The organism is Enterococcus villorum, from assembly GCF_007990225.1.
Taxonomy (GTDB): Bacteria; Bacillota; Bacilli; order Lactobacillales; family Enterococcaceae; genus Enterococcus_B; species Enterococcus_B villorum.
In genome coordinates this window covers 1-48,049 of the sequence record NZ_BJWF01000018.1, presented here as the reverse complement: position 1 = coordinate 48,049, position 48,049 = coordinate 1, and the positions used below count along the sequence as shown (strand labels likewise).

Sequence of the window (48,049 nt, the reverse complement as noted above, 5' to 3'; positions counted from 1 at the left end):
AACAGTCAGTAAAGTAGCCAAGATACCTGATGGAATGAGTTGGACAGAAGCGGCTTCAATGGTCATGACTGGCATTACTGCGTATAATGTGATACATCATTTATTAACCATTCAGCCGACAGATACGGTGATGGTTGAAGGTGCTTCTGGTGGGGTCGGTACAAGTCTCATTCAATTACTGCATCAAAAAGGCATTCGGGTATTGGCAAGTGCTTCTAAAAAAAATGAAGAAATGGTACGAAAATTGGGTGTCACGGATTTTTCTGCCTATGATCAAGAAGATCCAGGTGAAAAATTTAAAAATCAGGCGGATATTGTTATTGACGCAACAAAAGGCAGTATTAAAGGAGAAACAGGCATTCAAATCATGAAAGAAGAAGGTCACTACGTTGCTTTAAATGAATTACCATCACTTGAACTGCGACAAAAGAAGCTTGGTTTTTATGAAAATTTTGTTCCTAGAAAAGAATATTCGGATCAAGAAGCCTTGACTTATCTATTAGATGCTTATCAAAAAGGCCACTATCAAATTTTCGTTGCACAAGAATTGCCTGCAACCCTTGAGAACTTGATTTGGGCACATCAACAAATCGAAGGGCATCCTTCTGCCGGGAAAATCGTGTTAACCTATGGGTAAAAGATAGTGTCCATGCATTTTTTCTCTTTTTATTTTTATGTTGTTTGCATGAAAATTTCTTTCTTCTATAATAAATGTTAAAGTAGAACGTGGATAATTTAAAAATTCTTTATTTTTCAGCGTAAACATTCAGACAATTTTAGCAATGTGTCTAAATTCACAGTTTTTTTGAAAAAAGAGAATTGAAAATTACATGATTTACATGGTAAAGTAATGCAGCTGAAAAAAAGAAGAAGGGGATATTTATGCGGTCGATTAAAAATACATTAAAGTTATACCTACTAGACTGGAAAAGAATTTTTAAAAATCCGATTGCGACACTTTTGATCATTGCGATTATGATTATCCCTTCATTATATGCGTGGTTTAATATAAAAGCGTTATGGGATCCTTATGGAAATACTGGGGAACTACCTATTGCTGTGTATAGTGCAGATAAGCCAGCAGAATTTCAAGGAAAAGAAGTCGCAATTGGAAAAGAAGTAATCAAATCACTTCATGAAAATAAAGAACTCGGATGGCAATTCGTTGATTCTAAAAAGACATTAGAACAAGGAGTACGTTCTGGAAAATATTATGCAGGTATTTATCTGCCAAAAGACTTCTCAGAAGATTTATTAAGTTTTACAAGTGGCGACATCAAAAAACCGAAAATTGAATATACGGTCAATGAGAAGATCAATGCTATTGCACCTAAGATCACCGATAAGGGTGCTTCAGCGATTCAGACCCAAATTACTGATGAGTTTATCAAAACGGCTAGTTCGACCTTATTGAAGGTTTTTAATGAAATTGGCTATGACATTGATAGTAACCTAGTAAGCATCAATAAAGTAAAATCAATGATTCTTTCAACGGATGAAAATCTTGATACGATTGATGGCTATACGCAACAAGTGCTTGATTTACAAAAACAATTGCCTGATATCAAAGAAAAATTGAATAAAGCCAATGAATTTGTCGACTATCTACCTAAAGTAGATGAAATGGGGCAAAAAGTGGTAGAATTAAATGGAAAAATGCCCCAATTACAAGAACAAGCGAAAATCATTTTGGATTTGCAACAAAAAATACCTGAAATTCAAAATGCGGGTAGACAGATTGCTGAAATTGATGGCGATTTTTCATCCATCCAAGAAACAATGGATCAAGGGATTGCTGAAGCCAAACAAGGTTTAACAATCATTCAACAAGCGCAAGATATCTTGCCAGATGTAAAAAATCTAGAATCACAAGCGAAGAACTTAGCTTCACAAACCAAAACTGGTGCAGAACAATTAAAAGAGGCCTTACCTGGCATTACAACAAGTGTTCAAACCACTTTGCAATCTATTAGCCAAGCTGCAACTACCATCAGTTCATTTGCTGAAAGTGTCGATCAAGCCATTACAGATAATCAGCTGACGGATGAAGAAAAACAACATCTTATTGGCGTGCTAGACAGTATTCTTAATAGTTTACCAGCGCAACAACAAGCATTGGACAAACTCGTTGATTTTTTGACACAATTGCAAGAACAAGCAGGCAATACGAAATTACAACCGATCATTGATACACTTAATAGTATAAAATCTGTATTGAGTGATCTACAAAATCGATTACCAGCGTTGAAACAAGCCATTCAAGATGGAAATGTTGACAGCGTAAGAAATCTATTAAGACAAGTCAAAACAGCTGCAACAAATGTGAATCAACTGATTTCAGGAATTGACGTAAATCAAGTAGGAGAAACAGTCAATGCTTTGTTAAATCAAGTGATTAGCACGATTGAAACAGCACAAGGAGCATTAAGCAAAGCGGATCAAATCGATTTTGATTCTTTATTAAATTCAACAAAAGCGACAGTGACCAATGCTGTGGCTATCTTAGAAAAATATCAAAAAGAAATGCCAGCTATCGGTCAAGAAATCCATGATGCAAACACGATGTTAAACGGGAATATGGAAACCATTGTGAATGGCATCAATAAAGGAGCCGATCTTTATAACAATGATTTGCCGGTCTTAGCGAATAAGTTGAGTTTGGCAGCAGACTTTATTCAAAATGATTGGCCTGGATTGAAAAATGAGATTACAAGTACAATGACGACTGTCAATGAAAAGATGCCTCAAGTTGAATCTGCAGTCAATGCAGCGTCTGACTTGATCAATAATGATTGGCCATCTATCAAATCGGGGATTCAAAAAGCCGCCGCAGCTATTCGCAAAGGAGAAAAAGAAGTCGATTTAGGTGAAGTCATCAAATTGTTAAAATTAGATGCAACAAAAGAAAGTGACTTCTTTACTCGTCCTGTAGACTTGAAAACAAACGTCATGTATCCAATTGCAAATAACGGTTCAGCAAGTACGCCGTTTTATACAGCATTATGTTTGTGGGTAGGGGCAGTTCTTCTTTCAAGTGTGGCAACAACGGATTATTATTTAGGTAAGAGAGAAAGAAATAACTTTACAAAACGGGAGCAATTTGTCGCTCGGATGCTTACTTTCTTAACGATGGCTGTTTCACAAAGTCTGATTGTGACGTTAGGAAATATCTTTTTATTAGGCGTGGATGTTCATAATCCTGTCTATAGTGTAACGTTTGCTGTATTGATCGCACTTGCCTTTATGATGATCGTCTATGTCTTAGCGGCGTTGTTTGACAATGTCGGAAAAGGCTTAGCCATCATTATTCTCGTCCTCTCTATTTCTGGAGGAGGAGGAAACTACCCAATTCAAGTATCAGGTAAATTTTTCCAAATGATCAATCCATTCTTGCCATTTACACATGCGGTCAATCTTTTACGTGAAGCAGCTGGTGGAATCTATTGGCCAAATGCAACCCATGCGATCTGGATCATGATTGGTTTATTCATAGGCTTTGGGGTAATTGGTACGCTTGTCGCCCCTTATGTTCAAGAAAAAATGGTCAAATTTAAAGAAGCGGCACATAAGAGTCATATTTTCCATTAAAATTTTGGTGAAGAGTCATAAAACCTCGTTAGACAAAAATAGTTCTGTATTTTTTGTCTAATGGGGTCTTTTTATTTTCAATAGATAGGATGAAATATAGTTCGTTTTTTTGATTTTTGATTCTTTTGCTTCGTTAACTAAACATCAAAAAATTTTTTGAACGTCGTTTTTAATGGGAATGAGATGTTAGATTTTTTAACAAAAGCCAGGAATAAGGATAGTTTTTTGGAGAAGGGATTATTTTAACGTACGTTTGAAAAAAATAATCTTTTTTTCGACTTTTTTCCAATTAATTTTATGAAAGTTTATTGACTTTTACATTTTGGGAGCGTACTATAACATCTTGTTTAAGATAAATTTTGAACATGAATGAATTTAAAGCAAATATGTGTGTAAAGGAGTAAAAAAATTGGATTACTTAAAAAGATTATTGGTAGGTAAGCCGTTAAAATCTGCTGAAAATGACGAGCATAAATTAACTCGTTTTGCTGCGTTAGCGTTACTTTCTTCGGATGCGCTATCGTCCATTGCTTATGGTACAGAACAGATTGTTGTTGTTTTAGTTGCTTTGTCAACTGCAGCCATCTGGTATTCATTACCAATTGCCGCTTTTGTTATTATTTTATTGATTTCATTAACACTTTCTTATCGTCAAATTATCCACGCATATCCTCACGGTGGAGGTGCGTATGTCGTCAGTAGTGAAAACTTGGGCAAAAATGCTGGGTTGATTGCTGGTGGTTCGTTACTGATTGACTATATGTTGACGGTTGCTGTTTCTGTTTCAGCTGGTGCAGAAGCGATCACTTCTGCCATACCGGCGCTGTACGGACATCAAGTAGCGATTTCGGTAGCTATTGTCTTGTTGTTGATGATGCTCAATTTACGGGGGTTAAGAGAATCAGCATCCTTTTTACTTTTCCCAGTCTATACGTTTATTGCGGTGATCACGCTGTTAATTGCTGTCGGCTTATTTAATATTCTCACTGGGGCTGTACCTTTACACGCAACTGCTTTACCGGGAGCTGCCATTCCAGGAGTTTCAATCGCTTTGATCTTACGAGCTTTCTCTTCGGGTTCTTCTTCTTTAACTGGTGTTGAAGCGATCAGTAATGCTGTGCCATTCTTTAAAAAACCACGAGCAAAAAATGCTGCTGCAACGCTAACAATGATGGCATTGATCCTTGGTTTCTTCTTTGTAGGAATTACTTTTATCAACTATTGGTATGGAATTGTTCCTGAAAAAGAAGTTACCGTTTTATCTCAAATCGGAAAAGCAGTATTTGGTCATGGTGTCTTGTACTATGTGCTCCAATTTGCGACTGCATTAATCTTAGCAGTTGCTGCTAATACTGGTTTTTCTGCCTTTCCAGTACTTGCTTATAATCTAGCAAAAGACAAATTCATGCCTCATATGTACCTAGACCGTGGGGATCGTTTAGGCTACTCCAATGGGATCATGACATTGGCTTTTGGCTCTATTATTTTATTGTTTATTTTCCATGGATCGACGGAACGCTTGATACCTTTATATTCCATTGGTGTATTTATTCCTTTTGCTTTATCCCAAACAGGAATGGTTATCAAATGGAAAAAAGAAGGAGAGAAATGGTTAGGCAAATCAATCGCAAATATCACGGGAGCATTTATCTCATATGCGATTATTGCGATTTTGTTTGTCTATCGTTTAGGAGATATTTGGCCATTCTTTATTATTATGCCAATCGTGATGTACATTTTCTACCGTATCCATGATCACTACAAAAAAGTAGCAGAACAACTTCGTTTGGAAACAGATGCGCAATTACATGATTACGATGGAAATACTGTGCTTGTATTGGTCGGAAATGTTACTCGAGTAAACATTGGAGCCATCAATTACGCTCGTTCAATCGGGGATTACGTGATCGCTATGCACGTGTCGTTAGATGAAGATATTGCAAAGGAGAAGGAAATTGAAGCAGACTTCAAAAAACATTTTCCTGATGTTCGTTTTTCTGTCGTTCATTCCTCTTACCGTTCCATTGAAAATCCGATTATACGTTATGTCGATTTAGTAAGCAAAAAAGCAGCAGAACAAAACTACACAACGACTGTATTAATTCCGCAATTTGTGCCAAACCGTAGATGGCAAAATATCTTGCATAACCAAACGAGTTTACGATTGAGACTTCGTTTATCTTGGCGAGAAAATATTGTAGTAAGTACGTATAGTTATCATTTGAAAAAATAGTAGGATGAATCGTACGACAAGTAACGAGATGAGAACAAAGTTTTCGTCTCGTTTTCTTTTTTGTTTGACTAAATAGATAAAAAGTGAGTGAGTAAAGATGAGCAAGTAAACGTAAAAGGTCAGCAACTAGAAACTAGCAGGCATTTTCTAGTTATTCATTAACGAGGGAATTGATAGTTAGTAGGACGTATGTCTTATATGAACAGATTCAAGTCTAATAAGTACTTTTTCGAATGCAGGTTTTGCCAAGCAAACAATAAAAATGTTAGAATGACAAGGCAGAAGACAGAAAGTGAGTGACGATATGTTAACAACAGAAGATTTTGATTTTAATCTACCAGAAGAACTAATTGCACAGACACCATTAAAAGATCGTGACCAATCACGTTTACTTGTGGTTGATCGTACGACAGGTGAAATGAAAGACAAACACTTCCACGATATTTTGGAAGAATTAAATCCTGGCGATGCGTTGGTTATGAATAATACACGTGTGTTACCCGCACGATTGTATGGAGAAAAAACAGAAACTGGTGCCCACTTGGAAGTATTACTTTTAACGAATACAGAAGGAGACACTTGGGAAACATTGATTAAACCAGCCAAAAGAGCAAAAGTAGGAACGCGTATTTCTTTTGGTGACGGACGATTGCAAGCAGTGGTGAAAGAAGAACTAGATCATGGTGGAAGAATCATTGCATTTGAGTATGAAGGAATTTTTCTTGAAATACTAGAATCATTAGGAGAAATGCCATTACCCCCTTATATTAAGGAACGTTTAGAAGATCCCGACCGTTATCAAACCGTCTATGCCAAAGAAAATGGCTCAGCTGCAGCACCAACCGCCGGATTACACTTTACAAAGGAATTATTAGCAGAAATTGAAGCAAAAGGCGTTGAATTGGTCTATTTAACTCTTCATGTAGGGTTAGGGACTTTTCGACCTGTTAGCGTTGACAAGATTGAAGAACATCAGATGCACAGCGAATTTTATCGTTTAACAGAAGAGGCAGCGACACGACTGAATCAAATTCGCCAAAATGGCGGTAAGATTGTTGCAGTAGGAACAACCTCTATTCGAACGCTAGAAACAATTGGCACGAAATTCAATGGTGAAATTAAAGCCGATAGTGGCTGGACAGATATTTTTATTACTCCTGGCTATGAGTTCAAAGTGGTAGAGGCTTTTTCAACAAATTTCCACTTACCGAAATCGACTTTAGTCATGTTAGTCAGCGCCTTTGCTGGAAGAGAATTGACGTTATCAGCTTATCAGCATGCGATTGAAGAACGTTATCGTTTCTTTAGTTTTGGTGATGCAATGTTTGTGAAATAAACGAACGAAAGGAAAACGCAACGAATGTAATAGAAGAAAAAGAAATAGAAGAAGTCGAAAAATCATGGTAAGAAGACATTGAGAAGGCATATAAATGGCTACTAAAGCAAATAGTTTAGCCTATACAAAGTGGCACAGTTGCTTTGATTGATAATAAATTCATCAAACTACCTAAATTGAAATCCTTAAGCAGAATTAAACTTCATAGGCAATTAAAAAGGATGATCAAATTTGCTACAGTATCATATAGAAAATTTAATTTGAAATTATGCCTTTTTAATAGAGCTTCTCAGGAATTTTTTTGTAATTACTTATAAATACATTGTTTCGTGGTGAGATGTATTTACTAAGTAATTACAAATTGTTAGAAATGGGGCATTTATATAATTACGAAAACACGAAAACAAGGTAATTCTATTATGTTGATAGTACCTAAAGATTTTAATATTCCAAATGGAGTTGAAGTTGAAGCAAAGTTGGTAGAGAATGGTATTCTTTATGAATTTTTTGAACCACAAAAAAGAATTCTATGATTTTAGTGAAGATATTTTGTCTGATATAATTGCAGAAGGCTATGATAAAGACGAGATTCTTGTGGAATTTAAGAATAGAAAAAGCAAAATGCATGTCTCCTTTAGAAATATTGTTAAAGATACACTTACTAATTCTAAAGCAATGACTAAAGAGGAGTTGGCAGCAGAAATTGGTTTATGAAATCGTTTCTTCAAAACATGTCATTAAGTATTTTAAAAAGCTAAAGAAGAAGTCGCTAAAAGAAAAATTTTTGAATCTAATTTATGATGAAATTGCGATTGATCCATATAAGTGGGAACAAAGAACTGGAGATTTATCAGGTATTTGGTCTCACGGATTTAAGTGTGCAGGGACCACGTATAGAGTGGCTTACGAGATTCAAGAAAATAAAGTTATTCCAGTATTGTTATGTGGAACGCATGAAAATTTTTATGAACAGTTGAAAAAAATAATCTAGTGATTTGAGGGCGTTCTTAAGAAGGACGGCTTCTTTTTTTTACAAGAAATAGATAGCAGGGTTGAGTATAAATGGCAATAGTTCAAGTAATTGGTACATGATGAAATTAAGAGATAAAAAAGCTGGGCTCTCGATAAGCCCAGCTCCTGTAGTCGGAAGGAATCAAATAAACAAAATAAGTGTAACTTTCCATGACTCATGCAAAGTACGATGTTGAATTTCTTCTTGATAAACAAAAAATCTTGTTTTCGTTACATCTTCAACAGTTGAAACATCTCTTGATTCTATTCAATTTTCAGATATTCATGTTCATTTTTTACGTATCATGTTACTTCTAGGTTCAGACAATGGATCATCTGAAACTTCATACGCATTCACTATTTATAAAGTTTATACTTCACATGTAAATCATTTGGTGAAACTTGTACGTTTAACAACTTTGTTTGCTTATGCTAATCTATCGAGAAATTCTTTTGTTTATTTGATGGTATCCTCCTTCCTTACACCTATATATTAGCACGTTTTGTTAACGTTTGCAAAAAAGAAGCTCACAAACTATAACCTTTGTTTTAAATAAAAAAGCCAGAAGGTTGAAGAAGTGAATTTAAGAATGGTATAGTAGAATTAGTACCTTTTTTGTGTGTAAAATTAGAGGAGGAATAGGATGGACGATTTTAAAAAAACTGGGAAAGAAGTGGAAAAAGAAACAAAAACAACAATTGAAACAGGGTTAACCACCCAAGAAGCTGAAAAAAGAAGCCAAGAGCAAGGAAAAAATAAATTCGATGAAGCGCCGAAAGAATCGCTTGTAAAAAAGTTTTTACGAAGTTTATCTGATTTTACAACAATCATTTTGCTAGTAGCAGCAGTGATTTCTTTTTATACAGCGTTTGCCACTGAACATGGCGATTTATTTGAAGGCTTACTGATTATTGCTATTGTGCTTATTAATTCCGTACTAGCAATCGTGCAAGAAGGCAATGCAGAAAAAGCGTTAGAATCACTGCAAGAGATGAACAAGCAAACAGCGACAGTGATCCGAGATGGAAAAGTCGAAAAAGTAGATGCGGAAAATCTAGTCGTGGGAGATGTCCTTGTTTTAGAATCAGGGTCAGCGATTACTGCAGATGCCCGATTAGTGGAAACTTCACAATTAAGAGTAGAAGAATCAGCGCTAACTGGGGAAAGTGAAGCGGTCGAAAAAGATGCCGATTATGTCAGCCAAGAAGAGGATGCACTGGGCGACCAAATCAATATGGTTTTTAAAGGATGTACAGTCGCAGCTGGTCGTGGAAAAGCAATTGTGACATCGATCGGAATGAAAACTGAAATGGGTAAGATTGCTGGACTTTTAAATGATCACACGATGCAGAAAACGCCTTTGCAAATTCGATTGAATCAACTAGGTAAAAGAATCAGCCTGATTGCTTTAGCGGCAGCAGCACTTGTCTTTATTATTGGTGAGTTGCAAGGAGAACCTTTATTAGAAATGTTTATGACTTCAATTTCTTTAGCGGTAGCTGCAGTACCAGAAACCTTGACAGTTATTGTGACATTGACACTGGCTTACGGGGTACAAAAAATGGCAAAAAAACATGCGATTATTCGCCAATTGCCGGCAGTAGAAACGCTAGGAACCGCCAATGTGATTTGCTCAGATAAAACCGGGACTTTGACCCAAAATAAAATGCGGGTTCGCCGTGTCTGGAGTAAAGAAGATGAAGTTACAGATGTCGAAGATTCGATGACCAATAGCGCAATGGAAATTTTAAAAATGGCGGCTCTTTGTACGGATGTGACTGTCGAAAAAGAAGGCGATGAATTGATCGTCAAAGGGAATCCAACAGAAGCAGCCATTGTACGTGCGGTTGAAGAAAACTATCACACAAAAGAAGAATTGGAAAAGGAATATCCAAGAGTAGCTGAGATTCCTTTTGACTCGGAACGAAAAATGATGACTACTATCCATCAAATGGGAGAAAAATATATTTCCATTACAAAAGGCGCATTTGATGTGTTGTCTCCACGCTTTACTTCTGGAGACATTGAACAAGCTACGGCGGTTAATGATCGCTTTGGGAAAAAAGCTTTGCGAGTGATCGCAGTAGGTTACGCTACTTATGAGGAAGAACCTCAAGAGATTACTTCAGAAGCGCTAGAAAAAGACTTACGATTGATTGGGTTGATCGGGATGATTGATCCGCCACGACCAGAAAGTAAAGGCGCAATCAAACGAGCGAAAAAAGCGGGAATTAAAACAGTTATGATTACAGGAGATCATGTAGTGACTGCTAGTGCCATTGCCAAAGAGCTAGGAATTTTAACTAATCCGACAGAAGCTCTTTCTGGCTCAGAGTTACAAGCGTTATCCGACGATGAATTAGATGAACGTGTCAAAGACCTTTCCGTCTACGCTCGTGTGACGCCAGAAGACAAAATTCGCATCGTTAAATCATGGCAACGAACAGGAGCAGTAGTTGCTATGACAGGTGATGGGGTTAACGATGCGCCGGCGTTAAAAGCCAGTGATGTCGGTTGTGCGATGGGAATTACTGGAACAGATGTTGCGCAAAGTGCTTCTGATATGATTTTGACTGATGATAATTTTGCTACGATCGTCGATGCTGTCAGTCAAGGACGTTCAGTCTATCAAAATATTCGCAAAGCCATCAATTTCTTATTGAGTTGTAATATCTCGGAAATTTTCATTGTCTTAATTGCCATGTTAGTTGGCTGGGGTGCACCGTTTACAGCGGTACAGTTATTATTTGTCAATGTTGTGGCAGATGGCTTGCCAGGTTTTGCTTTAGGACGTGAACCAGCAGAAAAAGGCATTATGGATGAGGCACCGATTCCTAAAAACGAAGGAATATTTGCCAGAGGATTGCTTCAAAAAATCGCAATCAATGCGACAGTATTTACTATTGTGACGCTATTTGGTTATTATTTAGGAAGTTTTGTTAACTCCATCAGCCCATGGGTAGAGGCAAGTCAAGAAGTTGGACAAACAGTGGCGTTTTTAGTTTTAGCGTACTCATCGATTTTACATGTGTTCAATGTACGCAGTAGCCAATCCATTTTTAAAGTCAACTTAGCCACAAACAAGTCTTTACTAGAGATGGCTATTCTGGCGATGGTGATCACTACAGCAGTTGCTCTATTACCATTTACACAAGAATTATTTGGACTAGTGCATATTAGCTTAAATCATTGGCTGTTAGTCGGTTTGTTATCGATCATACCGATTGCGGTGAGTGAGTTGATTAAGTTCCATCAGTTACCAGAAGTTGAGGAAGAAGAATAATCAATCAAAAAACAGGTTGGGAAATTTTATCCCAGCCTGTTTTTCATTGAAAAATTCAAATTTTTAGTTCTCATCCATTGTTTACCTTTATTTAATAAAAACAAGCTAGCTAACGACATGGTCAATAGATAAAGAAAATTGATAAATCAATTATTTAATAAATTGCCTGCTTTTGATAAATAGAACTCATAAATATAAACATAGAAAATATGGATAAAATAAAGTTCTTGTGAATGAAGAGAAAGATAATTTGTAATAGGGGTTAAAAAACTCCCTTTGTATTTAATTAAAAGAAGCCATAAACATAAGACACAAAAACAACCATATAAAATAAAAGGTAACTGTGGTGGATATTTATAAAAGGTTAAACCATGTAATCCCAATACATAAAAACTAGTGATGAAATAGCAGAAAGTAGCTATTGTTAATTGGATCAACTGTTTTACGGTCATTTTTGAGACAAGCAATCCAATAAAAGCAATTGGACAATAACCAAAAGCTAACGGAACGAGCTGAACGAAAATAAATTGATAAGTTTCTGGAAGTATTTTTGCTAAGTAAATAAAAAATACTTGAACAGCTAATAAGAGAGAAAATAGACCAAGTATACCCGAAAATGTCGTTACTTTTTGGCTCAATTTGTATAAAAAAGGCATAACTAAAGAAACAAAGAAAAAGGTACGCATGATCCATGCATAACCATAGCCAGTATCCAAAAAAAAAGCACGTAAAATATAATCTGGCTGAAAATGAACAGGGCTATTTGTTAGTGTATCCAGTGAGAAAAATGTAACAAATAAGACAATTAAAAAAAGATAGGTGGGCACTAACAAGCGACGAAATCTTTTTTTGCAATAAGCAAGGTATGGGATGTTTTTACTGCTGTAAAAATAGGAAATTCCTAAACAAAAAGCCATCAATGGCACATCAAAGCACCGCACATTGAAAATAATTCCTTGGACACCTGTATGGGCAAGGATAATACAAACAATAGCTAGGGCGCGTAAATGATCAATTTTTTGATCTCTTGGTATTTTCATGAAATAGATCATCCTTATTTAAAGAGGCTGGGACAAAAAACTTATTTCTCGGAGCGAAATACTTTTGTCCCGGCCTCTTACTTAGTGAGTAAAATTTTCAAATGAACGAGTTATTTTCTTAGAACCAATTGACCATTTTTTACATCATAGCGGTAAGTGCCGTTTGTATTATTTTTTAAGTTTGCATGGTTAATTGCTAAACGGGTATTATTGGCTTCACGATGCGTAATAGTGACTAAATCGCCTTCTTTTAATTCAATCGTGTCAGTTTTAGCATCGTAGTGACGATCACCAATATATTCTTTTTGATAAATGGTTTTACTGTTACGTGCAATCGTAATGCTGGCATAGCGATCGGTGAAATAACTATGTGGAGTATTGGCGATTGTCCGAACAGTAGCGACACCACTTGCAACATTAAATGAAGCAAAATGTGAATTTCCTAATCCACGGAAAGTGAACTCTTGTAGTTGATTAAAGGCATCGTCAAGTTTAGCCAATAGTGCTTGTTTTTGACTACTGTCTGGTGCTGCGTTGATTTTTTTCTTTACTTGATCAATGTCTTTTTGCATAAGATTTGTCTTAATCTTTTGCTTATCGTTTTCTTGGAATAGCTGATTCACAGCTTCTGTCGCTTCTTTCAGATAATTGTTTAAGGAAATTGTCATCGTTCCGCTATTTTTTACAAAGAGATATGGTTTTTGAATATAGCCAGTGTTTGTTTCTAGTTCTAATGCGTATACACCATTTGGCATATCCTTAATTGTTACAGGATTTTTCCCTAAAGTAACTTCTTTATAAAGTTTTTTGCCATCTAAAATACGTAGTTTCATTCCTTCAGATAGTTCGCCATCTTTGAAGTTTAATGTCACGTTACTTTTTAGATTCAATGGTTTTAATTCCTCGTTTGTGACTAAAGATAAAACAGAACTTAGACGATTGTTTTGTGTTAATTGTTGAATTGCTTCATCTAATCGATTATCAGGTACGACTTGAGCTAAATGAGCCACTTGTTGAGAATCATTTTCTTTAGCTGTTTGTTTTGCTTTATCTGATACCGTTAAGCCCCAAGCATTTAAGACAGCTGAGAAATCAACTTTCTTCGGTGCTCCCATTTCTGTAGTAATTAAATCTGGTAATAGATAGTTATTCGCATTAAATCCTGGCTCATTCGCAAATTTTCGATAACTTGTATAGAAGTTTTTGAAACCTTCATTTCCAGCTTTATCAACGATATTTGAAAGAATAATTAATTTTTTCCTTACATCTTGACTATTAAATTTTGGATCATTGCTATTGATGATATTTCTTAAGGCGTTTTCAAGTGTTTGTTTGTGTCCATAATCATAAAGCCAAGAATTTTTATCCGCAGCGGCTTTCCCCATATGTTTGTAGTTGTAGATGACACCATATAAGTTATTCCATACTTCACCGACATCCATGCCTTTATTCATAAAGCTACCTTGATAACCATGTCCAGTTTCATGAAGAACACCCCAGCCATCACCTAACCAAGCATCTGCTGAAGTACTTGTTTGAGCGGACCAAAGTCCTCCGTAATAAAGTGCACCAGGTCCTGAAGCATCTGCTTTGTAGAAGTATCTGCGCTCAGAAGCACGATTTAATGGATTTGGATCATTGTCGGATAAGCCAATTAATTCGTTGTAGAATCCAATAATATTGTTATCATATTTATCAATTAGTTGATTAAGATCAACTTTTAATGTTTGGTTACGGTTTTGTTCTGGTAAGAAGGTTTGGAATCTTTTTCCTTTAATTAGTGCATAGCCTTTTGTTTGATTCCAAGTATCTTTGAAGGCCGTCACATCCGCATTTTTACTAAATACTGGCAATAGAAGTTTTTGTCCTTCAATAGAAAATTCCAATTTTGGTTTTTCTCCATTTGCTTGATGATAAGGTGTGTAAACAAATGGCACGGCTAAATCCTTGGCAGTTAGTGTCACGTTATTCGTCGTAAAATTAACGGATGATTCTGTTTTTGAGTTATTTGTTAATAAACGCAAAGTCATTTGAGCTGTGAATTTTGGGTTGGTTTGTCTAATTGTGATTTTTGCGCCTTTTGCTAATTGAATACCTAAATCTTGACGATCATGGTCTTCTCCCATACGGATACCAGCAGCTGCGGTGTTTCCTGGGTAAGGGCTAGTAAACATGATTTTTTTATAGGTGTTTAATGCAAGATACGCTTGATCATATTTTTTCTGCAAAGCACTACGCTCTGATAAGTCACTAGGTAAAGCTTGGATCTTTTCTAAAGCGGCGTCTAATTGTTCTTGCGTATTTTCAGGTTTTGGTGTGTTTCCATTAAATAAGTTGTTTACAGCAGTGGTAGCTTCAGTAATTAGACTAGTTAAATTGTCTAACTGTCCATTTTTCACGACATAGGTATAATGACCAGAAGTGTTGCCTTTCAAAGCTGGGTTTGTCACAACAAAACGAGTGTCATTTGCTTCACGATGAGTGATTGTGACAATATCTCCATTTTTTAAAGAAATATCTTTTTGTTCGGCAGTCAAGGTTTGGTTGCCAATAAAGTCTTTTTTATAAACTACTTGTGCTCCCCGTTTTACTTGTAAACTAGCATAGACTTCACTATAAAAACCCCAATGTGGTTGTACAGCAAGTGTTTGTAAGTGTAGGCTATTTTTCACGACATTGATTTGAGCAAAGGTTGTATTATTGTAACCTTTTAAGATAAATCCTTGTGTTTGTTCTTGAACACTGATAGCGTTATAGACTTTTTCTAGCTTGTTCCATAATTTATCTAATTCTGGATGGAAATTAGGAAGGGCATTTAATTTGTCAGCGACAGCATCTGCTTGTTCTTTGGTAACCCCCAGTTTTGGTGTATTCCCGATAAATAAAGCATCAATCGCTTTTGATGCTTCCTTTACTTGCAAGGTCACAGGGTCTAATTTTAGCGTTCCGTTTTCTACAACATAGGTGTACTGACCGGAAGTATCATTTTTTAAGGTTTTGTCAGTCACAGCAAAACGAGTATCATTTGCTTCACGATGAGTGATTGTAACCATATCACCGTTTTGTAAAGGAATATCTTTTTGTTCAGCAGCTAACGGTTGTTCACCTACAAAGTCTTTTGAAAAAATCGTTTGATCGCCACGTGTGATTTTGATACTTGCGTAAACTTCACTATAAAACCTTGAATGTGGCTGTAATGCGAGTGTTTGCAAATGGAAATTATTTTTAGCTACACTGATTTGAGCAAATACACGATCATAGTAACCTTTTAAGGTAAAACCTTGTGCTTGATCACTGACAGCGTTATAGGCTTTTTCTAGTTTCGTCCATAGTTCATCCTTTTCAGTTAAATAATCAGGCAGTGCGTTTAATTTATCGGCAGCGGCATCTGCTTGTGCTTGGGTAATGCCTAGTTTAGGTGTGTCGCCAGTATATAAATCATTGACTGCTTTTGTCGCTTCTGCCAATTGCTCAGTGATATTGCTTAACTGTCCATTTTTGACGACATAAGTATAATGACCAGAAGTATTACCTTTCAAAGAGCTATCAGAAGCCACAAAGCGAGTATCGTTTGCCTCACGATGGGTAATTTTCACAATGTCGCCCTCTTCTAGCACAATGTCTTTTTGTGTGGCGCTTAAAGACTCTTCACCAACAAAATCTTTTGAGAAAACTGTCTGTCTTCTACGTGTGATTTTGATACTTGCATAAACTTGGCTATAAAACCTTGAGTGAGGCTGGATTGCATAGGTTTGTAAACGGAAATTACTTTTTGCAACATCAATTTTAGCAAAAGGTCGATCATAATATCCTTTTAAAGTAAAACTTTGGGTAGTGGTTTTAGGAGTCACTTGTGCATTGGTAGGTGACTGACTTTCTTGAGCGGCTAATACTTGCACACTTGGCGCAAGTAAATTTGAGAATAACATGATTCCGGTAGCCGAAGTAACGATCATTTTCTTTTTCATTGTATTTCTTCCTTCCTCCTATTGATATGAATAGCTATTCGAGAACTAAGCATATTATGTGGGAGAAGAATTATTTTTTTTTCTATTTCAAAAAAAAGAAGGCTAGTTGATTTTAACGAAAATAGGTAAGTTCCTCGAGGGATGATTATCTACAAAAAATGCCAAAATAAAATTAAGCTTCCTTATTAATAAAATAACTTTGAAAGGAAAGTTACAGCTGTTTTTTATTTTTTTTATTTAATCAATCGTTGTTTTAAAAAAACAAGAAAAAAATTTTTTATCCATCACCTATAATTTTTTTAAACAATAAAAATTATTGTTAAAGAAATTCATTAGGAGGTTTTAATTAAAATGGGAAAGAAAAAAAATCTATCAAAAGCAAAAAAAGTTAGAAAACAATTATTATCTGCTTCAGCAGCTGGTTTGATTCTTCTATCAAGTGTCGCAGGTCCCTCATTAACCTATGCGCAAGAAGCAATTGACAAAGAAAAAACAGAAACAACGGATACAACAAATAAGACAGCGCAAACTGCTTCATCAGTTGCTAAAGAGACACCGACAGTCACAACAGAATCTTCAGTTGCAAAGAACGAAGGATCAGAAGGGACTTCCTCTTCATCCTCTGCATCAGCAAAGGAAAACACCAAAACAGCAAAAGCAACAGAAACAACTGATGCTTTGCAATATAGCTGGAATAATTTTCCTAGTACCAACGGCCCTTTTAAAAGTGGCTATACAGTGAAATGGCCTACAATCATAGGCGCTCAGTATAAAGTTGTTTTAACATATGCAACACGTTCATACGATCCAATTAATTTTAATGTTAGTGCAAAAGATGTAAAAGTCGAAAATTCTTACGTTGATACGGACACTCCTACTATATTTGTTAGAAACTATACAACTACTATTACATTTACAGCCAATGCAGATACAACAAATTGTAAGGTAACTTGGACAGGCTACGGTCCAGAAGTAGCTGGTAGTACCATTGGGATTAGTGCTTCATCCAATGCTCCTCAAAGTTTGTTAGAGCATGCGGAGGAAATCAATGGCTATATGTCAGCGTTATTTAAAACAGATGGCTCTTTACAAAATGGCGTGACGCAACAGGGGATTGACCTAATTAGACATAGTTTGCAACAAATCGTCCCACAAGATTCTGGCTATTGGACAGATTACATTGAGCCAAATTTGCAAGCAGCAAGCGATTTAGTGGCAAATACAGCGGATCAAATACAGATTGATCTAAACTCTTTGTACTATCGAGGTGGAAGGGGAGGCTTAAATAGCAACGCAAAGTGTATTTGATTCAATTCAACAAAGAATTACTGCGTTACCAAGTAGTAATCCAATCATTAATCAGAAAAAACAAGCATTACAAAATCAACTAAACACAATGGCAGCAATGTTACAAGAAATCCAACTTAAGTCTTCCACAGGTCAAGTTGTTGCGCAAATTGATTCAAATCCTGACGCAACTTATGTACGAACGTTTGCTGGAACGGTCCCAGGCAATGCAACAATCGGAAAAATTCAAATCACCCATCCAATGTATGGTACGTATAAAAACTTAATTAATTAAGAATATAAAGGAGGAACTTACCAAGATAAAATCACTTCCTTAGATAACAACTCCGGTGATCGTCCGGTCTTTGGAGATTCTCTAATAATAACAACTAATGAAGCACCATTAGCTGTTAATGGTAATGTTCAACTATCAAATACCGTAAGTAAATCATATACCTTCAAGATGAATGAGAAAAACCAATGGATTTTACAATCCTCAAGTTATGACGGCGTAAAAAATGCAGTAGATGCTTTATTCAATGGAGAAACACCGAAGCCAACCAATACTCAAGAACAAATTAATCAAGCAAAAAATCAAGTAAATGGTCTATTGGATGGTCCAGAAAAAACAGCATTGCTAGCAAAAATCACGACTGCACAACAAGCATTAGATGCAACTAACGCAGAAGAAGCAGCAAAAGTACAAGCGGCAACAGATGCTGTGAATGCCTTATTTAATGGAGATACACCAAAACCAGAGAATACGCAAGAACAAATCAATGCAGCGAAAGCCAAAGTAGAAGCATTAAAAGACGGCGACACAAAAACAGCATTATTAGCGAAGATTCAACAAGCCCAAGAAGCGTTAGAAGCAAAAAATCAACAAAAATTAACGCTTAACCCTTATGTCTCTGGGGATGAATATGTCACTGGTACGATTACTGGAAACATCAAGAAATTCCAATTGATTGTCAATGGCCAAACCTATGAACCAGGCTTTAAATTAGTGAACGGAAAACTTGAAGTTTATGTAGGAAATCGTGTGCCTGAAGGAACAAAAGAGTTTACTTTAAAAGCCTTTAACCCAGCTGGTACTCAAGTTGCTTCTCAAACAGTCCAAGTCCAAGCTCCTTCATTGTCTGTCGATAAATTTACATTAGGTAGTGAATATATGACAGGTTCTTATGAAGGCAACAGTATTAAGAAATTACGCTTAACTGTTGATGGCAAAGTATATGAACCAGGCTTTAAATTAGCCAATGGAAAATTTGAAGTCTATATCGGAAGTAAAATTACTGGTAGCTCAAAAGTGGTAAAATTAGAAGCCTTAGATAAAACAGGGAAAACAATTGCAGAACAAAATGTTACGATTGAAAGACCTCAGTTCAACTTTGATGAATACACTCGTGGCAATGAGTACTTGACTGGAACAATCGATGGTCAAGGTGTTAAAAAATTCAAATTAATTGTGAATGGTAAAGAAAGCATGCCAGGCTTTAAACTAACTGCTGACAATAAATTTGAGATTTACGTTGGGAATAAAGTACCTGCAAACGTAAATACCGTGACAGTCGTGGGATTAGATAAAAATGGTCAAGAAATTGTTTCACAAGAAGTAACGGTTCAATCACCTGAATTACAAACAGATGAATATATCTTGGGAAATGAATATGTGACAGGTACTTTTACTGGTAACGCCATTAAGAAATTTAAATTAGTAGTCAATGGTCAAGAAGCTTTCCCAGGATTCAAAATCACTGAAGGCAATAAATTTGAAGTCTATGTTGGAAACAAAGTACCAGTAGGAACAAAGAACTTTACTTTAATTGGCTTAGACAAATCAGGGCAAGCTTTAGTGACAAAAGAAGTAACAGTGGTATCACCAACTTTAGCGATTGATGAATTTGTTCGTGGTAATGAATACATGACTGGAACTTTTAAAGGCGAAGCAATTAAAAAATTCAAATTAGTCGTCGATGGTAAAGAAAGCATGCCAGGCTTTAAAATGACTGAAGGCAATAAATTTGAAGTCTATATCGGTAATAAAATCACTACAGCTTCAAAATCAGTAAAATTAGAAGGAATAGATAAAGCGGGAAATGTTTTGGTTAGTCAAGCAGTGACTGTTTCTCAACCAGAATTGGTTCCTAATGAATATTTAACTGGCACATACAAAGGGGATATTCGTTCCTTCAAATTAACGGTTGCTGGTAAAGAATATAAACCAGGATTCAAATTAAAAGCTGACAATCAATTTGAAGTTTATATCGGCAATAAAATTCCTGCATCAGCTAAAACTTTCACGATTGAAAGCTTAAGTTTTGATGGCAAGCAATTGGTTTCTGTAGAAGTGCCAGTAAAATAAGTTTGCGCTTATCTTAAAAAATGAATGCTCAGAGTAATCACTAATGATTACTTTGAGTATTTTTTTATCATTCAATAGTGTCCGGTTAATAAAAGGAAAAATAGGTTCTATTTATTTATTATTTTTAATTTATTTGTTTTATATATAAAAAATAATGGAAATACATTAGTGGCTGTTATAGTAAGTGAAAATAATGGATGGCTGAATAGCTTAGCAAAAAAATTCCATATTAGAGAGGATTGTAAAAGAAATGATAAGTAAATATCGTTACATTAAAAGAGGTTTTCAAAAATAAAAGAAGAGTTGCTGACTTGATTTAATTAATAAAAAAAGACGTATTTGGTTCAATAGATAGAAAAAAGAAAATAAATCGTTTGGTAATATACTATTTAAGGATCCTTGCTTTTAGTACGATCTTTCGTCTTCCTGTAATGGCTAAATCTTGAGGTCAGTTTTATAAGTATCCTTAGCTTTTAGTTAATTATTCTTCCTTTTTTAGTGAATTAGAAGGAGTTTTTTGCCAAAATAATTGTAAAAAAATATAGGGTCAGATTTTTATAATTATATCCGTAAGTAATTTTTAGAAAGTTAGGAGAAATGACTATGAAATTAGAAATTGGAATCACGGTTTCTGCACCTGCCGTATCTGAAGAATATGTGGTAGGAACAGTTACAAACATTTTAACAAATGTGGTGATTGTAGAAGCGGATGTCAAACATTATGTCGTGACAAAGAAAGTATTAAAAGAACAAGGCTATATGATTGAAGAAGAGGTGGATACACCCCTCCAGCCACTAGAGATAGAGATTTGAAAGCAATCTTTCGCTAGGGCAGTTTGTTCGTTCTGAGTGGGAAGCAAAAGTAATATTGATGATAAAGTTTTTAACTGCCAAGCTTCTGATATGTTTTCAAATGATCCATCCTCTTTTTTAATAAAAAAGCAAAGAATTAGCAAACAATGAAGAAGTTACTCGTTTGCTAATTCTTTCAAATTTAAGGAGGAATGTTCAGTCCAAATTCATGATACAAGTCGCAATTTTTTTGATATCAGTCGATAAGGAATTTAAGGAAATAGAAAAAATATTTTCGTTATTAAAATTCTCTTTATTTAAAAGTGTGCGCTCACAGATGATGAGTTGATCTGATTTGCGAATGTATTCAGGGACATCATCTAGTGAATAGTAAAGCGTTGTATCAATTAATAGGTCACTAGTGGACATTCTTTTTTCTAAGGAATTTCGAAAAGCAATATGAGAAGTTTCATTTTCTGCAACAATCACCACCCCAGTTTTACTTAAATTGCCATTTGTTAAGATAAAAAAAGTCAACTGACAAAATTCTTGTAGATGGAAGTAAGGAATATTATTGATTGGTGTATCTAGTTCTTCTGTCCATTTTTTTAAAATAAGCTTGACTCTATTTAACACTAAACGTTGTTCATCACTTAAGAAAATATGCTTTGTGACTAAAAAATTGCCAATATTTAAGGCGCAGGTATATAACAAGTTAAATAGAGGAACTTCAAATAAGATATTTCCGAATAAGTGAACGCTAAATTCTTTTTCGAACATTTCAATGAGTAAATCAATTTCTTTAAATTTTGTTATCAGGCGATTTCTCACATAATGGTAATCAATCTCCAACATAAAATAGTTAGGGGAGTTATAAGGAAGTGTCCGATAAATAATAGTTAGATAAGCAATTTCTTCATCTGAAAGTTCTTCGTCATGTTCGATAAATATCTCTCTGAACATATTAAAAATAATGCCATTTCTTAACATCGCCATCGTCTCTTCAGGGAAGAATACAGGATCACTTTTTTGACGGGACAATGAAAGATAAATGGCTAATTTAAAGAAGGTATATTGCGTTTTATTTAAGCGATTTGCTAAAATATGGAGTATTTTATCTGCGTATTTTTCAGACTTCGTCATGATTTCAGCATCGATTTGTGTATCTAAATAATCACAACGCATCCAAATCGAAAGGATCAAGAAACGTTGTTGTAGTTCATGGGAGTTTTCTGGGATTTCTGTAAGTGGCGACAGTGCCTCTGAAAAATAATTTTCCACATCTTTTTTTATTTTGAATACTTTCGTGACTGATAAAAATTCTTCATCTACAAGTGTCAAGTAATCATTTTCTCCCATAATATAACGAGAACAAACTCTTAAAAAATTAGAATCTTGATAGATTTGTTTGATTAAATCATACCGCCGAATATTGGGTTTGAAGAAAATCAAAAGATGGCTACTTGTCATTTTATAATAGTCGATATCTTCTTCTAACCGAATCACTAATTTTTGAAAATCAGCTTTGATGGTATTAAACGTCACCCCCAACCTTTCTGCTGCTTCACTGACATTAAGCTCCTTTAACTCAAATAAAAATTCAACTAATTTTACTTTTCTAATAATATCTTTTTCTATATAGTCTTCAATCATTATAACTTCTCCTAAACAAGGTCTAGCTATCTTTATCTTACAAAAGTTATTTCGCATGCAGTGAGAAACCCTTTATTTGGTTATTCAAAACGTAGATAAAGACAACCATAGTTATTCTATAAATAATTTTTATTTAGATTTTTTTTATTATTTTTTTTGCGCTTGGTTCTATAAAAAAAAACAGGAAAGTATTATGTTGAAAAATACTATACTAATTAGAGCTAAGTAATTTTTTATTTATTAATGAAATTGTCAAACATAAGGAAGATGTATAAGGAGAGATGAACAGATGAAAAAAATAATGTTACTAAGTATGATGATTTTGGCTTTGGCAGGATGTTCGGCAGGAAAATCAACGAGTAAGCCAACAACTGAATCGACGAATAAACCTACTCAAACAAGTAGTGAAGTCACTTGGGCCGATAAGCAAGAGATGCAGTTAAAACAATTAACAAAAATTGCGGAAAAAACCATTGCTCAACGCAATAAATTTGAACAAACGAAATTAAAATTTATCAAAGAAACTTTATCAACAGCTGATTTAAAAACAGTAAAAGAAAAAGATAAAGAATATAAGAATGTAAAAGAAATTTATGGGAAGTACAGTTATGAAGGAAAAGAATCAGATTTTGATTTGATTTTGTCCTTTGAAAAACCTGATTCATTCAATAAATATACCGTAATCAAATATGTGATCGATATTGAAAAAAATAATTTCAGCAAGGTAGATTAAAAAATGCTGTTTATGAATGACATAGCATATGGAGAGACTGAGTAAAAAACAGGATAAATCCATGGAAGCTGGTCTGCAAGTTTTCAACAAAAAGCTAATACAAATGATTAGACAGTGTTACCTTTTTAATAATTTTATTTTAGGGAGAATCAGAGATAAGGATGGAGCAAACAGTAAACATAGAAAAATTTTGGCGTATCATAAAAAAGAGAAAATTTGTTATTGTCATTTCAGCTTTATTGGGATTAGTAGTATCAATGTGTTTAATCGCATTTGTTTTAATTCCAAAATATGAGTCACAAGCACAATTGATTGTGACTCTACCTAAAAATGAAACAACCGATATCAATGATGTGAACAGCAACTTACAAATGATCACGACATACAAAGATATTATTACGGGTGATTTAATCATGAATGAAGTCTCACAAGACTTACAGAAAAATTTTGGTGTTCATCTTTCGGTTGCACAACTGCGGAACCTTATAAGTATTAAACAAAAGGAAAATTCTCAGATGTTTTCGATTGTTGCGACCGATCCGGATCCTAAATTAGCGCAATACATTGCCAATATAACTGCTGAAAAATTCCAGAAAAACGCAAAAAAATTGCTGAATGTGGATCGTATTTCTATTATTTCTAAAGCGACACTCAGTGATACACCAACAGAACCTCATAAAAAAATAGTTTTAGCAAAAGGTCTTATTATTGGGTTGTTTATTGGTTTGATGTTGCTATTGATTTTAGAGTTTATGGACCGCACCATTAGTGACAGTGAGACGATCAAAAATGAGTTTGAGACGGTCGTTTTAGGGAGTATTCCCTATATGGATGCTAAAGAGAAGAAAACAAACCGAAGAAAATAAGGGTGTCAGAAATGAGAAAAACAAGAAGAGCAAGAAATGCGAGTATCAGAAAAAACTTAATTACAATTAGTGATAAAACTTCGCCAATTACAGAACGCTATCGGACGATTCGTACCAATATCCAATACAGTTTTCCTTACGGGGAAAAATTACACACATTAGTTGTCACTTCACCTGGTGTTGGTGAAGGAAAATCAACCACCACAGCAAATCTAGCAGTCGTTTATGCAAATTTTGGACAAAAGGTGTTAATTATCGATGCTGATATGCGTAAGCCGACATTAGATAAAATCTTTTCTTTAGAAAAACAAGTCGGTCTAAGTACATTATTAGGTACGAATATTCACGCAGAAGAATGTATCCAAGAAAGTTTAGAAAAAAATCTCTTTGTTATGACAAGTGGGCCTAAGCCACCTAATCCAGCAGAATTGTTGGGATCAAAACGCTTAGAAGAGGTGATCAATGAATTGAAAATCAGTTATGACATCATTTTATTTGATACACCACCATTGACTGCTGTGACAGATGCGCAAATATTAGCTTCGAAAGTGGATGCAACGGTCATGGTAGTCAGTGAAAAGCTAACGAAGAAAACCAATTTCCAGACAGCAAAACATTTACTTGAGTTAGTGAATGCGAATGTTTTAGGTGTGGTTTATAACGCTTCTAAAGAAGATGAGAACCAAGGATATTATTACTATGGTTCATAAAATCGGACAGCATATAAATAAATGTATTTAAAAAATAACTACAGAAAATTCTTTTTAAAAGGACTTTCTGTAGTTATTTTTATGGAATAAAAATAAGAATTTTTTTATTTTTTTAAGTAAACGTTTTTAGAACTAAAAAAACAAAAAAAATAAAGAATTTGGATTCGTAGAATAAAAGACATAGCAACCCTAGTTAAAGGATTTATCAATGAAAGGCGGAGATAACATGAAAAAATTTAAAGGGATTTGGGTTACCTTGGTTTCAATAGTCTGTTTGCTATTGCCTACGGTGGTTCATGCTGAAACACAAGGGGCGATTACAAAAGCAGAAAGAGATATTTTAACAGAACTATATACTTGCGTCACTGTGAAAGGGAAAAAATATGACTTTGATCAGACAGATATAACAAAAGCAGAAAATTATTTGAAAGTACACCAAGTAACAGATGAAAATGCGTTGAAAGTAGCCAACTACTTAAGAGAAGCACGTCAATTAATCTTAGATAATTCTCAAAATGTGGATGTTCAATCGATTCATACTTTAAAAAACTTAATTAAAGCATTGCCACGTCCGGTCATTGAACAATTAAAAGACATTGTTTTAAAAATTGGTGAAATTCTAAATTTAAGAGTGACTTTTTATCGTGATGGTGTGTCAGTTGTTGATGCTTCAGGAACTCTGATTTATACAACGGAAGAAGAAGTGAAACAAACAGGAGCTGATTATACATCAAGTTATGTAGCGATTGTTGCCGTGTTGATGTTTGCAGGTGGCGCATATTGGGTGGCACGTCGAGGTGAGTAAAAAACGAAAAAAAGGCCGATTAAAAAGAATGATCAGTAGTTGTTTGATCGCTTTAGCCTTTTTAATACTCAATTATTCGTTGATTTATGTGATTGGTCAACCAGTGATCCATTTTGTGACCTCCTCCATTCAAACATTGTTGTTAGCAAAAGCGCCTACGTTTAAAGAAAATATTGAACCCATTCCGATGAAACAACTGGTTTCTGAGACCGGAAATGAACTTGCTTCTAGTAAGATTCAATTTCCTCGCTATGGACAATTATACGGTGAGATTAATGTCCCGACGATTCAATTAAAGACTTCATTGTATTTTGGCGATTCGGCAACCATTTTAAGAAATGGGGCAGGCCAATACATGGGCTCTGTTTTTCCAGGGGAGCTAGGAACAACCTTAATTGGCGGTCATAACAGTGATTCATTCGGCAAATTAATTAATATCAAACCGCAAGATAAAATAACTGTTCAAACGAATTATGGACGTTATCAGTATGTAGTTGAGGAAACGAGAGTAGCGAATAAGCAGGATGCACAAATTATGCGTGAAATTCGTCAGAGAAAGACATCTGAACTCATACTTTATACCTGTTATCCCATTGATAGTATTGGCTTAACTGATCAGCGACTATTTGTAACAGCAAAATTAAATGCTGGTCCCCAAATCAATGAAAATAAATAAATAAAGGATTTTGGTCATGAGAAAAGGTTTAGGAAAAAAGACAGCACGATTGTTTTTAACGTATGTATGTTCCGTTTCGTGTTTTGTTTTGTTGGCACTTGGTTGTATCAGGATAACCTTAGTAAACCCTAATTTTATGAGTCGGCAAATGGAGGATCCTCAATATATCAAACTTGTTCAGCAAGAAATCAATGAAAAAATCCAAGATATTGGTCGGGGGAGTAATGTTCCAGCTGATCAGTTAGCTGATATTGTTCCTTTTAAATGGGTCGAAAAAAATATCGGAAAGTATGTCAAAAATCTTTATAGGAAGAAAAATTTTTCTTTAGAAGGACAGCTAGAGATCAAAGAGAAAATCCATCAGCGTTTAAATCACTATATTCAAGAAAAAAATATTCCTATCGATCAGAGTAATCCTCAAGTTATCGATAAAATCGCTGATTCTTCCGTCATTGCCAGCAAAAATTTGATAGAAATACCCTATTTAGTCAATTATGTGAACAAAGTCTTGCAATTTAAGCCAGTTTTGAATCGATTACTCATCGGCAGTAGCGTGGTTTTTATTCTCTTGTTCTTTTTGTTGCTCCAGACAATTGATTGGACACACAGAAAATTTCGTTTTGCCGCTTATGTCTTTTTAGGAACCGGTGCCACGTTTCTACTATTTCCTACATGGCTTTATTTTAGTGGCGTGATTGAACGAATCGGTATTTTAACGGAAAGTGTTTATCGCTTTGTAAGGCAGTATCTAGTTTCGTTTGATCTGACATTTATTTATACCGGATTAATTTCTGTAGGAATAGCAAGCATCTTATATGTGTTCAGTGAAAGAAAAAGAGCGATCGTTATTTATAAAGGTAGGGGAAAGTAATGATTGATTTACATTGTCATATTTTACCTGGCATCGATGATGGTCCCAAAAATTTAGAACAAAGCCTTGAAATGGCCACTAAAGCTCGAAGTCAAGGGATTACCCATTTGATGTGTACACCTCATCATAATAATGGACGCTTTGTTAACCCAGCTGAGGTAATTAAAAAAGAAGTTTTAACATTACAGTCCGAATTAGATAAAAGAAATATTGACTTAAAATTACTTGTTGGACAAGAAAATCGTTTAACGGGTACGTTGCTCCAGGAAATTGAAAAGAAAGAAATTGTTTGTTTTGGTAAAAGAAATAATTTTCTCTTGATTGAATTCCCAACAACTGATGTTCCTCTTTATGCGGAAAAGCTTCTTTTTAAATTAGTATCCCAAGGCTATACACCAATTATTGTCCATCCTGAAAGAAACACGGTGTTTATCAATGATCCGAATAAACTGTTGCCGTTTTTAGAAATGGGTGTCATCACGCAAGGAACAGCGCCGAGCATTGTAGGGTTATTTGGACGGAAAATACAAAAGACAGCAAAAAAAAATGCTCCAAGCAAACTTAATTCAAATGATTGCTTCAGATGCGCATAGCTTAGAAAAAAGAAATTTCTATTTAGAAGAAGCTTATTTCATGATTCAAAAAGAATTTGGCGAAGAAAAAGTATTCAGATTAAAAAAGATGCCTAGGGATATTCTATCTGGAAATAAAATTGAACGACAAGCTTATCAAAAAGTGAAAAATAACTTGTTTAATTTATTTGGTTAAATAAACCCATTTGAGGAAGAAAGGTGGCCATGCGATGAGCGAAAATATGGAAGTAACAAAAAGATTACCAAAAGACTTTAGTACGAGCATGCCATTTTATCGAGTGAAGTTAAAGCGAAAAAAGTGGTATGAAATAACTAAAAGAATCATCGATATTGTTCTTAGTTTCATTGGGCTTATCGTTTTATCACCGCTTTTACTTTGGGTCGCTTTTAGAATCTACTTTGAGGAACCAGGACAGCCGATCTTTTTTTCACAAGAACGAGTGGGAAAAGATAAGCAATTATTTAAAATTTACAAATTTCGTTCAATGTGTGTAGATGCAGAGAAAAAATTGCCAACATTGCTCTATAAAAATGAAGTAGAAGGCGCCATGTTTAAGATAAAAGAAGATCCACGTGTAACAAAATTTGGGAAATTTATCCGTAAAACAAGTTTAGATGAATTGCCCCAACTGTGGAATGTTTTGAAAGGAGACATGAGTTTAGTCGGACCTCGCCCACCATTACTGAGGGAGGTTGCTCAATATACAAAATATGATGAGCAAAGATTATTAGTTAAACCAGGGTGTACAGGATTATGGCAGATTAGTGGGCGTAGCAATGTCGGTTTTTCTGAAATGGTGTCTTTAGATTTAGAATATATCGAAAAGAGAAGCCTTTTTATTGATTGCAAGATTATTTATCGAACCATTTTCGTTATTTTGCATCCAGAAGGAGCGTGTTGAAGCAGAAATGAAAAAAAAAGTTCTATTAATTAGTGAATCAATGGAAGGTGGACTAAGGAAACATGTTGTTCAATTGATCGAGTATCTAGATAAAAAAGAGTTTGAAATCTACTTCATTCATGGAACGAAAAAAAAAAGATCGTTGTTTTGTTGATAACTATGAGCATCTTCAGGAGTTGGCTAGGATTATTCCCTGTCCAGCATTCACCAGAGACATTCACTTAAAAAATGATGTCGCTACTTATCAGTTTTTAAGTCAGCAAATCAAAAAAATTCAACCGGACATTGTTCATTGCCACAGTTCTAAAGCAGGTGCTCTGGGACGAATAGCTGCCAAAAGGAATCACATCAATCAAATATTTTACACCCCACATGCCTACTCTTTTTTATCACCAGAATTTAAACAGCCTAAAAAAAACAGTTTTATTTGGATTGAACGATTATTAAGTAGATATGCAACAAGCAAAACATTTAATGTATCTGAAGAAGAGCGAGCAGCAGGAATAAATTTAAATTTGGATCGTCCAACTAAATTTGCAGTGATTCATAATGGGTTACCTGAGATCACAACGCCTTCTAAAAAAGAAGTCAAAGAGTCTTTAGGATTAACAGAATCAGCCATCTTAATCGGCAATAATGCACGATTGTCCTTTCAAAAAGATCCTTTTCTATTCATGGAAATCGCTAAAGCAGTTATCCAACAAAATAAAAATTATCATTTTGTCTGGGCGGGGGACGGACCGCTTTTTGAAGAAATAAAAACATTTTTAATCAAAAATAACCTCACAAAAAATGTTCATCTATTAGGAGAAAGAACAGATAGTGAACGAATTGTTGCAGGTTACGACAAATATTTAATGACTTCGAGGTATGAAGGTTTGCCCTATTCTTTGATCGAAGCGATTCGAGCAGGAGTACCAATCATCGGTAGGAAGGTGACTGGTGTGGAAGATATTATTACCAATACAAATGGTGGGTGCTTATTAGATACGAAAGATCCCCAACGATTTGCTCAAGAAATACTTAATAATGAAAAGACTTGTGATAGAAAAAAAATCATCAAACTGTATCAAGAAAAATATTCATTAAAACAAATGATCCAAGAAATCACAAAATATTATCATGGAGCAGATTGAAAGAAGGCATCATATGAAGCAAAATTTAAAAAATAAAAGAATACTGTTCATTGCTTGGAAATTCTATGATTATCCAGAACTAATTACGAAAGAATTAGAAAGAAAAGGCGCAAAAGTAGACTACTACAATGCGATTCCCTCTGACTCTCATTTGAAAATGAAAATTTCGACGAAAGTGAATGTCCTAAGAGAGAGCTATTTAAAGCAGATTTTGTCAAATGTTGCAAAAGTAAATTATGATTATTTATTTGTGATCAATCCAGTATTATTTCCTGAAAAATTCGTAATGAATTTGACAAAAATAGTTGGAGATATTCCTAAGACTGCTTATTTATGGGATTCAATTGCTACTTTTTCCCAAGTCACCAGCTATTTTGATTACTTTGATTATTTGTATAGCTTTGATGTAAAAGATTGTGAATCCTACGTAGAATTAAATTTTTTACCATTATTTTATATTGACTCTGGCGAAAAAAAGAAAAGAGAGCAACCTTATCTGTTTTCATTTGTTGGTTTTGGGCACAGCATGCGTTATTCATTTGTTACTCAAGTGAAAGAACTTTGTGAACAAAAGCAATATGACTATTGTTTTAAACTGTATCTTCCATCAATATGGCATTTTTATTATTACAAATATGGAACAAAGACGCTTGCCACAGCTAAGAAAAATGAATTTATCTATAAGCAACTTCCACAGACAACAGTAAGTGAAATAGCCGATAACAGTAAAATCATTTTGGATCTTGAATTAGCCAATCAATCAGGATTAACGATGCGTACTATTGAAACACATGGGATGAAAAGGAAATTGATCACCACAAATCCTGAAGTGAAAAAGTATGATTTTTATCATCCCAATAATATTTGTGTAGTGGATAGACAAAAGCCTAGCATTCCTCAACAGTTCATTGAATCGGACTATCAAGAACTAAATGAACAGCTTTATGAAAAATACCAGTTAACAAACTGGCTGGATCAAATTTTTAGTGGAAAGGGGTAGAGACTTTGGAGAAAATTAGCGTGATTGTTCCTATTTACAATGGGGCTGCTTATTTAGAAAATACCATTCAGTCCTTATTGAACCAGCCTTATAAAAATATTGAATTGATACTTGTTGATGACGGCTCTCAGGACAACAGCTACCAAATTTGTCAAAAATTTTACGAACAAGACGATCGAGTTTTATTGATACACCAAGAAAATGGTGGAATCTGTGCGGCACGTAATACTGGCTTAACCTATGCAACAGGTGAGTTTGTTAGTTTTATTGATCAGGATGATCAGATTGACGACAAGATATATGTTCATTTGGTCAATCGAATCGGGCAAGCAGATCTGGTGGTAGGCAGTAAAAAAATGCAATTGATTAATAAAAAGCACATGGTTCTATCTAATGTGAATTATATTTATGATGAAAAATTGTTAAGCAATCAAAAAGAGATTACGTACGCATTGTTCAATTTGGATCATCAAATGACTTTTTTTCATTTATGGAACTGTTTGTATCGTAAAAAAATCATTGATGACTACCAATTGACATTTGACGAAAGATTTCGCTATGGGCAAGAAGATACTTTGTTTAACTTTAACTATGTTTCACGGTGTCAGTCGATTCAACTGATTCCAGAAATAGTCTACATGTACAATCAGCGGGAGCTGACCAGTACTTCGCTTAAAAACAACCCGTTAGCAATAGAAGATTTTATAAGGTTTATTGATACAATCCGCCATCTTGAATGGGAAGAGGAAGCCTATTTTTATTATAAAAAATATAGCTACACCTATTTTTTAAGGCATGGATTAAATGTATATACACAGTTTGGAATGAAAACAAACCATCAAAAAGAAATGTTGCAAGCGATCCATCAGGTATTGTCTAAAGATCCACAGCAAAAGGCTAGAATCATGGAGTCATCTAGTTTTTATCGACATTACTTCTATCTGACAAGTGTGCTGATGAAAAAACAAAGATACCGTACATTAAATCAGTTAATTTATGGTACAGCTTTCGTAAAAAAAGTATTGAATAGGGTGACTTCTTAATGATCCTCACACTTTATTTAGCAGTAATCATCATCAATCTCTTTGAGGTTTTCAGAAATAAAAACAATAAGTTAGTGCTTTTACTAAGTGTAGTGATTTTAGGATTAATTTTTGCAGGCGGTACTGAAAATACTGATATGGTCTATTATAAAGCGACCTATTTTGACGACGCTCGAATCAAATATAAAGCAACCGAATTTGGTTTTTATTATTTTGTTCAATTTTGTCGGCAACTCCAGCTTGGACTTTTTGGTATGCGAGGACTCGTATTTTTCTTATCAGCCTTTTTGATTGGGGCAACTGTCAAAAAATATTGTGTAAATAATCATTTATTTGTGATTATCTACACGCTATTTTTATTTTTTATTGATGCGATTCAATTAAGGAATTTATTAGCTATTGCCATAGTGGTCTATTCATTTCCGTATCTATTAGAAAATAAAAGACTAAAGTATTTTGTAGGAATCGTTGTAGCAAGTCTATTTCATACAATTAGTCTGTTTTATTTGCCATTTTTGCTATTGTCTTCAAAAAACAAAAAATTTTTCATCCAAATAACGATTATCGGAGCAGCTATTTTAGAATTGATATACGTTATTTATAATGGTATGCTTCCATATTTAAACTATTTAATCGAAGAATTCTCTACAAATTCTGGGAGAATCCAGCAATATACTGAAAAAATTACCAATGGCTCTTTACAAGTTATTTTGCTCTTTTTGTTAAATGTGCTCTTAGCTTATTGGGCAAGCGTAGCGTTTCCAAAAAACAGGATAAGTCAAAAAAACCAATGGTTCTCACAATATGTATTTTATGCTTCTGTTCTTTTATTGATGTTTATTCCTTTGCTTTGGTATTCGGTTGAATTTTATCGTTTAGCTCGTGGAATATTGCCGTTAATTTATATCTCTGTCATTAATGCAAGTTATAAATACAAAAAAATAACCTATTACCAACTTGTGTTATTAGGTCTGCTAATCCTTCATTTGGTGGCATGGTTCTACGTCTCTTATTTTTCCATTTCGATACCAGAGAGAATTTTTAACCCGTTATTTTATCATAACGAACTTTTATAAGAAAGGACAGAATAAAGTGAATATCTTATTTTTGAGTGGTATTTCAGCAGAAGAAAATGGAGGAATCTTTAAAAAAGTTTGTTCCCAAGCAAAATATATGAGTAGGCATAAGAACCAATGTTGGCTGCTTTATTATTCCAATCAAGAAATACGTGTGCGGGAATTTCATGACAAACAAGTGGTGACTGATAATAAATTAAAAGAGACAACGTCCACGAATCATCGCCAAAAGGTAAAAGCCATACAGGAAGTGACTAAAGAGTTATTACGCACAAAAAAATGGACAATTTTATATTTTCGAAACCAATACTACACCAAAACAATGAATCAGTTGTTAAGTATTGCCAAAGAAAAAGAAATTCAAACCGTTTTAGAGATCCCAACTTATCCGTATTATAAAGAACAATTCAATGTGTCACCAAATAAGTTAAAAGGTAGTCTAAGTCTGGTATGGAATTATTTAGGAGACCAGTTATATGAAAAGCAATGCGACAAAATTGCAGTCATCGAAGCCAATAAATCAGGGAAAAGAAAAATAAAGAGGATTCCTTTTTATAATGGCGTAGATCCCGAAAATTTAAAGGTCAATTTCTACAATAAAAAAAGGAAACAGCAAGCTTATCGCATAATCGCAGTAGGAAATTTCTATCCTTATCATGGATTAGATCGTTTGGTTGAAGGCTTAAATGTGTATAAGCAAACAAAGTGTAAGTCTGATCCGGAAGTCTTTTTCGATATCGTTGGTAGCGGTCCTGCAATCAGTACATTAAAAACGTTAGTTGCTACTTATCAATTAGAAAAGTATGTCATTTTTCATGGATATAAAGACCATCAGGAATTAGAAGGAATTTATAAAGAAGCTTCAATTGCGGCAGGAACATTAAAGTTGAATCTTCGAGGAGCAACTATCGAGACCGCTATTAAAGTATCAGAAGCACTTTATCAAGGAATACCGGTGATCACTTCAGGGCAAACGCCTTTTTTTGAGGAAATAAAACAGAATATTTATCAAGTTAACGATGATGATTCAGCGATATCCATCAAAGAAATGCTTCATTTTTTAGAAAAAAAACATTCGCCAGTGGATGATCAAGTATTACTTACCCTTTTTTCATGGGAAAAAATAGTAGCCAATATTTTAGAGTTTAGGAGTGAGGAACAATGAAGATACTAGTTACTGGAGCGAACGGTTATTTAGGAACAGGCATTGTCAATCAATTGCTTAAAGATGGGAATGAGGTAGTAGCAACGGATGTAAGGACAGATCGAATAAATAAGCAAGCCATTATCTATCAAGAAAATCTTTTTAGTATAGAAGATCCGTATCATTATTTTGGTGAGCCAGATGTTTTAGTTCACCTGGCATGGCAAGATGGTTTTATTCATAATGCCGAAAGTCATATTAGAAATTTATCGGATCATGCGCTGTTTTTAAAAAAATTTTTCTTATCAAGCATCGACAAAATAGCAGTGATGGGTTCTATGCATGAAGTGGGATTTTATGAAGGTTGCATTGATGAAACAACAAGCACTCACCCAATGAGTTATTATGGGATTGCCAAAGATTCTTTAAGAAACTTCAGCGCTTTTATGGCAAAAGAAACAAATAAAAAGTTTCAATGGTTGCGTGCGTATTATATCGTGTCCAATCAACCGGGAGGCAGTTCAATTTTTTCGAAAATTTTAGAAAAAGCGAAGAATAAGGAACAAGACTTTCCGTTTACGATGGGGGAGAATCAATACGATTTTCTAGACTATGAGGAGTTTTGTTTCCAAGTGGCAGCAACGGTGGAACAAGATGAGGTGACAGGAATCATTAATATTTGTTCTGGTTATCCTGTTAAATTAAAAGAACGTGTGGAAGCTTTTATTTCGGAGAATCATCTGGATATTCATCTAGTCTATGGTGCCTATCCTGATAGGAAATACGACTCTAAAGCAGTGTGGGGAAACAATAAAAAAATACAAAAAATTTTACAACAAGCGAAAAATAAAAAATAAGTAAGGTGTAAGAAATGAAAATATCCGTTTTTGGCATGGGCTACGTCGGATTAGCCAATGCTTTGTTGCTTGCTCAAAATAACGAAGTGGTCGCTTATGATATTGACAAGGAAAAAATAGAAGAATTAGTCCAAAAACATTCACCGATTGAAGACAAAGAGGTCCAAGCATTTTTATCAGATGAAACATTGCATATAACCTTTACGCAAGATTTTAAAACAGCCGCATTGTTTGGTGACTATATTTTCATCGCCACACCAACCGATTATGATGAACAAAAAAATCTCTTTGATACCTCTACGATAGAAGAAGTGATTGAAAAAGTTCAGAAATTACGCCATGATGCGGTATTTATTATTAAATCAACTATTCCACTAGGTTATATTAAGTATTTAGAAGCACGTTACCACACCAAGAATTTCATTTTTTCACCAGAATTTTTGCGTGAAGGAAAAGCCTTGTACGATAATTTATACCCTTCTCGGATCGTGGTAGGTGAAAATACCCCAAGAGGAAAAACAATTGCTATGTTATTTAAAAATAATGCGAGAAAAAAAGATATTCCGATTATTCTGACTGGATCAATGGAAGCAGAAGCAATCAAATTGTTTTCTAATACGTATTTGGCTTTAAGAATCGCTTATTTTAATGAACTTGATACGTATGCTGAGATCCATGGTTTAAATACTGAACAAATTGTTTCGGGCATATCAATGGATCCTCGTATTGGTTCCTATTATAATAACCCTTCTTTTGGTTATGGTGGGTATTGTTTGCCAAAGGACACCAAACAATTAGCAGCCAATTATCATCATGTGCCAAGTGAGCTGATTCAAGCAATCGTTCAATCCAACGATACACGAAAAGCGTTTATTGCTAACCAAATTATGGCGAAAAATCCTAAAGTAGTAGGTATTTACCGGCTAGCTATGAAGGCAGGATCAGATAATTTTAGGTACTCATCAGTTTTAAGTGTGATGAAACATCTGAAAGAAAAAGGCTTATCAGTCATTATTTACGAACCAACAGTAAAAGAGAAACATTTTTCCTCTTTTGAAGTTATCAACGAGTTTGACGAATTTAAAAAATGCTCGGATATCATTCTGGCTAATCGGTTTGATGCTCAGTTAAGTGAGGTAAAAGAGAAGGTATATACGCGAGATATATTCGGAAGGGACTAACTAAATTGAAACATGTACTCAAAAATTTTTGGTATCAATCTCTTTTTCAACTGACGAAAATTATGATGCCAATTATTACGGTGCCAATCGTTTCAAAAGCATTGGGGCCTAGCGGATTAGGTATTTTTAATTATACAAATTCAATTGCTCAGTATTTTGTGCTAGTTGCTAGTTTAGGTATTACTATGTATGGCAATCGTGAAATTGCGTTAGCATATAATCGTAAAGAAAATATTTCAAAAGTATTTTGGGAAATCTGTTTGCTAAAAGCAATTTTAACAACCATAACTTTGCTCGTTTATTTTCTAGTTATTTCTTTTTTAGGAAATAGTAGTTATTTCTATATTCAAAGTTTGACTATTCTAGCTGTTATGTTTGATATCTCGTGGTTTTTTATGGGAATTGAAGATTTTAGAAAAACGAGCATGATTAATCTGGCTATCCAATTTATCACATTTATTTTCATTATTTGTTTTATCAAAGATTCTTCTGATACAACTTTATATGTTTTATTGCAATCTTTAGGGGCATTTTTCTCTCAATTGTTTACGTGGTTATTTATTCGTAAACACATCAATTTTAGAAAAGTGCTTTTAGTAGATAGTTTTAGGCATATACATGGTTCTTTTGAATTTTTTATTCCCCAAGTTGCCATCCTTTTGTATACAAATTTAAATAAGACTTTACTAGGTATTTTTATTGGCAGCACAGCTGTCGGCTATTATACCAACTCTCTGACGATTAACACGGTATTTATCACGATCATTACGACCGTAGATATGGTTTTACTGCCTCATATGAGTGGATTATACGCCAAAGGAAATGTAAAGAAGATGGTCAATATCATCGATAAAACCCTTCATTTACAATTGTACTTTAGCGTTCCGGCTATGTTTGGTATGCTGATTGTTTATGATAAATTAGTTCCTTGGTTTTTTGGTAAAGAGTTCTTATTTATTAATAAAGTAATTCCGCTCTTTTCAATTTTAATTGTAGTGATTCCTTTGGGCATGTCGATCTCCAGACAATACTTAATTCCAATTGGTAAAGTAAAGACTTATAATAAGTCTGTTTTAATTGGTGCCGTTATAAATATTTTATGTAACATCATTTTGCTCCCATTAATTGGTTTTTTTGGTGTTATTTTTTCAAATATTTTAGCAGAAATTTTTGTCACAATGGTTCGGACCAAGTCATTTTTAAAACAAACAACTTTTCGATTTAAAAAAAGAAAAATATGGATCATTTTCAGCTCTGCCATCATTATGTGGCTGGTAACTAGAATGGTAACAAAGGACATGTCTCCAACGTTCGTGACCAATCTTATACAGGTGTCTTTAGCAGTGCCGATTTATTTTGGGCTCACGACATTGTCAGGCTATAATCCTATTTTAAATAGTTGGAAGGAACTGAAAGAAAAGAAGTAATCGTGTTTGTCTAAAGTCTGAGAACGAGCTTTATTGATAATTCTGTTAAATCATGAAGAAACCGAATTTTTTAAGAAAAATGACAGTAAATAATGCTTTATAGTAAAAGGGTAAATACGAGTGGCTTTTGCTATAAGCAAATCATACTATTCCTAAAACAAAAATGAAACATGCCTATATACAAACTTTTATGCCGATACTGATTGCTTGGCTATCAGCCATTGTATTTACAATCATTTTTGGAGAGTGAAAACTATGAGCAAAATTTATGAAGTAGCAACGATTAACACAGGTGGCCGTAATGGTAAAATCTATTCATCAGAGAAGAAATTTTTATATGACGTGGCAGCACCTGGTTCACAAAATATAGAAGCAACAAACCCAGAAGAACTTTTTGCAGCAGCGTATAGTGCGTGTTTCAATGGTGCCTTAGAATTAGTTTTGTCTAGAAAAAACATCAATCAACCTAGCTCGGTAAAGGCAAATGTTTCCTTATTAAATCATGGAGACGCAAATTTTACAATAGAAGTTATCTTATCAATTTTTATTGAGGGGATGTCAAAAGACGAAGCACTGAAATTTGTCGAAGAAGCAGATAAGGTTTGTCCTTATTCTAAAGCGTTACGTGGAAATGTCAAAGTGACTTTAGAAGTTAGTGATACAGAATTCTAAAGTAATCTGATGGAGCGATTTAATTGTACAATTAAAAGCAACAACATATTAGAAAAGCACTGGGGGAGCTTTTCTAATATGTTTTTTTCTTTATTTATCATTAAATCAGAAAAAAATAAAGAAAATAGTTTTGGAAAAATAGGTAGAATAAACACATAGGGATATATATTATCTGCTTTATCTCTTATACTCTCTCAATGAGGCTGGAACAAGTTAATTGTGCCAGCCTCAAACTCCTATAAAAGGGATTTTCAGCTCAAAATGTATATCACTTAACAAATCAATCACAAAGGAGTAAAAAAATGAAGTTAGTTATGTGGTGTTTTGTTGTCTTAAGTAGTTTCTTTTTAGGAATACTGGTGATGTTCGCTTTTTATGTACCTAATGAAACTTACAAGGAAGAATTGAATATTGTCCGTACAACTGATTTGTCTACTCCTAGCGAATCAGCTAAGAAATGCGAGCAATTTAATGTATCACTAAAAGAAGCACTTAAAACTTATCAAGCACATTATCCAAGTAAAGTGATCACATCAATTGAAGTCGATAAAAAATTTGGCCCCTATTACTATAAAATCTCCGGCAAAGATGAAAAAAAAGAGTATAATTTAGAAATTTCTACTAAAACTACTAACGTAAAAAAAAAGCAGATCGGAAATCTAAAGAACAACAAACAAGCGATTATCGAGCGATCCGAAGAAAGCAACAATATCAAAAATTTAAAAGATTTATCAGAAATTACTAAAATTGTTGAAAAGTATATAAATAAAGGACAAGTTGCTAAGTGGAGTCTGGAGAAAAATGAAGATAGAACCTACTGGGTAGTGATGGTCAAAGAAATGGGGCGGGAAAGGAACGTCAATGTTGATGCCTATACAGGGAATATTTTGGTAGATTCAGTCAAGCAATTAGTTAATTAATAGTTTAGCAGATAAAAAATGAGCATGGCACAAACACCCATGAGGATCATAGTCCACATGGGTGTTTATCTCAGCTTCATTTTTTATTATTTAATTTTTTGGTAATTGTTCATAAAAGGCTGCTTTTGTCGCAGTAATATAAGGGTTTAACCATAAATAGCCGATGCCAGCTGTTAATAAGGCAAGAAGATGCCAACCGATAAAAGAAAGATCTAACCAGAATAGTTTACCTTTGTAACCGTTCATTAATTTACGGCTAGCAGTAATGGTATCTAAAACTTTTGGTTTTTCTCCTGTTTCCGTTACAACATCATAGTAGATAAAGTAGCTTTGTGAGTAAGAATAACTCTTGATAATACCAGGAATGACAAGTAATAGTGCCCATAAACTCGTGAAGATGGCTATTAAAATGGCTAATAAAATCACTCCACCGATAAATAGTTTGCTAAAACCACGAAAAGCATCTTTAAAAGGTACAATTTGTGTTTTCGTCCCACGCAAGATATCTAAATAAGTCCATGAAATACCACTCATAAATAAAGCGCTAATAACACCAGAAAAGATTCCACCACCGCCAGATGTGCCGTTACTCATATTGTTTGCCATGTCTTGTGTGGTTGAAGGATCGCTATAAGAATTAGCTAATAATAAAGCAATCGGAATAGCAATAATTATAATAATAGCAATGGCAATCAATGTAGGAATTAGATTTAATAATACTGCTTGTCCCCAGCGTCCTTTTAAACTGTCTTTTGCTTGTTGCTTCAGCTCTTTCGAAGATAACATTAGTTTCCCTCCTTTTTATTAATGAAACAAGTATAACAAAGAAGCCGTATTTTTGCTCTTTTGAACTTTTGCTTGTTATCGAAGTTTTTTTTAAAAGAAGGATAAATGAAAGGAGGTGGATCGAAGAAGTCTTGCAAAAAACACCTAGAAAGATTATGATGGTGGGAGTTGTCAATGTGATTATTATAGAGAAAGTAGGGAATTGAATGTCACAACCTGCCATTCGTTATCGTTTAATCAAAAAAGAAAAACACACAGGTGCCCGTCTTGGTGAATTGATTACCCCACATGGGACGTTTCCCACGCCTATGTTTATGCCGGTTGGAACCTTAGCAACCGTTAAAACAATGTCACCAGAAGAATTAAAAGCAATGGGTGCTGGCGTTATTTTAAGCAACACCTATCACTTATGGTTACGACCTGGAGAAGACTTAGTGGAAGAAGCTGGCGGATTACACAAATTCATGAATTGGGATCAACCGATTTTAACGGATTCTGGTGGCTTCCAAGTCTTTTCATTAAGCGATATGCGCAATATAGAAGAAGAAGGAGTCCATTTTAAAAATCATCTAAATGGTTCACGAATGTTTTTATCTCCTGAAAAGGCAATTAATATCCAAAATAAATTGGGATCAGATATTATGATGAGTTTTGATGAATGCCCGCCTTTTGATGAAAGTTATGACTATGTGAAAAAATCAGTCGAACGAACTTCACGTTGGGCAGATCGTGGTCTAAAAGCGCATGCTAATCCAGATCGTCAAGGTTTATTTGGTATTATCCAAGGTGCTGGATTTGAAGATTTACGTCGACAAAGTGCGCATGATTTAGTTGCAATGGATTTTCCAGGTTATTCAATTGGTGGATTATCTGTTGGTGAACCAAAAGCAGAAATGAATCGAGTATTGGAATTTACCACACCACTGATTCCTGAGAACAAGCCACGTTATTTAATGGGCGTAGGTGCCGCTGATTCATTGATAGATGGTGTCATTCGTGGCGTAGATATGTTTGACTGTGTCTTACCAACACGTATTGCTAGAAACGGAACTTGCATGACTTCAAAAGGTCGTTTAGTGGTTAAAAATGCTCAATATGCACATGATTTTCGTCCGATTGATGAAAAATGTGATTGCTACACATGTAGAAACTACACACGTGCCTATATCCGTCATTTAATCAAGTGTGATGAAACATTTGGGATTCGCTTAACTTCTTATCATAATCTCCATTTCTTGTTGAACTTAATGAAACAAGTACGTCAAGCAATTATGGATGATCATTTATTAGAGTTTCGAGCAGCCTTTTTCGAAGAATACGGCTTCAATAAAGAGAATGCCAAGAGTTTCTAATCTTTTTATCAAAATTTATGTAAAAAACTAGTGTCTAAAGATATTTTCTGCTAAAGTTAAGTTTGTAGATACATGTTAGTGAGGTGAAAAAAATGGGATCATTACCAATGTTAGCTATGTTCGTCGCTCTTTTAGCCATGTGGTATTTTATGTCACGTACACAAAAGAAACAACAACAAGAACGCCAAAATTTACTAGATAGTATGAAACCAGGCGATGAAGTTGTGACTATCGGTGGTTTACATGGCGTTGTTTCAGAGATCGATAATGAAAAACGTACGGTTGTTTTAGACTGTGAAGGGATTTTCTTAGAGTACGATCGAGCAGCAATCAAAACAGTAAAACCTGGGACTACTGGTTCAAGTGAGGTCGTTACACCTACTTCAGCAGAATCAGATCAACCCCAAGAAAAAAAGACGACAGAAGTAAACGAAGAAATCTCAGATGCGATTGAAAAAACAGAAGAAGATAAGGAGAAATAATTTTTTTCTGTTCTTAGTTAAAATAAGCTGAAAAAACAATCACTAATGAATCAAAAACATTCATAGTGATTGTTTTTTTGTGTACCTATTACATAGATAGTTTTTCTTGGTTTCACAATTAAATGTTCAGTAATACGTATTAAAAATAAGAATAAATGGTTACTGATCAAAGTAACAGGCTTTTATTTTTTTCATATAATTTCCTTTTAAAAAACAATTTTTTGTGTAGTACGCTTCCTCTTTATTAATGTTTTTTCTCTTTTTTTCCTAACTTAGATATTTAAATAATGTTAGTTTTTATAATACTTTCTTTAAGAGTTTTTTTATGTTAAAAGAAAATGGAAAATTTATAAATCATTGAATAAATAGGTTCTATCAATGTTTAAGAAAAGATGAACTTAGAATAACAAAGTTCAACAAAGGAATTTTTTAAAAATAAAAAAACTGTGAAAAAAATCACAAAAATGGTTTACATAGAAAAATAATTGTTGTATGATAATCATGTGAATAAGTTAACAAAATAACGAAACAGTACATGCTAGATTCAAGTAGGAGGAAAACAATGGTTAAAGTAATGGATAAAGCAGTAGATAAAGCGATGGATAAGGAACAGCCAAAAACAATTGACGTACAAGCGATGATTGATGAATTGGCAACAAAAGCAAATCAAGCACTAAAAGAAATGGAAAGTTTCGATCAAGAAAAAGTAGATCATATTGTTCATGAAATGGCAATGGCTGCTTTAGATCAGCATATGCCACTTGCAAAAATGGCAGTTGAAGAAACAGGACGAGGTATTTACGAAGATAAAGCAATTAAGAATATGTATGCTTCAGAATACATTTGGAATAGCATTAAACACGATAAAACAGTTGGCGTTATCAATGAAGATAAGCAAAAAGGCTTGATCGAGATTGCTGAGCCAGTTGGCGTAGTTTGTGGAGTAACACCAACTACAAACCCAACTTCTACAACGATTTTTAAAGCAATGATCGCCTTGAAAACACGTAATCCAATCGTTTTTGCTTTCCATCCATCGGCACAAAAATGTTCAGCAGAAGCAGCACGTGTAGTTCGTGATGCAGCGATTGCAGCAGGAGCACCAGAAAACTGTATTCAATGGATTGAGCACCCATCTATTGAAGCAACTGGTTTATTAATGAACCATCCTGGGATTGCAATTGTTTTAGCAACAGGTGGTGCAGGGATGGTCAAAGCAGCTTACTCTACTGGAAAACCAGCTTTAGGCGTAGGCCCTGGTAATGTTCCAGCATATATTGAAAAAACAGCAAAAATTAAACGAGCAGTGAATGATCTAATTGTTTCCAAAACTTTTGACAACGGAATGATTTGTGCTTCTGAACAAGCTGTCATTGTGGATAAAGAAGTTTATGCAGCAGTCAAAGCAGAATTTGAAGCACATCAAGTATATGTTGTAAAAGAAAAAGAATTACAAAAACTTGAAGATGCAGTCATGAATGAAGAAAAATATGCCGTAAATCCTGCAATTGTTGGGCATTCGGCAATGGACATTGCAAAATTAGCAGGCATCAACGTACCAGAAGGAACGAAATTGTTAATTGCTGAACTTGATGGTGTAGGAGCAAAATACCCACTTTCAAGAGAAAAACTTTCACCAGTCTTGGCAATGATCAAAGCGAATAATACAGAAGATGCCTTACAAAAATGTGAAGCAATGCTTGATTTAGGTGGTTTAGGGCATACAGCTGTTATCCATACGGAAAATGAAGACTTACAACTAGCATTTGGTCTACGCATGAAAGCTTGCCGTATTCTAGTGAATACTCCATCTGCAGAAGGTGGTATTGGAAATATCTACAACGAAATGATTCCATCATTGACACTTGGTTGTGGTTCATACGGGAAAAATTCTGTTTCACGAAATGTTTCTGCTGTGAACTTGATCAACGTTAAAACTGTAGCGAAACGGAGAAACAATATGCAATGGTTTAAATTACCACCAAAAATCTTCTTTGAAAAAAATTCTCTTATGTATTTAGAGAAAATGGAAAATGTGGAACGTGTCATGATCGTTTGTGATCCAGGTATGGTACAATTTGGCTACTGCGATACGGTTCGTGAAGTACTTGCTAGACGTAAAAATGACGTGAAAATTGAAGTATTCTCAGACGTAGAGCCAAACCCATCAACAAATACAGTTTACGCTGGTACGAAAATGATGGCTGATTTTAAACCTGACACAGTGATTGCTTTAGGTGGTGGATCAGCGATGGATGCAGCAAAAGGCATGTGGATGTTCTATGAGCACCCAGATACATCATTCTTTGGAGCAAAACAAAAATTCTTAGATATCCGTAAACGTACGTATAAAATCGATAAACCAGAAAAAACACAATTTGTATGTATTCCAACTACATCAGGAACTGGTTCTGAAGTTACACCATTTGCGGTTATTACGGATAGTGATACACATGTGAAATATCCATTAGCAGACTATGCATTGACACCAGATGTCGCAATCGTTGACCCACAGTTTGTCATGTCTGTGCCAGCTTCTGTTACAGCAGACACTGGAATGGATGTATTAACTCATGCCATTGAATCATATGTTTCTGTTATGGCTTCTGACTATACACGTGGATTGAGCTTACAAGCTATCAAGTTAGTCTTTGACTACCTAGAAAAATCAGTGAAAACACCTGACATGGAATCACGTGAAAAGATGCATAATGCGTCTACGATGGCAGGTATGGCTTTTGCCAATGCATTCCTAGGTATTTGTCACTCAGTGGCACATAAAATCGGTGGTGAATATGGTATTCCTCATGGACGTACAAATGCGATTCTTTTACCGCATATCATCCGTTACAATGCCAAAGATCCACAAAAACACGCAATGTTCCCTAAATATGATTACTTCCGTGCCGATACAGATTATGCAGATATTGCAAAATTCTTAGGGTTAAAAGGGAACACAACAGCTGAACTAGTCGAAGCATTGGCAACTGCTGTTTATGAGTTAGGAAAATCAGTCGGAATCGATATGAGCTTGAAAGCACAAGGTGTCACACAAGAAACATTAGATTTAACGGTTGATCGCATGGCAGAACTTGCTTATGAAGATCAATGTACAACAGCTAATCCAAAAGAACCATTAATTAGCGAATTGAAACAAATTATTATTGATGCTTATAACGGGTAATTTTTACGCCTTTTAAATGTCATTTAAGGAAAATACCGACCATCAAAAGTAGAGAAAATAGCTACTTTTGATGGTCGGTTTCTTTATGTCGTATTGATTTTCTATATAAAACTTAAGTTATATATTAATTTTTTTTTAAGAAAAGCCAAATGTGAAAAAATCACAAATAATTGATTTACATTTTTTAGTGATTCACGTATTATTTCCCCATAAATGAAAGAATAAAAAAATATGAGTTGTGAAGAGGAGAAGTAGAATGGCTAAAAAAACGAAAGATGAACAACCTGAAATAATGAATGTACACGCAACGATCGATAGGTTGGCAACAAAAGCACATCAAGCACTCAAAATAATGGAAAGTTTTACTCAAGAAAAAGTAGATCATATTGTTCATGAAATGGCGATGGCTGCTTTAGGTCAGCATATGCCACTTGCAAAACTAGCAGTTGAAGAAACAGGACGAGGTATATATGAAGATAAGGCAATCAAAAATAAGTATGCTTCAGAATATATTTGGAATAGCATCAAACACGACAAAACAGTTGGTGTTATTAATGAAGACAAGCAAAGAGGGTTGATCGAGGTTGCTGAACCAGTAGGCGTGGTTTGTGGAGTAACGCCAACAACGAACCCAACTTCTACAACAATTTTTAAAGCAATCATCGCTTTGAAAACACGCAACCCCATTATTTTTTCCTTCCATCCATCGGCACAAAAATGTTGTGCAAAAGCAGCACGCATAGTTCATGATGCAGCGATTGCAGCAGGTGCACCAGAAAGCTGTATTCAATGGATTGAACATCCATCAAGTGAAGCTACCTCCATATTAATGAACCATCCAGGGATAGCGATTGTTTTAGCAACTGGTGAGTCTGGAGTAGTTAAATCCGCTTATTCCACAGGAAAACCAGCCTTAGGGATAGGTCCTGGTAATGTCCCAGCGTATATTGAAAAAAAAGCAAAAATTAAACAAGCAGTCAATGATTTAATTGTTTCCAAAACATTTGATAATGGAATGATGTGTGCATCTGAGCAAGCAGTAATTGTGGACAAAGAAGTTTATGAAGCAGTTAAAGCAGAATTTCAAGCACACCAAGTCTATTTTATACAGTCAAATGAATTAAGTAAATTAGAAAAGGTTGTCATGAACGAAGGAAAATACGCTGTAAATCCTGCGATCGTTGGGCACTCTGCGATGGAAATTGCAAAATTAGCTGGACTAAAGGTCCCAAATGGTACAAAAATGCTGATTGCTGAATTGGCAGGCATTGGTGTAGAGTACCCCCTCTCAAGAGAGAAACATTCCCCAGTATTAGCAATGGTAAAAGCAAGTTCAACGGAACAGGCATTTGAATTATGTGAAGAGATGCTAAGTCTTGGTGGTTTAGGACACACAGCCGTTATCCACACTGAAAACAAGGACTTGCAACTAGCATTTGGTCTACGTATGAAAACATGCCGTATCTTAGTAAACACACCATCCGCACAAGGTGGTATTGGAAATATCTACAACGAAATGATTCCTTCGTTAACATTAGGGTGTGGGTCTTATGGGAAAAATTCCGTATCACGAAATGTTTCTGCTGTGAACTTGATCAATGTTAAAACCATCGCCAAACGAAGAAACAATATGCAATGGTTCAAATTGCCACCAAAAATCTTCTTTGAAAAAAATGCTCTCATGTATTTAGAGGAAATGGAAAACGTCGAACGTGTCATGATCGTTTGTGATTCAGATGTCGCTCAACTCGGTTATTGCGACACGGTTCATGAAGTTCTTATAAGACGTAAAAATGACGTAAAAATCGTAGTGTTCTCTGATGTGGAATCTAACCCATCAACAAATACGGTCTATGCCGGAACAAAAGTGATGGTTGATTTTAAACCAGATACAGTGATTGCTTTAGGTGGTGGATCAGTAATGGATGCGGCGAAAGCCATGCGAATCTTTTATGAATATCCTGAGACTTCCTTTGCAGCTGCAAAACGAAAATTTATGGATATAAGAAAACGAACGTATAAGTTTAGCAAACCAGAAAAGACACAATTTGTATGTATTCCCACCATATCAGGAACGGGCTCTGAAGTCACACCATTTGCGGTTATTACGGATAGTGATACACATGTGAAATACCCATTAGCAGACTATGCATTGATACCAAATGTCGCAATCATTGATCCACAATTTGTCCTATCAATCCCAGCTTCGGTTAGAGCGGACAGTGGAATGGATATACTAACCCATGCTATTGAATCGTATGTTTCTGTCATGGCTTCTGACTACACACGTGGATTAAGTTTACAAGCCATTAAGTTAGTCTTTAACTATTTAGAAAAATCAGTGAGAACACCTGATATGGAATCATGTGAAATTATTCACAATTCATCGACTTTAGCTGGTATGGCTGTTGCAAATGCTTTTTTAGGTATTTGTCATTCTGTTTCACATACAATTGGTGGAGAATATGGGATCCCACATGGTCGAACGAACGCTATTTTGTTACCGCATGTGATTCGTTACAATGCCAAAAACCCGCAAAAACATGCAATATTTCCAAAATATGATTATTTCCGTGCGGATAAAGATTACGCAGATATTGCGAAATTCTTAGGGTTAAATGGCCAAACAACCGAAGAATTAGTTGAAGCATTAGCAACGGCTGTTTATGAATTAGGAAAGTCAGTCGGAATTGCTATGAATCTAAAAACACAAGGTGTAACGAAAAAAAATTAGACTTAACGGTTGATCGCATGGCAGAATTTGCTTATGAAGATCAGTGTACAACAGCCAATCCAAAAGAACCATTGATCAGTGAATTAAAACAAATTATTCTTAATGCCTACAACGGTTAATTCTGCAGAATAAAAAATGAACGTGAGATAAAAAGTAAAGAATACTTTTGTTTGACGATTTAGATATGTTGAGCTACCCCCAAAAAGTTCTTATTTTGATCAAACTTTTGGGGATACAATATCTGTGTCAATAAGAACAAACAGAGGAAAAACATGAGAAGCTGTTTTTCTCTTTTCGTTCTTATTGCTTGATGCAGACCAGCCTTTTCACAACCTCTATCCA

34 protein-coding genes and 4 pseudogenes are annotated in these 48,049 nt (G+C 34.8%); 34 read left to right on the top strand and 4 right to left on the bottom strand.

Annotation, left to right across the window (positions count from 1 at the left end):
* The 8 genes and pseudogenes from EVI01_RS07995 to EVI01_RS07960 all read left to right on the top strand — a co-directional run.
* Positions 1 to 637 (top strand): zinc-binding dehydrogenase (locus EVI01_RS07995; RefSeq protein WP_146811599.1); only part of this gene is annotated, 637 nt, incomplete at its 5' end.
* A 245-nt stretch (positions 638 to 882) separates the two neighbouring features.
* Positions 883 to 3,588 carry a YhgE/Pip domain-containing protein gene (locus EVI01_RS07990; RefSeq protein WP_010750647.1) on the top strand — a complete coding sequence of 902 codons (2,706 nt, stop codon included), beginning with the start codon at positions 883 to 885 and terminating at the stop codon, positions 3,586 to 3,588.
* Positions 3,589 to 3,997: 409 nt separating this feature from the next.
* Positions 3,998 to 5,821 carry a potassium transporter KimA gene (gene kimA / locus EVI01_RS07985; RefSeq protein WP_010750646.1) on the top strand — a complete coding sequence of 608 codons (1,824 nt, stop codon included), beginning with the start codon at positions 3,998 to 4,000 and terminating at the stop codon, positions 5,819 to 5,821.
* A gap of 304 nt (positions 5,822 to 6,125) precedes the next feature.
* Positions 6,126 to 7,157 (top strand): tRNA preQ1(34) S-adenosylmethionine ribosyltransferase-isomerase QueA, encoded by a 1,032-nt coding sequence (gene queA, locus EVI01_RS07980; protein ID WP_010750645.1) that lies wholly within the window; start codon positions 6,126 to 6,128, stop codon positions 7,155 to 7,157.
* Positions 7,158 to 7,282: 125 nt separating this feature from the next.
* Positions 7,283 to 7,402, top strand: a pseudogene (locus tag EVI01_RS07975) (RNA-guided endonuclease TnpB family protein); the annotation flags it as partial.
* A gap of 138 nt (positions 7,403 to 7,540) precedes the next feature.
* Positions 7,541 to 7,871, top strand: a pseudogene (locus tag EVI01_RS07970) (AbrB/MazE/SpoVT family DNA-binding domain-containing protein).
* The gene (locus tag EVI01_RS07965) at positions 7,861 to 8,148 is read left to right on the top strand and encodes a type II toxin-antitoxin system RelE/ParE family toxin (protein ID WP_010750642.1); all 288 of its coding nucleotides are present in this window, start codon (positions 7,861 to 7,863) and stop codon (positions 8,146 to 8,148) included. The pseudogene EVI01_RS07970 and the gene EVI01_RS07965 overlap by 11 nt, the downstream one beginning before the upstream one ends.
* Positions 8,149 to 8,812: 664 nt before the next feature.
* Positions 8,813 to 11,452: a cation-translocating P-type ATPase gene (locus EVI01_RS07960; RefSeq protein ID WP_010750641.1), complete on the top strand. Its 2,640-nt coding sequence runs from the start codon at positions 8,813 to 8,815 to the stop codon at positions 11,450 to 11,452.
* 146 nt (positions 11,453 to 11,598) lie between these two features.
* Here EVI01_RS07960 and EVI01_RS07955 read toward each other — a convergent pair whose 3' ends face one another.
* Both EVI01_RS07955 and EVI01_RS07950 read right to left on the bottom strand, forming a co-directional pair.
* Entirely contained in the window at positions 11,599 to 12,492 is an 894-nt protein-coding gene (locus EVI01_RS07955) for an acyltransferase family protein (protein WP_261766390.1), read from the bottom strand.
* A gap of 110 nt (positions 12,493 to 12,602) precedes the next feature.
* The gene (locus tag EVI01_RS07950) at positions 12,603 to 16,460 is read right to left on the bottom strand and encodes a putative mucin/carbohydrate-binding domain-containing protein (protein ID WP_010750639.1); all 3,858 of its coding nucleotides are present in this window, start codon (positions 16,458 to 16,460) and stop codon (positions 12,603 to 12,605) included.
* 351 nt (positions 16,461 to 16,811) lie between these two features.
* Here EVI01_RS07950 and EVI01_RS14095 point away from each other — a divergent pair, with 351 nt between their 5' ends.
* The 4 genes from EVI01_RS14095 to EVI01_RS07930 all read left to right on the top strand — a co-directional run bounded on the left by EVI01_RS14095 (position 16,812) and on the right by EVI01_RS07930 (position 20,925).
* Positions 16,812 to 17,768 carry a hypothetical protein gene (locus EVI01_RS14095; protein ID WP_010750638.1) on the top strand — a complete coding sequence of 319 codons (957 nt, stop codon included), beginning with the start codon at positions 16,812 to 16,814 and terminating at the stop codon, positions 17,766 to 17,768.
* Between the two features lie 88 nt (positions 17,769 to 17,856).
* A complete protein-coding gene (locus tag EVI01_RS14090) occupies positions 17,857 to 18,042 on the top strand; it encodes a hypothetical protein (protein WP_010750637.1) in 186 nt (61 codons plus the stop codon).
* Between the two features lie 168 nt (positions 18,043 to 18,210).
* Positions 18,211 to 20,112: an immunoglobulin-like domain-containing protein gene (locus tag EVI01_RS14085; protein WP_010750636.1), complete on the top strand. Its 1,902-nt coding sequence runs from the start codon at positions 18,211 to 18,213 to the stop codon at positions 20,110 to 20,112.
* Between the two features lie 603 nt (positions 20,113 to 20,715).
* The gene (locus EVI01_RS07930; protein ID WP_010750635.1) at positions 20,716 to 20,925 is read left to right on the top strand and encodes a hypothetical protein; all 210 of its coding nucleotides are present in this window, start codon (positions 20,716 to 20,718) and stop codon (positions 20,923 to 20,925) included.
* A 195-nt stretch (positions 20,926 to 21,120) separates the two neighbouring features.
* Here EVI01_RS07930 and EVI01_RS07925 read toward each other — a convergent pair whose 3' ends face one another.
* On the bottom strand, positions 21,121 to 22,557 hold the full coding sequence (locus EVI01_RS07925) for a helix-turn-helix domain-containing protein (protein WP_010750634.1): 1,437 nt from the start codon (positions 22,555 to 22,557) through the stop codon (positions 21,121 to 21,123).
* A 289-nt stretch (positions 22,558 to 22,846) separates the two neighbouring features.
* Between EVI01_RS07925 and EVI01_RS07920 the strand changes: the two genes are divergently transcribed.
* The 18 genes and pseudogenes from EVI01_RS07920 (at position 22,847) to EVI01_RS07835 (ending at position 39,169) form a co-directional block, all read left to right on the top strand.
* Positions 22,847 to 23,290, top strand: a complete 444-nt coding sequence (locus EVI01_RS07920) for a hypothetical protein (RefSeq protein WP_010750633.1) — start codon at positions 22,847 to 22,849, stop codon at positions 23,288 to 23,290.
* A gap of 161 nt (positions 23,291 to 23,451) precedes the next feature.
* Positions 23,452 to 24,156, top strand: coding sequence for a YveK family protein (locus tag EVI01_RS07915; protein ID WP_010750632.1), 705 nt, complete (start codon positions 23,452 to 23,454; stop codon positions 24,154 to 24,156).
* Between the two features lie 11 nt (positions 24,157 to 24,167).
* On the top strand, positions 24,168 to 24,866 hold the full coding sequence (locus EVI01_RS07910; protein ID WP_010750631.1) for a CpsD/CapB family tyrosine-protein kinase: 699 nt from the start codon (positions 24,168 to 24,170) through the stop codon (positions 24,864 to 24,866).
* Positions 24,867 to 25,092: 226 nt separating this feature from the next.
* Positions 25,093 to 25,671, top strand: a complete 579-nt coding sequence (locus EVI01_RS07905) for a cell wall protein (RefSeq protein WP_241546209.1) — start codon at positions 25,093 to 25,095, stop codon at positions 25,669 to 25,671.
* The gene (locus EVI01_RS07900) at positions 25,664 to 26,347 is read left to right on the top strand and encodes a class D sortase (RefSeq protein WP_010750629.1); all 684 of its coding nucleotides are present in this window, start codon (positions 25,664 to 25,666) and stop codon (positions 26,345 to 26,347) included. Before EVI01_RS07905 ends, EVI01_RS07900 begins: the two co-directional genes overlap by 8 nt.
* Before the next feature lie 148 nt (positions 26,348 to 26,495).
* On the top strand, positions 26,496 to 27,218 hold the full coding sequence (locus EVI01_RS07895) for a hypothetical protein (RefSeq protein ID WP_244150174.1): 723 nt from the start codon (positions 26,496 to 26,498) through the stop codon (positions 27,216 to 27,218).
* Positions 27,218 to 27,986: pseudogene (locus EVI01_RS07890) on the top strand (tyrosine-protein phosphatase). The gene EVI01_RS07895 and the pseudogene EVI01_RS07890 overlap by 1 nt, the downstream one beginning before the upstream one ends.
* An 88-nt stretch (positions 27,987 to 28,074) precedes the next feature.
* Positions 28,075 to 28,713, top strand: a complete 639-nt coding sequence (locus EVI01_RS07885) for a sugar transferase (RefSeq protein ID WP_241546212.1) — start codon at positions 28,075 to 28,077, stop codon at positions 28,711 to 28,713.
* A 119-nt stretch (positions 28,714 to 28,832) separates the two neighbouring features.
* Positions 28,833 to 29,849, top strand: coding sequence for a glycosyltransferase (locus tag EVI01_RS07880; protein ID WP_010750623.1), 1,017 nt, complete (start codon positions 28,833 to 28,835; stop codon positions 29,847 to 29,849).
* Positions 29,850 to 29,862: 13 nt separating this feature from the next.
* Entirely contained in the window at positions 29,863 to 30,849 is a 987-nt protein-coding gene (locus tag EVI01_RS07875; protein ID WP_010750622.1) for a WaaS/CpsH family glycosyltransferase, read from the top strand.
* Positions 30,850 to 30,854: 5 nt separating this feature from the next.
* Positions 30,855 to 31,892, top strand: a complete 1,038-nt coding sequence (locus EVI01_RS07870; protein WP_025480616.1) for a glycosyltransferase family 2 protein — start codon at positions 30,855 to 30,857, stop codon at positions 31,890 to 31,892.
* Positions 31,892 to 32,968 (top strand): EpsG family protein, encoded by a 1,077-nt coding sequence (locus EVI01_RS07865; protein WP_010750620.1) that lies wholly within the window; start codon positions 31,892 to 31,894, stop codon positions 32,966 to 32,968. The genes EVI01_RS07870 and EVI01_RS07865 overlap by 1 nt, the downstream gene beginning before the upstream one ends.
* Positions 32,969 to 32,984: 16 nt before the next feature.
* Positions 32,985 to 34,133, top strand: a complete 1,149-nt coding sequence (locus EVI01_RS07860; protein WP_146811597.1) for a glycosyltransferase family 4 protein — start codon at positions 32,985 to 32,987, stop codon at positions 34,131 to 34,133.
* Positions 34,130 to 34,969, top strand: a complete 840-nt coding sequence (locus tag EVI01_RS07855) for an NAD-dependent epimerase/dehydratase family protein (protein ID WP_010750618.1) — start codon at positions 34,130 to 34,132, stop codon at positions 34,967 to 34,969. Before EVI01_RS07860 ends, EVI01_RS07855 begins: the two co-directional genes overlap by 4 nt.
* Positions 34,970 to 34,983: 14 nt before the next feature.
* Positions 34,984 to 36,150: a nucleotide sugar dehydrogenase gene (locus EVI01_RS07850; protein WP_010750617.1), complete on the top strand. Its 1,167-nt coding sequence runs from the start codon at positions 34,984 to 34,986 to the stop codon at positions 36,148 to 36,150.
* 5 nt (positions 36,151 to 36,155) lie between these two features.
* Positions 36,156 to 37,577, top strand: coding sequence for an oligosaccharide flippase family protein (locus tag EVI01_RS07845; RefSeq protein ID WP_010750616.1), 1,422 nt, complete (start codon positions 36,156 to 36,158; stop codon positions 37,575 to 37,577).
* 255 nt (positions 37,578 to 37,832) lie between these two features.
* Positions 37,833 to 38,249: an Ohr family peroxiredoxin gene (locus EVI01_RS07840; protein WP_010750615.1), complete on the top strand. Its 417-nt coding sequence runs from the start codon at positions 37,833 to 37,835 to the stop codon at positions 38,247 to 38,249.
* Between the two features lie 302 nt (positions 38,250 to 38,551).
* Positions 38,552 to 39,169 (top strand): PepSY domain-containing protein, encoded by a 618-nt coding sequence (locus tag EVI01_RS07835; protein ID WP_010750614.1) that lies wholly within the window; start codon positions 38,552 to 38,554, stop codon positions 39,167 to 39,169.
* 90 nt (positions 39,170 to 39,259) lie between these two features.
* Here the strand turns inward: EVI01_RS07835 and EVI01_RS07830 are convergent, their stop codons facing one another.
* Positions 39,260 to 39,955 (bottom strand): DUF975 family protein, encoded by a 696-nt coding sequence (locus EVI01_RS07830; RefSeq protein ID WP_010750613.1) that lies wholly within the window; start codon positions 39,953 to 39,955, stop codon positions 39,260 to 39,262.
* 206 nt (positions 39,956 to 40,161) lie between these two features.
* On the opposite strand from EVI01_RS07830, the gene tgt reads away from it, so the two are divergent.
* The 4 genes and pseudogenes from tgt to adhE (EVI01_RS07810) all read left to right on the top strand — a co-directional run bounded on the left by tgt (position 40,162) and on the right by adhE (EVI01_RS07810) (position 47,826).
* Positions 40,162 to 41,307: a tRNA guanosine(34) transglycosylase Tgt gene (gene tgt / locus EVI01_RS07825; protein WP_010750612.1), complete on the top strand. Its 1,146-nt coding sequence runs from the start codon at positions 40,162 to 40,164 to the stop codon at positions 41,305 to 41,307.
* A 92-nt stretch (positions 41,308 to 41,399) separates the two neighbouring features.
* Entirely contained in the window at positions 41,400 to 41,789 is a 390-nt protein-coding gene (gene yajC, locus EVI01_RS07820; protein WP_010750611.1) for a preprotein translocase subunit YajC, read from the top strand.
* A 562-nt stretch (positions 41,790 to 42,351) separates the two neighbouring features.
* The gene (gene adhE, locus EVI01_RS07815) at positions 42,352 to 44,973 is read left to right on the top strand and encodes a bifunctional acetaldehyde-CoA/alcohol dehydrogenase (protein WP_010750610.1); all 2,622 of its coding nucleotides are present in this window, start codon (positions 42,352 to 42,354) and stop codon (positions 44,971 to 44,973) included.
* Positions 44,974 to 45,229: 256 nt separating this feature from the next.
* Positions 45,230 to 47,826: pseudogene (adhE, locus tag EVI01_RS07810) on the top strand (bifunctional acetaldehyde-CoA/alcohol dehydrogenase).
* Positions 47,827 to 48,049 lie beyond the last annotated feature (223 nt).

What these genes read in the sequence shown, in the direction of transcription:
- EVI01_RS07880 (WP_010750623.1), top strand. Translation starts at nt 28,833, where the DNA reads ATGGAACGAAAAAAAAAAGATCGTTGTTTTGTTGATAACTATGAGCAT.
- EVI01_RS07835 (WP_010750614.1), top strand. Translation starts at nt 38,552, where the DNA reads ATGAAGTTAGTTATGTGGTGTTTTGTTGTCTTAAGTAGTTTCTTTTTA.
- EVI01_RS07895 (WP_244150174.1), top strand. Translation starts at nt 26,496, where the DNA reads ATGGAGGATCCTCAATATATCAAACTTGTTCAGCAAGAAATCAATGAA.
- EVI01_RS07955 (WP_261766390.1), bottom strand. Translation starts at nt 12,492, where the DNA reads ATGAAAATACCAAGAGATCAAAAAATTGATCATTTACGCGCCCTAGCT.
- EVI01_RS07855 (WP_010750618.1), top strand. Translation starts at nt 34,130, where the DNA reads ATGAAGATACTAGTTACTGGAGCGAACGGTTATTTAGGAACAGGCATT.
- EVI01_RS07990 (WP_010750647.1), top strand. Translation starts at nt 883, where the DNA reads ATGCGGTCGATTAAAAATACATTAAAGTTATACCTACTAGACTGGAAA.
- EVI01_RS14095 (WP_010750638.1), top strand. Translation starts at nt 16,812, where the DNA reads ATGGGAAAGAAAAAAAATCTATCAAAAGCAAAAAAAGTTAGAAAACAA.
- EVI01_RS07850 (WP_010750617.1), top strand. Translation starts at nt 34,984, where the DNA reads ATGAAAATATCCGTTTTTGGCATGGGCTACGTCGGATTAGCCAATGCT.
- EVI01_RS14085 (WP_010750636.1), top strand. Translation starts at nt 18,211, where the DNA reads ATGAATGAGAAAAACCAATGGATTTTACAATCCTCAAGTTATGACGGC.
- EVI01_RS07925 (WP_010750634.1), bottom strand. Translation starts at nt 22,557, where the DNA reads ATGATTGAAGACTATATAGAAAAAGATATTATTAGAAAAGTAAAATTA.
- EVI01_RS07960 (WP_010750641.1), top strand. Translation starts at nt 8,813, where the DNA reads ATGGACGATTTTAAAAAAACTGGGAAAGAAGTGGAAAAAGAAACAAAA.
- queA (WP_010750645.1), top strand. Translation starts at nt 6,126, where the DNA reads ATGTTAACAACAGAAGATTTTGATTTTAATCTACCAGAAGAACTAATT.
- EVI01_RS07830 (WP_010750613.1), bottom strand. Translation starts at nt 39,955, where the DNA reads ATGTTATCTTCGAAAGAGCTGAAGCAACAAGCAAAAGACAGTTTAAAA.
- yajC (WP_010750611.1), top strand. Translation starts at nt 41,400, where the DNA reads ATGGGATCATTACCAATGTTAGCTATGTTCGTCGCTCTTTTAGCCATG.
- EVI01_RS07920 (WP_010750633.1), top strand. Translation starts at nt 22,847, where the DNA reads ATGAAAAAAATAATGTTACTAAGTATGATGATTTTGGCTTTGGCAGGA.
- tgt (WP_010750612.1), top strand. Translation starts at nt 40,162, where the DNA reads ATGTCACAACCTGCCATTCGTTATCGTTTAATCAAAAAAGAAAAACAC.
- EVI01_RS07950 (WP_010750639.1), bottom strand. Translation starts at nt 16,460, where the DNA reads ATGAAAAAGAAAATGATCGTTACTTCGGCTACCGGAATCATGTTATTC.
- EVI01_RS07865 (WP_010750620.1), top strand. Translation starts at nt 31,892, where the DNA reads ATGATCCTCACACTTTATTTAGCAGTAATCATCATCAATCTCTTTGAG.
- EVI01_RS07875 (WP_010750622.1), top strand. Translation starts at nt 29,863, where the DNA reads ATGAAGCAAAATTTAAAAAATAAAAGAATACTGTTCATTGCTTGGAAA.
- EVI01_RS07885 (WP_241546212.1), top strand. Translation starts at nt 28,075, where the DNA reads ATGCCATTTTATCGAGTGAAGTTAAAGCGAAAAAAGTGGTATGAAATA.
- EVI01_RS07930 (WP_010750635.1), top strand. Translation starts at nt 20,716, where the DNA reads ATGAAATTAGAAATTGGAATCACGGTTTCTGCACCTGCCGTATCTGAA.
- EVI01_RS07840 (WP_010750615.1), top strand. Translation starts at nt 37,833, where the DNA reads ATGAGCAAAATTTATGAAGTAGCAACGATTAACACAGGTGGCCGTAAT.
- EVI01_RS07910 (WP_010750631.1), top strand. Translation starts at nt 24,168, where the DNA reads ATGAGAAAAACAAGAAGAGCAAGAAATGCGAGTATCAGAAAAAACTTA.
- EVI01_RS14090 (WP_010750637.1), top strand. Translation starts at nt 17,857, where the DNA reads ATGGCAGCAATGTTACAAGAAATCCAACTTAAGTCTTCCACAGGTCAA.
- EVI01_RS07905 (WP_241546209.1), top strand. Translation starts at nt 25,093, where the DNA reads ATGAAAAAATTTAAAGGGATTTGGGTTACCTTGGTTTCAATAGTCTGT.
- EVI01_RS07915 (WP_010750632.1), top strand. Translation starts at nt 23,452, where the DNA reads ATGGAGCAAACAGTAAACATAGAAAAATTTTGGCGTATCATAAAAAAG.
- adhE (WP_010750610.1), top strand. Translation starts at nt 42,352, where the DNA reads ATGGTTAAAGTAATGGATAAAGCAGTAGATAAAGCGATGGATAAGGAA.